63 protein-coding genes and 1 pseudogene are annotated in these 57671 nt (G+C 33.3%); 34 read left to right on the top strand and 30 right to left on the bottom strand.

Annotation, left to right across the window (positions count from 1 at the left end):
- Positions 1–361 precede the first annotated feature (361 nt).
- The 4 genes from ACN6NE_RS24570 (at position 362) to ACN6NE_RS24555 (ending at position 4526) form a co-directional block, all read left to right on the top strand.
- Positions 362–1135, top strand: a complete 774-nt coding sequence (locus tag ACN6NE_RS24570) for a TerC family protein (RefSeq protein WP_474327897.1) — start codon at positions 362–364, stop codon at positions 1133–1135.
- Between the two features lie 922 nt (positions 1136–2057).
- Positions 2058–3164 (top strand): tetratricopeptide repeat protein, encoded by a 1107-nt coding sequence (locus ACN6NE_RS24565; protein ID WP_474327895.1) that lies wholly within the window; start codon positions 2058–2060, stop codon positions 3162–3164.
- Positions 3165–3241: 77 nt separating this feature from the next.
- Positions 3242–3925, top strand: coding sequence for a hypothetical protein (locus ACN6NE_RS24560; RefSeq protein WP_474327893.1), 684 nt, complete (start codon positions 3242–3244; stop codon positions 3923–3925).
- A 46-nt stretch (positions 3926–3971) separates the two neighbouring features.
- A complete protein-coding gene (locus ACN6NE_RS24555; protein WP_474327891.1) occupies positions 3972–4526 on the top strand; it encodes a hypothetical protein in 555 nt (184 codons plus the stop codon).
- Between the two features lie 77 nt (positions 4527–4603).
- On the opposite strand, the gene ACN6NE_RS24550 is transcribed toward ACN6NE_RS24555, so the two are convergent.
- Entirely contained in the window at positions 4604–4882 is a 279-nt protein-coding gene (locus ACN6NE_RS24550) for a hypothetical protein (protein ID WP_474327889.1), read from the bottom strand.
- 181 nt (positions 4883–5063) lie between these two features.
- On the opposite strand from ACN6NE_RS24550, the gene ACN6NE_RS24545 reads away from it, so the two are divergent.
- Positions 5064–5981 carry a DUF4240 domain-containing protein gene (locus tag ACN6NE_RS24545; protein ID WP_474327887.1) on the top strand — a complete coding sequence of 306 codons (918 nt, stop codon included), beginning with the start codon at positions 5064–5066 and terminating at the stop codon, positions 5979–5981.
- 297 nt (positions 5982–6278) lie between these two features.
- Here the strand turns inward: ACN6NE_RS24545 and ACN6NE_RS24540 are convergent, their stop codons facing one another.
- The 3 genes from ACN6NE_RS24540 to ACN6NE_RS24530 form a co-directional block, all read right to left on the bottom strand.
- On the bottom strand, positions 6279–8633 hold the full coding sequence (locus ACN6NE_RS24540; protein ID WP_474327885.1) for a CHAT domain-containing protein: 2355 nt from the start codon (positions 8631–8633) through the stop codon (positions 6279–6281).
- Entirely contained in the window at positions 8596–9333 is a 738-nt protein-coding gene (locus ACN6NE_RS24535; protein WP_474327883.1) for a hypothetical protein, read from the bottom strand. Before ACN6NE_RS24535 ends, ACN6NE_RS24540 begins: the two co-directional genes overlap by 38 nt.
- A gap of 102 nt (positions 9334–9435) precedes the next feature.
- Positions 9436–11640, bottom strand: a complete 2205-nt coding sequence (locus ACN6NE_RS24530; protein ID WP_474327881.1) for a hypothetical protein — start codon at positions 11638–11640, stop codon at positions 9436–9438.
- 465 nt (positions 11641–12105) lie between these two features.
- Here ACN6NE_RS24530 and ACN6NE_RS24525 point away from each other — a divergent pair, with 465 nt between their 5' ends.
- The 3 genes from ACN6NE_RS24525 to ACN6NE_RS24515 all read left to right on the top strand — a co-directional run bounded on the left by ACN6NE_RS24525 (position 12106) and on the right by ACN6NE_RS24515 (position 14725).
- On the top strand, positions 12106–13371 hold the full coding sequence (locus tag ACN6NE_RS24525) for a Y-family DNA polymerase (protein ID WP_474327879.1): 1266 nt from the start codon (positions 12106–12108) through the stop codon (positions 13369–13371).
- A gap of 18 nt (positions 13372–13389) precedes the next feature.
- The gene (locus tag ACN6NE_RS24520; protein ID WP_474327877.1) at positions 13390–13725 is read left to right on the top strand and encodes a YolD-like family protein; all 336 of its coding nucleotides are present in this window, start codon (positions 13390–13392) and stop codon (positions 13723–13725) included.
- A gap of 190 nt (positions 13726–13915) precedes the next feature.
- Positions 13916–14725, top strand: a complete 810-nt coding sequence (locus tag ACN6NE_RS24515; protein WP_474327875.1) for a DUF2726 domain-containing protein — start codon at positions 13916–13918, stop codon at positions 14723–14725.
- A gap of 255 nt (positions 14726–14980) precedes the next feature.
- Here the strand turns inward: ACN6NE_RS24515 and ACN6NE_RS24510 are convergent, their stop codons facing one another.
- From ACN6NE_RS24510 to ACN6NE_RS24495, 4 genes are all read right to left on the bottom strand, one after another.
- Positions 14981–15487 carry a MepB family protein gene (locus ACN6NE_RS24510; RefSeq protein WP_474327873.1) on the bottom strand — a complete coding sequence of 169 codons (507 nt, stop codon included), beginning with the start codon at positions 15485–15487 and terminating at the stop codon, positions 14981–14983.
- A 198-nt stretch (positions 15488–15685) separates the two neighbouring features.
- Positions 15686–16066, bottom strand: a complete 381-nt coding sequence (locus ACN6NE_RS24505) for a DUF6262 family protein (protein ID WP_474327871.1) — start codon at positions 16064–16066, stop codon at positions 15686–15688.
- A complete protein-coding gene (locus tag ACN6NE_RS24500) occupies positions 16053–18167 on the bottom strand; it encodes a tyrosine-type recombinase/integrase (RefSeq protein ID WP_474327869.1) in 2115 nt (704 codons plus the stop codon). Before ACN6NE_RS24500 ends, ACN6NE_RS24505 begins: the two co-directional genes overlap by 14 nt.
- Positions 18167–19303, bottom strand: coding sequence for a tyrosine-type recombinase/integrase (locus ACN6NE_RS24495; protein WP_474327867.1), 1137 nt, complete (start codon positions 19301–19303; stop codon positions 18167–18169). The genes ACN6NE_RS24500 and ACN6NE_RS24495 overlap by 1 nt, the downstream gene beginning before the upstream one ends.
- 150 nt (positions 19304–19453) lie before the next feature.
- Here ACN6NE_RS24495 and ACN6NE_RS24490 point away from each other — a divergent pair.
- From ACN6NE_RS24490 to ACN6NE_RS24470, 5 genes and pseudogenes are all read left to right on the top strand, one after another.
- Positions 19454–19558: pseudogene (locus tag ACN6NE_RS24490) on the top strand (DUF8096 family protein); the annotation flags it as partial.
- 161 nt (positions 19559–19719) lie between these two features.
- The gene (locus ACN6NE_RS24485) at positions 19720–20067 is read left to right on the top strand and encodes a hypothetical protein (protein ID WP_474327865.1); all 348 of its coding nucleotides are present in this window, start codon (positions 19720–19722) and stop codon (positions 20065–20067) included.
- Positions 20068–20186: 119 nt separating this feature from the next.
- The gene (locus tag ACN6NE_RS24480; protein ID WP_474327863.1) at positions 20187–20693 is read left to right on the top strand and encodes a MepB family protein; all 507 of its coding nucleotides are present in this window, start codon (positions 20187–20189) and stop codon (positions 20691–20693) included.
- A gap of 1 nt (position 20694) precedes the next feature.
- On the top strand, positions 20695–20889 hold the full coding sequence (locus ACN6NE_RS24475) for a YolD-like family protein (protein WP_474327861.1): 195 nt from the start codon (positions 20695–20697) through the stop codon (positions 20887–20889).
- A gap of 51 nt (positions 20890–20940) precedes the next feature.
- A complete protein-coding gene (locus ACN6NE_RS24470; RefSeq protein WP_474327859.1) occupies positions 20941–21084 on the top strand; it encodes a hypothetical protein in 144 nt (47 codons plus the stop codon).
- Between the two features lie 81 nt (positions 21085–21165).
- On the opposite strand, the gene ACN6NE_RS24465 is transcribed toward ACN6NE_RS24470, so the two are convergent.
- Positions 21166–21819: a class D sortase gene (locus tag ACN6NE_RS24465; RefSeq protein WP_474327858.1), complete on the bottom strand. Its 654-nt coding sequence runs from the start codon at positions 21817–21819 to the stop codon at positions 21166–21168.
- Positions 21820–21886: 67 nt separating this feature from the next.
- Entirely contained in the window at positions 21887–22423 is a 537-nt protein-coding gene (locus ACN6NE_RS24460) for an LPXTG cell wall anchor domain-containing protein (RefSeq protein WP_075422368.1), read from the bottom strand.
- A 484-nt stretch (positions 22424–22907) separates the two neighbouring features.
- Between ACN6NE_RS24460 and ACN6NE_RS24455 the strand changes: the two genes are divergently transcribed.
- The 6 genes from ACN6NE_RS24455 (at position 22908) to ACN6NE_RS24430 (ending at position 28564) form a co-directional block, all read left to right on the top strand.
- The gene (locus ACN6NE_RS24455; RefSeq protein WP_474327855.1) at positions 22908–23294 is read left to right on the top strand and encodes a (deoxy)nucleoside triphosphate pyrophosphohydrolase; all 387 of its coding nucleotides are present in this window, start codon (positions 22908–22910) and stop codon (positions 23292–23294) included.
- A 164-nt stretch (positions 23295–23458) separates the two neighbouring features.
- Positions 23459–24589 carry an MrcB family domain-containing protein gene (locus tag ACN6NE_RS24450; protein ID WP_474327901.1) on the top strand — a complete coding sequence of 377 codons (1131 nt, stop codon included), beginning with the start codon at positions 23459–23461 and terminating at the stop codon, positions 24587–24589.
- The gene (locus ACN6NE_RS24445) at positions 24582–25556 is read left to right on the top strand and encodes an HNH endonuclease domain-containing protein (protein WP_474327853.1); all 975 of its coding nucleotides are present in this window, start codon (positions 24582–24584) and stop codon (positions 25554–25556) included. Before ACN6NE_RS24450 ends, ACN6NE_RS24445 begins: the two co-directional genes overlap by 8 nt.
- Before the next feature lie 303 nt (positions 25557–25859).
- Positions 25860–26405: a hypothetical protein gene (locus ACN6NE_RS24440; RefSeq protein ID WP_474327851.1), complete on the top strand. Its 546-nt coding sequence runs from the start codon at positions 25860–25862 to the stop codon at positions 26403–26405.
- A 265-nt stretch (positions 26406–26670) separates the two neighbouring features.
- The gene (locus ACN6NE_RS24435; RefSeq protein ID WP_474327850.1) at positions 26671–27381 is read left to right on the top strand and encodes a hypothetical protein; all 711 of its coding nucleotides are present in this window, start codon (positions 26671–26673) and stop codon (positions 27379–27381) included.
- A 316-nt stretch (positions 27382–27697) separates the two neighbouring features.
- Positions 27698–28564 (top strand): nuclease-related domain-containing protein, encoded by an 867-nt coding sequence (locus tag ACN6NE_RS24430; protein ID WP_474327848.1) that lies wholly within the window; start codon positions 27698–27700, stop codon positions 28562–28564.
- Between the two features lie 171 nt (positions 28565–28735).
- Here ACN6NE_RS24430 and ACN6NE_RS24425 read toward each other — a convergent pair whose 3' ends face one another.
- The gene (locus ACN6NE_RS24425) at positions 28736–28864 is read right to left on the bottom strand and encodes a hypothetical protein (protein WP_474327846.1); all 129 of its coding nucleotides are present in this window, start codon (positions 28862–28864) and stop codon (positions 28736–28738) included.
- Between the two features lie 57 nt (positions 28865–28921).
- On the opposite strand from ACN6NE_RS24425, the gene ACN6NE_RS24420 reads away from it, so the two are divergent.
- The 3 genes from ACN6NE_RS24420 to ACN6NE_RS24410 are packed head-to-tail and all read left to right on the top strand — an operon-like array spanning position 28922 to position 29639.
- Complete coding sequence (locus tag ACN6NE_RS24420) at positions 28922–29092, top strand: hypothetical protein (RefSeq protein ID WP_474327844.1); 171 nt, start codon at positions 28922–28924, stop codon at positions 29090–29092.
- A 13-nt stretch (positions 29093–29105) separates the two neighbouring features.
- Positions 29106–29438: a YolD-like family protein gene (locus ACN6NE_RS24415; protein WP_474327842.1), complete on the top strand. Its 333-nt coding sequence runs from the start codon at positions 29106–29108 to the stop codon at positions 29436–29438.
- Between the two features lie 51 nt (positions 29439–29489).
- On the top strand, positions 29490–29639 hold the full coding sequence (locus ACN6NE_RS24410) for a hypothetical protein (protein ID WP_474327840.1): 150 nt from the start codon (positions 29490–29492) through the stop codon (positions 29637–29639).
- A gap of 123 nt (positions 29640–29762) precedes the next feature.
- Here ACN6NE_RS24410 and ACN6NE_RS24405 read toward each other — a convergent pair whose 3' ends face one another.
- From ACN6NE_RS24405 to ACN6NE_RS24355, 11 genes are all read right to left on the bottom strand, one after another.
- Entirely contained in the window at positions 29763–30755 is a 993-nt protein-coding gene (locus ACN6NE_RS24405) for a Gfo/Idh/MocA family protein (RefSeq protein WP_474327838.1), read from the bottom strand.
- Positions 30756–30884: 129 nt separating this feature from the next.
- Positions 30885–31643, bottom strand: a complete 759-nt coding sequence (locus ACN6NE_RS24400) for an amino acid ABC transporter ATP-binding protein (protein ID WP_474327836.1) — start codon at positions 31641–31643, stop codon at positions 30885–30887.
- Between the two features lie 19 nt (positions 31644–31662).
- On the bottom strand, positions 31663–32376 hold the full coding sequence (locus ACN6NE_RS24395; RefSeq protein WP_474327834.1) for an amino acid ABC transporter permease: 714 nt from the start codon (positions 32374–32376) through the stop codon (positions 31663–31665).
- Positions 32377–32389: 13 nt separating this feature from the next.
- Entirely contained in the window at positions 32390–33097 is a 708-nt protein-coding gene (locus tag ACN6NE_RS24390; RefSeq protein ID WP_474327832.1) for an amino acid ABC transporter permease, read from the bottom strand.
- Between the two features lie 81 nt (positions 33098–33178).
- Positions 33179–34045 carry a transporter substrate-binding domain-containing protein gene (locus tag ACN6NE_RS24385; protein WP_474327830.1) on the bottom strand — a complete coding sequence of 289 codons (867 nt, stop codon included), beginning with the start codon at positions 34043–34045 and terminating at the stop codon, positions 33179–33181.
- 28 nt (positions 34046–34073) lie between these two features.
- Positions 34074–35249 (bottom strand): acyl-CoA dehydrogenase family protein, encoded by a 1176-nt coding sequence (locus ACN6NE_RS24380; RefSeq protein WP_474327828.1) that lies wholly within the window; start codon positions 35247–35249, stop codon positions 34074–34076.
- Positions 35250–35741: 492 nt separating this feature from the next.
- Positions 35742–35984: a hypothetical protein gene (locus tag ACN6NE_RS24375; RefSeq protein WP_230185615.1), complete on the bottom strand. Its 243-nt coding sequence runs from the start codon at positions 35982–35984 to the stop codon at positions 35742–35744.
- 246 nt (positions 35985–36230) lie between these two features.
- Complete coding sequence (locus ACN6NE_RS24370; RefSeq protein WP_474327826.1) at positions 36231–36905, bottom strand: SOS response-associated peptidase; 675 nt, start codon at positions 36903–36905, stop codon at positions 36231–36233.
- 931 nt (positions 36906–37836) lie between these two features.
- Positions 37837–38316 (bottom strand): site-2 protease family protein, encoded by a 480-nt coding sequence (locus ACN6NE_RS24365; RefSeq protein ID WP_474327824.1) that lies wholly within the window; start codon positions 38314–38316, stop codon positions 37837–37839.
- Positions 38317–38685: 369 nt separating this feature from the next.
- Positions 38686–38811, bottom strand: a complete 126-nt coding sequence (locus tag ACN6NE_RS24360) for a hypothetical protein (RefSeq protein WP_474327822.1) — start codon at positions 38809–38811, stop codon at positions 38686–38688.
- A 31-nt stretch (positions 38812–38842) separates the two neighbouring features.
- A complete protein-coding gene (locus ACN6NE_RS24355) occupies positions 38843–39118 on the bottom strand; it encodes a GlsB/YeaQ/YmgE family stress response membrane protein (RefSeq protein ID WP_200509026.1) in 276 nt (91 codons plus the stop codon).
- 526 nt (positions 39119–39644) lie between these two features.
- Between ACN6NE_RS24355 and ACN6NE_RS24350 the strand changes: the two genes are divergently transcribed.
- From ACN6NE_RS24350 to ACN6NE_RS24340, 3 genes are read left to right on the top strand one after another with little or no spacing between them, the layout of a single operon-like run.
- A complete protein-coding gene (locus ACN6NE_RS24350; protein ID WP_474327819.1) occupies positions 39645–39944 on the top strand; it encodes a hypothetical protein in 300 nt (99 codons plus the stop codon).
- 12 nt (positions 39945–39956) lie between these two features.
- Positions 39957–41090 (top strand): FtsK/SpoIIIE domain-containing protein, encoded by a 1134-nt coding sequence (locus tag ACN6NE_RS24345; protein WP_474327817.1) that lies wholly within the window; start codon positions 39957–39959, stop codon positions 41088–41090.
- Positions 41087–41782 (top strand): hypothetical protein, encoded by a 696-nt coding sequence (locus ACN6NE_RS24340; RefSeq protein ID WP_474327815.1) that lies wholly within the window; start codon positions 41087–41089, stop codon positions 41780–41782. Before ACN6NE_RS24345 ends, ACN6NE_RS24340 begins: the two co-directional genes overlap by 4 nt.
- A gap of 1458 nt (positions 41783–43240) precedes the next feature.
- On the opposite strand, the gene ACN6NE_RS24335 is transcribed toward ACN6NE_RS24340, so the two are convergent.
- Positions 43241–43507: a DUF1292 domain-containing protein gene (locus ACN6NE_RS24335; protein ID WP_474327813.1), complete on the bottom strand. Its 267-nt coding sequence runs from the start codon at positions 43505–43507 to the stop codon at positions 43241–43243.
- Positions 43508–43903: 396 nt separating this feature from the next.
- Here ACN6NE_RS24335 and ACN6NE_RS24330 point away from each other — a divergent pair, with 396 nt between their 5' ends.
- Both ACN6NE_RS24330 and ACN6NE_RS24325 read left to right on the top strand, forming a co-directional pair.
- A complete protein-coding gene (locus tag ACN6NE_RS24330) occupies positions 43904–44131 on the top strand; it encodes a small, acid-soluble spore protein, alpha/beta type (RefSeq protein WP_474327811.1) in 228 nt (75 codons plus the stop codon).
- 438 nt (positions 44132–44569) lie between these two features.
- Entirely contained in the window at positions 44570–44779 is a 210-nt protein-coding gene (locus ACN6NE_RS24325; protein ID WP_061860438.1) for an alpha/beta-type small acid-soluble spore protein, read from the top strand.
- A gap of 244 nt (positions 44780–45023) precedes the next feature.
- On the opposite strand, the gene ACN6NE_RS24320 is transcribed toward ACN6NE_RS24325, so the two are convergent.
- Complete coding sequence (locus tag ACN6NE_RS24320) at positions 45024–45878, bottom strand: manganese catalase family protein (RefSeq protein ID WP_474327809.1); 855 nt, start codon at positions 45876–45878, stop codon at positions 45024–45026.
- 360 nt (positions 45879–46238) lie between these two features.
- Here ACN6NE_RS24320 and ACN6NE_RS24315 point away from each other — a divergent pair, with 360 nt between their 5' ends.
- Entirely contained in the window at positions 46239–46751 is a 513-nt protein-coding gene (locus ACN6NE_RS24315) for a DUF3231 family protein (protein ID WP_474327807.1), read from the top strand.
- A 1326-nt stretch (positions 46752–48077) separates the two neighbouring features.
- On the opposite strand, the gene ACN6NE_RS24310 is transcribed toward ACN6NE_RS24315, so the two are convergent.
- The 3 genes from ACN6NE_RS24310 to ACN6NE_RS24300 all read right to left on the bottom strand — a co-directional run bounded on the left by ACN6NE_RS24310 (position 48078) and on the right by ACN6NE_RS24300 (position 49766).
- Positions 48078–48242 carry a hypothetical protein gene (locus ACN6NE_RS24310; protein WP_165351740.1) on the bottom strand — a complete coding sequence of 55 codons (165 nt, stop codon included), beginning with the start codon at positions 48240–48242 and terminating at the stop codon, positions 48078–48080.
- Positions 48243–48499: 257 nt separating this feature from the next.
- Entirely contained in the window at positions 48500–49138 is a 639-nt protein-coding gene (locus ACN6NE_RS24305; RefSeq protein WP_129709754.1) for a spore coat protein, read from the bottom strand.
- A 352-nt stretch (positions 49139–49490) separates the two neighbouring features.
- Complete coding sequence (locus ACN6NE_RS24300) at positions 49491–49766, bottom strand: GNAT family N-acetyltransferase (protein ID WP_129709752.1); 276 nt, start codon at positions 49764–49766, stop codon at positions 49491–49493.
- Positions 49767–50310: 544 nt separating this feature from the next.
- Between ACN6NE_RS24300 and ACN6NE_RS24295 the strand changes: the two genes are divergently transcribed.
- From ACN6NE_RS24295 to sinI, 4 genes are all read left to right on the top strand, one after another.
- On the top strand, positions 50311–51153 hold the full coding sequence (locus ACN6NE_RS24295) for a manganese catalase (RefSeq protein WP_182007513.1): 843 nt from the start codon (positions 50311–50313) through the stop codon (positions 51151–51153).
- Between the two features lie 256 nt (positions 51154–51409).
- Positions 51410–51670 carry a DUF3231 family protein gene (locus tag ACN6NE_RS24290; RefSeq protein ID WP_240702703.1) on the top strand — a complete coding sequence of 87 codons (261 nt, stop codon included), beginning with the start codon at positions 51410–51412 and terminating at the stop codon, positions 51668–51670.
- Between the two features lie 272 nt (positions 51671–51942).
- Positions 51943–52353 carry a YndM family protein gene (locus ACN6NE_RS24285; RefSeq protein WP_474327803.1) on the top strand — a complete coding sequence of 137 codons (411 nt, stop codon included), beginning with the start codon at positions 51943–51945 and terminating at the stop codon, positions 52351–52353.
- 415 nt (positions 52354–52768) lie between these two features.
- Positions 52769–52900, top strand: coding sequence for a DNA-binding anti-repressor SinI (gene sinI, locus ACN6NE_RS24280; protein WP_129709746.1), 132 nt, complete (start codon positions 52769–52771; stop codon positions 52898–52900).
- A 51-nt stretch (positions 52901–52951) separates the two neighbouring features.
- Here sinI and ACN6NE_RS24275 read toward each other — a convergent pair whose 3' ends face one another.
- The gene (locus ACN6NE_RS24275; RefSeq protein WP_129709744.1) at positions 52952–53191 is read right to left on the bottom strand and encodes a hypothetical protein; all 240 of its coding nucleotides are present in this window, start codon (positions 53189–53191) and stop codon (positions 52952–52954) included.
- 312 nt (positions 53192–53503) lie between these two features.
- Here ACN6NE_RS24275 and ACN6NE_RS24270 point away from each other — a divergent pair, with 312 nt between their 5' ends.
- Both ACN6NE_RS24270 and ACN6NE_RS24265 read left to right on the top strand, forming a co-directional pair.
- Positions 53504–53815, top strand: coding sequence for a hypothetical protein (locus ACN6NE_RS24270; protein WP_240702702.1), 312 nt, complete (start codon positions 53504–53506; stop codon positions 53813–53815).
- 230 nt (positions 53816–54045) lie between these two features.
- The gene (locus tag ACN6NE_RS24265) at positions 54046–54882 is read left to right on the top strand and encodes an STAS domain-containing protein (RefSeq protein ID WP_474327800.1); all 837 of its coding nucleotides are present in this window, start codon (positions 54046–54048) and stop codon (positions 54880–54882) included.
- Positions 54883–55161: 279 nt separating this feature from the next.
- Here ACN6NE_RS24265 and ACN6NE_RS24260 read toward each other — a convergent pair whose 3' ends face one another.
- Positions 55162–55620, bottom strand: a complete 459-nt coding sequence (locus ACN6NE_RS24260) for an HTH domain-containing protein (protein WP_474327799.1) — start codon at positions 55618–55620, stop codon at positions 55162–55164.
- Positions 55621–56352: 732 nt separating this feature from the next.
- Positions 56353–56589 (bottom strand): helix-turn-helix domain-containing protein, encoded by a 237-nt coding sequence (locus ACN6NE_RS24255; RefSeq protein ID WP_029325683.1) that lies wholly within the window; start codon positions 56587–56589, stop codon positions 56353–56355.
- Positions 56590–57671 lie beyond the last annotated feature (1082 nt).

The following is a 57671-nucleotide window of genomic DNA, read 5'->3' as shown; positions in this document are numbered from 1 at the left end:
CAGTTCTATGTAAGTAATGTTATTATTCCCACAATTTACAAATATACAGTTTAGATTCTTCAGAACTGTAGTGTAGTAAACCATCCTTATTTGACTTAAAAAATAAGTTAGCTATGGAGGGTTTATAAGTGTTTATTAATAATCCAAAAAAGGTATTAGCAAAGTTATATGATAAACTCCTGAATATTTATTAAAATGTAAATATATAGTTTTATTTACGCTTTTATAAATATTGTACATCAGAGTAGTGTTAAAATAATGGAAGTTCTATTCTCTAGGATTACCGTTCATATAGATGGTCATTCTAATGTAAACAAAATTTTCAACATAACGAGTTATACTTTGGAAAGGAGGAAACTGGTTGGAATCCATTTGGATTGAATACGCTTGGGCATTGTTAATTCTAATTGGTTTAGAAGGTTTATTATCAGCTGACAACGCTCTTGTACTAGCAGTCATAGCTAAACACCTACCGGATAATCAGAAGAAAAAAGCGATCAATTATGGAATTCTTATGGCTTTTATTTTTCGTTTTGGTGCTCTTTTCGCTATTTCATTCATCGCTAATGTCTGGTGGATACAGGCAGTCGGAGCAGCTTATCTTCTGTATTTAGGTTTAAAACATGTTCTTAAGGCCCGATTTGGGAAACACAATGAGAATGTTCATCATGAAGATGAAAAGGAGTCTGTTGCAAAAGGGTTTTGGCCGACAGTAGGGAAAATTGCATTAGCTGATCTTGCTTTTGCGATTGATTCCATTTTAGCTGCGGTAGCTATAGCCCTTGGCCTTCCAGATTCACAGTTTGGTGAAATTGGTGGTATGGATGGCGGACAATTTGCAGTTGTAGTTTTGGGAGGAATTGCAGGTCTTATCTTGATCAAGTTTGCAGCGACCTGGTTTGTAAAACTCCTCGAAAAGCGACCTGCCTTAGAAACTACAGCCTATGCCATTGTTGCTTGGGTAGGTGTCAAACTTGCTGTTATTACACTTGCTCATAAGGATATAGGTGTCTTAGACCCTCATTTTCCCCATAGTACTATTTGGACATTAATCTTCTATGGAGTATTAGTTGGTATTGCTCTACTTGGTTGGTTTGCACCGAGCAATAAGTCTTTAGAAAAGCCTTCAGCTTAAAAATATAATCAAGTATGACGTATTACGTATCAATATAATCAGTATGATCAAAACGAAAACACCCTGACTATGTTTTAAAGAGTTAGGGTGTTTTCTGTCTACTTTTGAAAGTTTAGTCACAAAAGAAGATTAGCCTTTCCTGGTGCTATACTAGATGAAAATCATCAGTAGTTAAGAACTAGTATTTATAATACAAAATGCATTTGCGCAAACTATCTATGATGCTATAATGCATTAAATAAATACACCTCGTATAAAGCCAGTGAAAGAACCACTCTTTCAACTGGTTTTATATGTTGGTACAAGTTATAAAGAGAAGAAACGTACATATTCTTATACCAAGAAGTAAAATTAACTTCGGGGTTTTATAAATGAACTAAAAGAAAGTCTACTAGGATCCTCAGTAGACTTTCTTTTTTATTATGTATAGTTATTGACTATGTTAAGCAAACTACTCAAGATGATGGAGACCATCATCTCACCTAGCATGACCTTTAAAAAACTCCTGAATAGGCACAGGAGTTTTTTCTCTTTTTAACTGTATACGGCATAAAAAGTTGGTTAACATAATGTCTCTTTCCGGTACACATCACAAAAAAGAACCCTTGTCGCAGAACGGTTCCGCCGAGGGTTCTTTTTCCGGAGTATGCAGCTTTTTATACATCCTTGATATAACGCTGATTATCCAAGGCTTAAGTAGTAGAAAAATGTATAAAAAGCGCACCTTTTATTCATATGCTTGTACGGTAAAATATAGTCTTTATGGAAGGAATATGTTATTATATTTTTGCACATGCATTTTAATAGTGAAAAGCCACCTGTCCTGCAAATAATGGGTGGCTTTTTATTTTGTTCTTATACATAAAGGGCTTTACTAATCCCACAGATGAAATTGAGTTTAATGTTTAGAAGGAGTATGAATATGAGCAAGTATGATGAAATAGATTTTGAAAAGATTGCGCTTCAAATGCAGGAGCAAGTTGAAAAGGACCCAAACAACGTAAAGCTAAGAAATGAGCTTGCTATAGTGTTTATGGAAACAAATGAATATGAAGAAGCTTTTTTTCAACTACAAGCTGCTGCTGAAATTAACCCTTCTGTTCAAACTCTTTATAATTTAGCCTATTTTTATTTTACAGAAGGCAAACCAATTATAGAGGCTACAAGTAATACTAAAGAAATAAGAAGTTCTGAAGAAGATGCAGAAGAGGAATCAATGTTTTCCACATGGGAAATTGCAGATGAAGAAGCATTTGATATAGTAGAAGATTTATTGAAAAACAAACCTGATCATTACTTTCCCTATAATTTGATGGGTGAAATGTACATAAAAGAAGAAAAGTATGAAGAAGCAATAAATGTATTAAAAAAAGGCAGCAATCTAACACCTTCACTAGAAAATTTAAGTAATCTGGGGTTATGTTACTACAAAAAAGGAATGTTACCTGAAGCTGCTGAATGTTTTCATAAAGCGCACCCACTACGATCCTGTAACAACTATAGTTTGTTTCCGTTACTTAGCTATGGAATTTGTCTAGCACAACTAGGAAGGGAATCAGAAGCAAGAGAAGTTGCAAAAGAATTACTTTTTTTGAGTGAAAAAGAGGAAGAAGCATTGGAAGCTGATATAGCTGAGATATATTATATTCTGGGGGATTATGAGGAATTTGTTGATATCTACTCTAAGTTAGATTGGGATTTTTATTCAGAAGCATTTCTTCCAACTTATTTTTACTCGTTATGGAAGCTTTCAAAAATAAAAGAAATCGAAGAACTTGCTTCTAAAACTATTCAAAGAAAAGAAAAAGAGATGAAGGAAGTCATTCAAGATCCAGATGAGGAAGAAGATTTTAAGGATGAATACAAAGAAGTAACAATGGAAGAGATTACTTTCATTAAAAATGCAGTTAGAGAAATTTATAAGGGCAAAGCTCCTATTATAGATTATAAGCCTCAAGTAGAAACCAGATGTTATTTGTACGGCTGTTTTAGACATACAAATTCGAACCCTAACTATTTTTCTATATAAGATGCAGCAAATCTTTAAAGCCAAATAAGAAAAATTATTAGCTTATGCAGGTCTCTTATATGTGAAGGAGGTTTTATATGAGTGAGATTTGGATTCAAGAGGAACAGTTAAATGCGGAGTTTGATGAAATGGTGGGGCATTATGTTCAATTGGAAGGACCTATTGATTCTGTGTACTTTATATCTGAAACAATGGAAAGCGTTGACGATAGGGATGAACAAAGGGATTTTTTACTCGCTTTCTTAATTAAGCAGGATAGGTATCCTTTATATCTTACATTCCTTTGTGATGATATGATGGCAGAGGAGTTTGAAAAGGAATTTAATGAATTAGGTATAGAATATAGGTATGAATTATTAGAGGAAAAACAAGCTTACTATACATTTTTTAAACGGGTTACCTATCACCCTAGATGTTTTACTTTACCAATTAAAGACGCGCGTACATTATCCTTAGCATTAGAACATACCTTTTATCTTGCTAATATGAACGAATTTTATTCGCTTTCTTATTCTGAAAATTTAAGTTTTGAGCTCAAGAGAGTGAAGGAATGGGGCAGATGGAAAAACGTATCTATCCCTATTTTTAGAACGGAAGAAGATACTACGTTCATAACTATTTTCTATGATGGAGCAGGGTTTTTCTTGTTTTCAAACGAGGATAGATATTCATCCATACAAAAAGTGTGCTCAACCTTCCCAGAAGACTCAAGACTAGTACAAATTAATGACCAATTAATAGATCAAGATGAAGAGGCTTAGTTTATTATGTCAGAGAAAATTAATTTAAAAGTAGGGGAATTAAACAATGAAAAACGAACTATTAAAGGCCATAAAAACAGACAGTCTTATAGAGATTTACAAAGATATTGAAGATATGGATACCTTCCTAGTAGCAAAAGTTCTGAAGGTTACTGATAACCATGCCATCATCGTAAAGGTATCAGCAACTGGTATGTATGATGGATTTCACCTTATAGAGATTGAAGATATTTATCAAATAAATACTGGATCTAAATACATTCGAAACATTGAAAAGCTATATGCTGCTAAAAATCAAAAACACATCGAATTTGATGAAGAACATGAAAATTTAATGCTGAGTATTTTAAAATTTGCTCAAAAAAATAACTTTGCTGTTTCAGTAGAGCTATTTAAAGATGGAGATGTACAAGGATTTATTAAAGACATTAGTGAAGATATTCTTATTATTTCTATCCTGACTAATGATGGAGAACCTGACGGTGAAGCAATCGTAAAGCTTGAAGATATAACTTCTATTTCGTGTGACCATGAGGATGCAGTGTGTTTGAAGATCTTATATTCTTATATTGAAAATGACAATATTAGTAGAAAGCAATAATCCCTAGGGATTTATTGCTTTCTATTGTTTATTCTTCAATATAAAACTTTTTTTATGAGGTCTAACTTTCTAAAAAATTATCCTTTTAACTCTTTATTTAATAACGTAAGGAACTTCTCCTGCACCTTTTTCTTACGAATCATTCTTTTGACGCGTAAGCTACTCTGCAAGTAAAATCGTACTCGTCTGTTTCCAAACAGTAATGCGTAGTACTTGTCATCCTCGTAAACGTTTCTAAACCAATGTTGTTGTTTTAACAATTCAATATGCTTGTTAATTTTTTTTGTGTTTAAACTCTTAGGAGTATCAATAATAGGAACTAAGCTTGATAAAACATCTGATAAAAAATCCGTCATTTATATATCTCACCTTACTTTTTATGTATTATCTATTATACCTGTATGTAGGTATTTTTATAGCTTAAATGAATTTCCAGGGCTTTTATAAGGGAAATTAAAGTTATATATGGTCTATAATTTTAGCACCTCCTGTTATTATACTCATGCTCACACTTTTAATAGAAAGGAATCACGTATAATGAACTCAAAAAAATCTGTACAAATAGGAGATGTTTTTGCTACACCCTTACCCATGAATAAGTATGGTGCAGTTAAGATATTGGGTATCATTGAACGCTCTTATCTTCTTGGTATTACAAGTTATATAGATGAAAAGCTTCCTACAATAGAATCTAAATCCGTTCGTCAAACTTTAATTACGGAGTCTATAGTAGATGGATTAGAGAAGCCTTTATTTGAATGGGTAAATGGAAGAGTCCCTAAAGAATTAATTTTTATTGGAAATATCCCTTTGACTACGAATGAAATAGGTGTTGAGTCCAATATATATGCTGGGGACTGGTCAAAAGACTGTGGTATAGAAGTCTATTATGAATGGCGTAGAAAAATGGACCCTAAAGGCTTTGAACTTGAAATACAGAGAGAAATACAAGAAGATGAGGCCTATGCTCGTAGACACTCAATTTCAAAACCCAAGAAAATGATGGATGACCAGATCTTTTGGGGAATTATTTCTTTATTAGACTGGGGTAAAAAGGGTGAAGAAGAGATTGTAGAGCTTGCTATCGAGGAACTTTCTACTTTCACTGCATGGCAAATAAGGCATTTCGAAGAGGCTCTATGCTATAAGCTTTTCTTATTGGATACGATAGAACATGCAAAAGAAATGGGAGAATACTGTTTTTTAGAACAAAATCAAGCATTCTCACCAGACCTCTTTTTATATGCCAGGTGTGCAGTAGTCGCTCGTGGACAAAAAGTGTTTGAGGATATCTTATCTAACCCTAGAAAAATGCTTAAAAATACCGAATTTGAAGCCTTGCTGTCTCTTTCATCAGAGGCTTATTATTTGAAAAAGGGGAAAGAATTCAAATACATAAGTGGTTGTAGTTATGAGACATTCTCAAACAGAGAAGGTTGGCCAGAAGGGTTTTAACAGTAAAAGTGTGCTTTTTTGTAAAAATTATAAAATGCACCGTGCGCAAAAGTATACGTTTACGGACGAAATAATTTGTATAAGAAATGTATCATTTTTATAGTTCGTATAAGTTTAGAAATGAATTACGAACGTTCACTAAAAGACAAATACTTTTAAGAACGTTTTGACATCGTACTAGTCATAGAATAATTATTACACAAAATTTCCAGTTGAATTTATTAATAAGAAACTCAAAAAGAAACATACGACTTTATTAATATGATCTTTTTGATTCTCATTATTCTTATGTTCTTCTTATTCAAAGACTACTCCGGACATCGAATAGAAAGGTAAATTCAGCATGACAGATGTATTTTCTACACGCTCTATTATCTGTAACTCTGTATCTATAGCATTCAAAGCAGTAATAATTGACTGATTACCTTTACTCATTGTTAGCGATGAACTTTTTAAAGATGATGTTAATGATTCGCCATTCATAAGAGATTCTAATGTTAATATCCCTAATATTCCTGCAGCTAATACATCAACAAACCATAGTTGTCCTAAAACAATTTGACTTCCATTAGCTGAACTAGAACCCAATCCTAAAAAACCCATGCTATTATTACGGACAATAGCACATCCACTGTAACATGAATTTAAGATTAGATAACGTCTTTTTTCCATTTTAGGAATTGATTTTTGTAATTCCCAAGCTGTTATTTTTTCTGTTTTAGAAATGGTTAAATTAGAATAAGGTGGATTATTTGAATTAAATTCGCCATGAGATATAACCCAAATTAAATCATATTTAGAATCTGAATATCTTTCTAAAAAACCTTTCTTTGTACATTCAGAACCAGTAATAACTTCTATATCAACTTGATTTTTTTGGAGTATTTTTTTAATTCCTTCTAGTTCAAACATTGCTCTATGTAAATCCTCAGCTGGATCAAACCATATTAAGACACTTTGTATTTCGGAAGGTACAGGATGATACTCATTACCTCCAGTTATAGAATAAGTATGCTTTGTATTGTTCAAAAGAACTGGAACAATTGCTGTATTAGTCCATGAGGTTTCTAAGTACTCAAAATTGGTTTCTTTTGGTAGTCCGTTGAGAATACCCTGAAATTCTTTTATGTTAATAAAACTTTCTATAGCAATTAAGTATTCTTTTGATGCTTCTACCTGCTGGCGAGCTAAAATAGATTCTTCCTCAAATTCTAATGATACATCCTTACCTACTAAGGTATACCAACTGGCTTCAACTTTACTTTTCAATTCCATTATTTCTTCTAGTTTCACATCGCTTTTCACAGGAAAAAATCTAATTTCATCATTGTATTTTATTAAGAAAATTGGACCTTCAGCCCCTTCAAGATTAGGAATAGTAAGAAATAAGTCTTTATCTCTTATTTCCTGGAATCTTTGTTTACCAGGTCTAAAGCCATTCCAATTATAAGCTAGCTCTAAGAGTAAATAGTATTCTCTTTTCTGAAGGCATGTCGTCAGAATTTGAGTAAATATTATACTGTATTTCTGTTTTAGTAGCTCAAACATACTTCGATCTGAGAATATGGCATGGGCTTTCAACATAAATTCCCAGAGTAACTTTGTAATTTTATCTCCATCAATGGATTTTGAATGGCATAAACGTAAAACCTTCATATAAATCAACTCAGCCCAGAAGAATGTATCTGTTTCTTTAACAGCCTTTTTTGTCCATTCTAAACTTTTAAGATTAAAAGCAAGGCAGGAAGATATAATAAATCTATAATTAGTATCCTTTTCGTTTGAATAACAGTTAATTAATGAGTTAATTATTTCTTTTGCATCTGGTGAATTAGAAGGAATTAAATCTAAATAGTTTGTGAAAAACATTAAATCGGATTGAGTAGGATTTACAAGTGTAGCGAATCTTTTATAATTCTCATATACAGCTTGAGATTCATTTCGTACGTTACCTATGATCTTTGATAACCGAAAGCCTAGAGCCGCGCGGGAAACGAAGAACTCTTTTACTAATCTAGGGAGCATATCGACTATACTTAATAAATATAAATCCATATCAAAGCTTCTACGTAGGTATAAATCGCCCTTCTTAGTGAATGAATCAAATGGAGTTACCCATGGGTCCTTAGCTTTAAGTAAAGTATCATGTGCTTCTCCATATAATCCTAATAATTCTAATCGATATGCTAAGTTTAAATTTATAATAACTATTACTAGGTGTGGAAAACCTACTTCATTTTGTACACCTGGATCATCGTTTAAGTTTCCTAATCTCAATAATTCACCAGTAAATTGATTAACGATTTCAATCATATTTATATAGGATTCGTTAGGAATTGAATTAACAATAGTATTTAAATTGTCAGCCATTCCAATAAAATGTTCCGGAAGTAATGCTTCACTTTGTAAAATACCTACTAACTTTTCAAATTCTCTATTAGAAAATTGTTTGACTTCACTTAATAATTTAATTGTTTCAGAAAAAAGCATAATTATTACCTCAATCAATATAGTGTAGTTGCTGTCTGTTTTAAGTGAATACTTGCACTTACTTATTAGGAGTTCCCTACTTAGTAAAATAAGTCTATCTTGTAGGGAACGTAATTTAAAATTTTTATTTTGAATAAAAACCTTTAATATTAATTCGTTCATTCAAATTTCTTAGACCTTCTTCAAAAGTTTGTATTTTAAATAAACTATTTTCAGAAGCTAGATGAATAATTGTCGGCATAGAAGACACAGAATAGGTTATTCCTTTAGGATAATTACTTCTGAAATTTTCTTGTCTCTGACAAATTAATGTCCCAATAGTATCAGAGTAATCTTCTTTAATAATAGTTAATATTGAAACCATATACTGGTACAATTCTGTAGCATACCTAACTACTTCATCATATTTTGGGATTTTACCCTTATGAATAACATTGTTTCGAAACTCAATTATATGTTTAGATAGTATGGGAGGTGCTTCCTTAAATTCATTTAAATATAGAAAATAAAAAGCTCCTAATTGTCTTTCTGATTGACTTTTTACCATTTTCCAAGATTTATTTATCTCTTCATAAGGTATATTTTTATGTGTCATTAGTATCTGAATAAAATACTCATAAAATCTTTCTAAAGAAGCTGCGAAACTTGAAACGGCTTCACGACAATATCCGTCCAGAAGGGCCATGGCTCCCATTTCAAATAATATTTCAAACTTTTCTTCCTGTAGAAGAGTTATTGTTTTATGCCCTTCGCTACAAATTAATTCGTAGACCCCTTCATCAGAGATATCAAGATATTCGTAATTATAATTCTCATAATTACTTTCAAAAACGCACTTATTACAAAAAATTAGAAGCTTCATTGATAATCTCCTTTAAATAGACGATTTTAAAGCTTTTATCGTTATATTAGTATTAATTTGGTCTTAATTGATGAACTATTAAAGTTCTTTATCACTACAAATTTATAACTCTCCAAATTTCCTGGAATTTACTATCTTCTCGCGCGCATTCTTCAACAAATTGTATGATGAAGCTGACATCATTTGAAATTGTTCAGGCATTATTATCTGAGAAATAGCTTTCTTTAGGTTTTTATTTCTATCAACACCTATTAATATACAAATGGTTGGTTCATCCTCATATAGAACCCTCTCCATCAAGAAGCGCTTTCGTTCTACTACATCCTTAAAAAGCTTATTAGATGAATGGAGTAAAAATATCATAATAACCGGTATTTCCTTTATCCGATCTTCTTTCTTATAATTATAGACTGTGTAAGAAGTAAGAAAGGTTGAGCGTCCCTTTAATGCCAAGAGTCTTTGAATTCTTGTAGTGAGAAATTCGTTCATACCATTACGTTTTTCAGAATCTAACAAAAGCAAATATCTAGCAGCTCTAATACATACTACATCTTTAGTGTTATCTAATAACAGAATTACTTGTTTGAACATTTCATCCATTTCTTGTTCAGGCTTTACAGAGGGTCCAATGAACGCATCAAGAAAAAATTTTGAGTCCTCACCCTCAAATTCTTTGTTCACCATTCTAGCCATGTAAGTATCTATATCACCTCTGTAACTAGGTATATAAATATCAGTTGCATCTGTTTCTTCAACCAAATCGCTTATGTGCATAGCGTAATCATTATATTCAAAGTATAAGCCTATGTGGTCTAATTCATCATTTACCTTGATGTGTATATTCTTAGATGCTCGGCTTCTTTGATATAGATAGTTTAAGAATATACTTGGCGAGTCAAATAACTCTGGATATACCCTTAAGTCATTCATTGAAACACACCATACTGGAAGATTACTTTTTTGAATGAATTCGGTTTTTTCAATTTGTGAAGCTACCTCGTTGAAATCGTCTAATGTAACGCAACAAGCTTGTATAAAGTTAACATCTCTAATTGAATTTATAAGCTCATAACGCTTTTTACTCTTTTTCTGATAAAGTTCAATCCTTCCAAGACGCTTGTACTCTTCAAAGAGTCTTAAGGACTGCTCATAAGGGTTTTGAGCTAAAGCTCTTAACGAGTTTTTATAGGCCTCCTCATCTGAAAAAGGAGAGACAGGAGATAGGGCTCCGCCTTTAACCTCCAAGATAATCATTACATCGTCGAATATAATTACACCATCACACTCACACCACTCATTCTTTCCATTCCCCCCCACAGGAGCTTTGTAAAAGATATTTTGAAACATTTGAGCTGTAGGAAGAATCTTTTTAAATAGTTTAAAAGGAATTGCTTCAGATAAATCCTGTTGAATGTTATTAATGGTTGCTGAAAATGCTTTATTCTTTCTACGTAGAGCACGAAGGACAGTTCTATAAAAATTATCCATTAAGTTATCGATAGAAAAGCAATAATACTTATTTCCAATACCCAAAAAGGGCTTATATTTAATAGGTAATTCCTTAAGCATTACTTGCGAATGATTTGTAAAGAAATCGTTACATTCGCCTGGCTGTAACGCCAATTCCTTTATAAAGTCCAAGGGCCAACCTGTTATTTGCTCAACATTAAAATATTCTGATGTTTTTAAGAGCAAATCCTCAGACAAACCCGTCATTGGCGAGGATTCCCCCTTAGGCATAAAATCCATGAACCCTATTGTTCGTAAATGTTCACTGATTTTGAGTAGTCCCTCTACAATATTTGCAGCAGTTATATTAAAGGCTTCTACAAAAAGTTCATTATACGGAAGAAGTACATCTTGGAAATGTTCCTTTTCAAATGCTGGATAGAGCACACCCGAAACATTCATCTGCATACCTTGAGAGTATTTGATTAATTCATCTCGTGGCACAGTATTTACATACATATTTGCGGCAAGAAAAAGCTCATCTAACTCTTTCATACATTCTCCGATTTCATCCATAGATAAGCATTCTGTTCCAAACGGTGTATTCGAAGATACAACGAGGCTTTGAATGACATCAATTCCTTTGTTCATTGAAGGTTTACTATTCCCCTGAACAAAAATTTCTGGATCTATCATATGATAAATAAATCTCTGGATATAAAGTTGGATTATAGTGGTGAGGGGGTTCCCTGTTAGAATTTTTGTTTCAATTTTTTTAATACTTTCTTGTATTTTCTCCTCTAGCTGATCAGGTTTAAAAGCGAGCAATATATCAGATGGCTCATTCATTTCCTTCATAATCTAGCCTCCTTAGATTAGGTATAGGTAAGTTAAGCTTTATAGCTCTTTTATCCTCTTGTAAATCAGTAGCAAAATCTACACCAAAAGTCTTATCAAACACCTTTTAATTTGTGACATTGAACTTTTTAACCTCATATTCCAATGCCCCAATAAACTTTTACAAATAAACTTAATTCTACAACAAAAAAAAACATTATTATACAGATTTTTCTTTTTGTTGATTCTTTTTTCCTTCATATGCTTATATTTCATTTATGAAATGTAGTTAAAAAGTCATGAAATGTAGAAGGTCTGATTAATTAAGATAAAATTCATTTATGGTTTATATAGGAAATTAATGTTTCGCTCTTACGAATACATATTTTTAAATGTTAGCAATAATCGGGAAAAGATTCCATTGAATAAAGAACGTTTGTTCGTATATAATAAAGAACAAATGTTCTTTATTGAGGAGTACTTTCAATGAACTATGAGCAGCTACCAAACAGAGTCATTATTTGTATTGATATGAAAGCATTTTATGCTTCCGTTTCTTCTGTTATAAGAGGTTTAAATCCTTTGAAAACAAGGCTTGCTGTTGTAGGAGATATCAAACGGTCGGGATCTGTTGTGTTAGCTGCCACACCTTTATTAAAGAAAGAAGGGATCAAAACAGGAAGCCGTCTTTTCGAAATTCCTAAAAGGAAAGATATCCATGTAGTGAATCCATCAATGGAGAGATATATCAAGGCTTCGAACTATATTTCTAGTTTGGTGTTACAGTATGTGGCTCCTGAAGACTTTCATGCGTATAGCATTGATGAGTTGTTTATTGATGCTACGGCTTCTTTGCATTTATTTGCTCGAACACCAGAGGAGCTAGCTCATCGAATACGTAATGAGATCTATCGCAAAACAAGACTGACAGCTACCGCAGGAATCGGTCCTAATCTCTTACTGGCTAAAGTCAGCTTAGATCATGAAGCGAAGCACAGCCCAACAGGGGTTGCTTATTGGCGATATGAGGATATTCCCTTTAAGTTATGGTCGATTCATCCAATGAAGGATTTCTGGGGGATCTCGTCAGCTACAGAAAGACGCTTAAACCGTTTGGGCATCTATACCATAAAAGAACTCGCTCTTTCTTCTAAGGAAATGTTACAAAAAGAATTTGGCATCATGGGAGAGGAACTTCACCAACATGCGAATGGGATTGATTTTAGTCGTATTTCCGATGTGTACATCCCTAGTTCCCGTTCCTTTGGGAAAAGTCAGATTCTCTTTCGAGATTATACAAGCCGAAAAGAAGTTGAATTATTACTATTGGAGCTATTGGACGATGTTTGTTTCCGTTTACGCATGCATCAAGTGGTGGCTCAAACGATCCATTTATCGATCGGCTACAGCAAACAAACAGGTGGAGGCTTCTCCAGACAAAAGAAAATGGGAAGAGCTTCAAACTTAAGCCAAGATATTTTTCCGTATTGCTTAACCATCTTACATACATATGATAATGGAATGCCGATTCGCTCCATTGGGATCTCCTTATCAAACACAAGCATTGAAGAAGAGGAGCAAATGAGCTTATTTGAGGATATCGATCAGCGTGAAAGAGCCTATGCTCTTGCTAAAACGATTGATGAAATTCGGCTGCGTTATGGAAAGAATAGTGTTCTACGGGCTTCAAGCTATCTGGATCACTCAACAGCTCGTTATCGAAACGGCCTTATAGGTGGCCATAAAGCATAACATAAAGGAGGAGATATCATGTACCACGATAGAAAAATGAAAAAATGGCGTCCATTCGCAAGCATGCCAGAGCAATACATAGGATTACAGGAAGTCATAAATAGGCAATCAGAAATCCCCCAACCTCTTTTAACAGAAGAGCAAATGGAACAAATCAATTTCACCTTGATTGAAGCCTTACATACAAATAAACAATTATACCTTACATATTATAAGAACGGGCAACGTATAACCGATACAGGATTCATCCAATTTGTTGATTCCCTGGGGGATCTCTTTATTTTCATCGATGAAGTATTTGAATTAAAAAATAAAATGAGGTTAAGTGAGCTAATAGATGTTCGTTTCACGTAAGGCTTAGGCTTCCTTTTTTAGGGAAACGTTTTTATTGACATACTGTTAACTGTTACGATTTTCTTTTTGGGGTAAAGGTTAAATTTCATATCCATTAAAGTTAATAATTTGATTTGATATACTAAGTTTAGAAAATCTATCTTGAATTACAAATTAAATTATTAACTCCTTATCAAAAAGGGTGGCGAATATGGAATTTAAGGGTAAAATTATTTTCTTGGTAAGAGACCGTTTTAATTGTGTTCATTTTTATAAAAAGGCTTCTCAAACAAGTACAAAGTTAAATAGGTACATAGAATATATTCAATCTCTGGAGAAAAAACTAGGTGATGATTTAATAAAATCCTACATTGTAAATAAAAGTGACTATAAAAGTAATTATGTATGGTGTTCTAATCTTTGGAGAACAGATTTAACTGAAAAGGTTTCTCTAAATCATCAAAAATATATAGATTATTTAACTGAGCATAGAAACGATGTTAAATTTATAGGTCCATATAAAGCAATGAGAACAAAAGGGCTTCACTTATGTCGTTTTGGGCATGAATGGAGAGTTCAACCTCACTTGGTGAAGAAAGGCGAAACCTGTGAACATTGCAAAAAAAACTACAAGGAGTCTCATGGAGCTAGATACATTACGGAGTTGCTTGCAGAAAATAAGATTGAATTTATTAAAGAGATTAGTTTAAAACGCTTTGGGCTTGAAAGAGAGTTGCGTTTAGACTTTCTTATTTGTCAAAACAACTACCCTCTGTTTGTAATAGAATTTAATGGAATCCAGCATTATAAACCCATGAGATCAGAGTTTTTTGGAGGATATAAGAAATTTAAGGATCGAAAGATATCGGATAGAACTAAACGTGCATTTTGTTGGAATATGGGATTGCCCGTTATAGATATTCCTTATACGGAAACAGAAAGTCAGATTAAAGAAACCGTTTTGTATTTTTTAAGGATGTTTGAACTAATTGATAATAAGGAATCAACCATACTCAAATAGAAAAGAGTGATCAACATGGAAGAGAAAGAGCAGCAAGAAATAGATCTTGATAAAGTGTATGACTACGCTGAATATCCAGATAAGGTTTTATCAAGACTAAATTTTAAATAATATAGATAAACTAAGGGTTATTACATATTATATATGTCTAATATGTAATAACCCTCTTATTCAACAAATGCCCTCGTTACTTTAAGTACACTTCTTCACAAGCTATAAATTTAACAATTCATTTATTATACGAATGCTGCCACTTTAGGAATATAGCTTTAATAATTCTTGTTGGGGCAAATTATTCGTATTATTCGTTTCAACAAAATATTCTAACTGCCATTTTTGTGTTTCAATAGCTTGTTTGCTAGTTGGTTTATCCCATATAGGGTAAACTCTAATTGCCATTTTCCCTTTTGTATTAGCTGTTTTAAGGATTTTTTGTTTTACAAGAACTTCTTTTGGAAAAACGAATTGTCCAAATCTATTTTCACTATTAAAGGTATTAATAACCAATAAATCGGTAGCCTTTTCATATGAAAAGGCTTGGTTTTTATGAGCATCATCTTTTTCCCAAAAGGATACAAACTGCCCTATCTTATTAGGTGTATTCTTTGCCACCCTAAATCTAACTGATTTTGAATTCAGCTGAAATATACCAGCACCATAATCTGAATTTTGAGCTTCTTCTCGGATAGCTTTTATAACGAAATGATTTGGTTCATAAAAATTTTCATTTACATATGTTAACGCCTTATAAAATTCATTCATTATTTTCCCCCTTATATTTATAGTACTAGCCCCAATGCCTCTTTAATCAATAGTGCTTGGTTTGTATTATGTGGTAAATCCGAATTGTAAGTATTTAAATTATACAATACAAAACCAAAAAGGAACTTAAGTTCCCTTTCGTTGTATAAATTAGCTTGCCTATATATTTGACTAACGCCATTTTAATTAAATAACACTTTAAATATTTTTGTATACCTGAGCATAAGCAATCTTTAATTGTTCTCGTAGATCTTTATTCTCTTGGTCTATTCGTTTAATTTTTCGTTTTAAAGATTCAATAATAGCATCTTTGTTATTTTCATTCATTTCGTGCTTTAATTGTTTCAAAGCAGGTCTCTTTAGCTGCTGTTGACGTAACGTTTCAATTTGTTCACGTAATTTCATAGTATTATATAGCGTAGCCTTAGAGACTCCAGCCTCATTGGATACACTATTAAAGTTAATGACTTGCTTAGCTCTTACGAGCCTTTGAATAGCCTCATCAACTTTTTTCTGAGTCATTGCTTTCCTGTTTTCATGGACTAATTTTAATTGTTCTTTACGGTTATATTTTTTCATTAAAATCGCCTATCTTTCTATTTAACCGGTCTAATCGACCAAAGATAATATTACCTGCTTCAATTGTATTTAAAATATCCCTATAACGTTCTAAATTATTCTTATTTTTCTCTGCAATATCTTCCCGTCCACGCTTTTCTAATGCTTCTATAGTCTTTGAGGTTGTTTGGACCAGTAAATTGTATTTTTGTTTATCAAATTCTGAAAAACCAATAGCTAAATCTTTACACGGACTACCACCATTACAAGTAAGACAAGGAGGTTCTAGAGAATATGGACAGTTACCGTTTATCCGTGCATGACAGGTTCCATAAGGATTGTCAATTGCATTTAATTTGTGGTCTTGCCACAACATTTCTAAAATATCACTTGGAATATCTTCATGCGGCCTTATCTCTTGAACTTCACCATTCAAATCAAAGTGAAAAACTCCTTGTTTGATAGCGTCCTCAAAAGCAATACGCTTTGTATCATCTAATAACCGAGCATATCTCAAGGTCATTTCCGGTGAAGCATGAGCAAGAAGTTCTTGAACTGTTAAAATGTCAGTACCATTATTTAAGAGCTTGATTGCATAAGTGTGTCGGAATTGATGTGTTTTAAAATGAAATAGGCTTCCGTTTTCGTTTAAGATATTTTTATCTCTTGCTAATTTGTTTAATTTATTTCGTACCCATTCTTGTGAGTAAGGTAAGCCCTTTCTCGATCCTCTATATCTAATGAATATAAACTTTTCAGGATTATTGTCGCTATTACTATTTTTTATAGATTTGCTAATTAAAGCTGTAGTTATTTGTGCTAAATGATCATCTATAGGAACTTTGTGACCTTGAACAAATGTTTTTTCAATATCTGTTACCAAGATATATTTTCCGTTTATCTGTGCTAAACAATCTTGTTTGAGTAGTAATACGTCAGAAATTCGTAACCCTGTTTTAAATGCAATCCAAACAATCGGTTGTAAATCTGAATGTAAGTGCTTAATATGAAGAAATAGTTGTTCAAGAACAAAGTCTGGTATATGATCAACCTGATCATATGGCTTCTTCTTTTGCTTAGGTTTATCTGAAGGAAATATAAGCATTTTTACTGGACGTTTTGGAGATAATTTGGATTCGTAATCCTGAACATCAATTAAAAATTGTTTAAGTGCAATAATAGCCTGGGCTATGTATCGTTCTTGGTTTGTAACTTTAATATTATGTTTTGACCATTGAGTTATTTGTTCAATGTATAGTAAAATATGATTCCTACTCAATCTTGTCAGATCAGTCCAGGAAGGCTCCTGCAAACTAATAAAGTCAAAAAATGTTCGTAACTGATGTAAATAACTAACTGCTGTTTCTGCTACAAGAGCCTTGGTTAGTAATCTTCTTTTAAAGTATTCTTTAGTTTCTTCTCTAAATTGATCCTTCTTAATGTGCGAAAAGTCCATATAAGCTGTTGTCTTAGATTTATTGTATTTAATCCCGTATTTATTATGTAATACCTTTACATCCCACCTGTCTTTTTGCCATTCGTCCCTTGTATCTATTAACTTTTTATAATCAGTAAATAATCTTTTTAAAAAATTAGAAAGTGTACTTCTCATAATAACTGTTTTATTCGTATCAGCATTAAAACTTGTGCGGGAGGTAGTAAACCCTTTTTCATTAAGCCAGATATTCCAATCCCTATCAACTTGTGCTAAATCAATGTTATTTAGTGACTTTAAAGTTGGATATTTTTCATTTAAGAAGTGCTGTAGATTATTGAAATTATAGTTGTTAGTCATAAAAACTGTAGACAAACTCCATTGTTCTTTAAATAATTTGTTCAAATATATATATTTGAACTCCAGATTCATTTGTTCATTATTTAGGCGAAATTGAATAGTAGAATTGTGGGTGTATCGTTTTCGGTAATGTTTATAATCTGATTTAAATTGTTCAATTTCATTAAATTTATCAACGTTCCATATATTTTGTTCAAGAAAGTATGAGTCATGCTTCTGATGTAAAGCAACAGTACCATCCTCTGCAACTCGTTTGACCACGTAATGAGAAAGTTCTTGTTTTAACCAGGTATCTGAGTAGGTCGTACTTGTATTAATTCCAGTCATTACTTTAAAACCTCCGATTTAATTGGTTCGCCTAGCTTAAAAGCATGTTGAGACTTTTCCCATTCTTCACGCGTCTCTTCATCTGAAGGGTGTACATATAAATTCATCGTTGTTTGGATATGACTATGTCCTAACCTTTCTTGAACCTGTTTTATATTTTTCGTTTGTCTATAGTACATCGTGGCGTGCGTATGTCTAAGTAGATGAGGATGAACATCTATACCAGTTTTATTTCTAAGCCTTTTGAACAAAGAAGATACATCCTGATAATTCATCGCCTTTCCAATGTTCTTTCCCCGAATTTTAATAAAAAGGAAGTTTGAATTCAACTCCACTTCTTCTAATACTTCATACAAATAATCATCATAAAGATTCATTAAGGCTTGAGATACAAATATCTCACGTTCTCCAGTTTTTAAACTCGCTCCATTCTCCAACTCGCCACGATCTACCAGTCGTATACGATGACCATCTTTGTGGCTGAGAATAAAGTCTTCAATATACAGTGAAAGAACTTCCCCAATTCTTAATCCAGTTTCAAAAAGTAATTGTAGTAAAAATCTATCTCGTATATTAGTTGTTGAGACTATTAGGGCCTCAACCTGTTCTTTGGTAAGCGTCTTTATTTTCTTTCTCGGTTCTTTTATTTTCAATATATTATGATTTACAGAGCTTTCTTTATTCAAGTGGTATAGAAAACCTTTGAATTTTGTTTGACCAGTAAATTTTTTCTTCATAGTTCTTTCAACTAAATCAAAAGATATCTCTTCGTTCCTATATAGATAATCATAAAAGTTTGTCACAACAGAAATAGTAAGATTTATTGTTTTCTCGGTTTTTATTGCCTTCTTAGATTTAAGGAGGATTACATTAACACTCTTATATGGACTCCTTAACCAACCGATAAACTCTGCCAATCTTTCCAAATTGATTTGTTTGTAATCGCAATCTAATTCCCATAGAAACTGGAAGTATTGCTTAAGTGCATAACAATAAGTTTTATTTGTATTGCTTTTTTTCCCAGTAGCATCTAAATATTTTAAATATCTTAGTACTGGTAATACAGGAAAGCCATCTACATCTAATAACATATATCTTTTTTTATTATCTTCTAATATGATTTCCTGAACCCTCATACACTGCTATCCTCCTAAATAGTTAATTTCTACATATTAAACTAATTTATTTTAGTCTCGTTTATAATTTTAATATGTATTAAAAAAGAGGATACATGTTATATATTAAACATAGTATCCTCTAATAATTATAGTATTGTTAATAAGGTTAGTGGTCGATGTGATAATTGCAATTCAGCTTACTTCAAAAGTTCCGTAAAAGGTGGCGTTTTCTTACGTGAATGTCGCCAATGCGGTATGAAGAAGAGTATCTAATCATAAAGAGCTATAAGGAGTATGAATATGGAATGCATAGTTGATATATTAGAAACTAAAAAAACTCTCTAAGCGATGAAAATCAAGAACTGTTAAAGAAATTGATACGAAAAATAAAATCATTTTCTACTACCCCACTCAATCGCAAACATTGTTTACGTATGGCACCATTTGCTGATTCTAAAGAGATAACAGAAGTTGTGATTAAAACTATACAACCGTACGAGCTGAAGTTGCTTGGCGACAGTTGCTTTCCTGACTACGATAGCATTGGATATCACTATTGTATCGCATTACTTGCTTGCAGAGTTGCATTAAACGAGGTAGATGAATTAGAAGTTGTAACAGTGCTTGAACATGAAGTGGAGAAAGAATTGAAAGAACATGAACTGGTAGCCTCTAGAGGTGGAGAAAACTATCATGTAATGCTTCGTATTTTTAAGTGTTTTAAAAAAGATACAGATAAGTTAAATCATTTGATGATACGACTACAAAATCACAGGGATTGAGATGTACAAGCATGTCATTCACAAACAATCAACTCTATATAAGTGATAGCAATAATCGGGAAAACTTTAGAGTTTTTATTGAATAAAGCTTAGGACTGTAAATATAAGGGGTAAGAATAATGAATGAATTTTATAGGGCATTAACATATGTAAATGAGAACTTTTATGAACCAAATCATTTCGTTATAAAAGCTATTCGAGAAGAAGCTCAGAATTCAGATTATGGGGCTGGTATATTCCAGCTGAATTCAAAATCCGTACGATTTAGGGTGGCGAAAACTACACCTAATAAGGTAGGGCAGTTTGTATCCTTTTGGGAAAAAGATGAGACTCATAAAAACCAAGCCTTTTCATATGGAAAAGCTACTGATTTATTGGTTATTAATACCTTCACTAGTCCAAATAGATTTGGACAATTCGTTTTTCCAAAAGAAGTTCTTTTAAAACAAAATATCCTTAAAACGGCTACCACAAAAGGTAAAATGGCAATTAGAGTGTATCCGATATGGGATAAACCAACTAGCAAACAAGCGATTGAAACACAAAAATGGCAATTAGAATATTTTGTTGAGACGAATAATACTAATGGTTTTCCCTACCAAGAATTATTAAAGCTATACTCCTAGAGTGGCAGCGATTGAAGCCTTACATACGAATAAACAAGCGCATCTTACGTATTATAAGCAAGGTCTATACATAACAGAGACAGGATTCATTCAGTTTGTAGATTCCCTTGGAGATTTATTTATTTTCATTGATGACGTATTTGAGTTAAAGAATAGAATGAGATTAAGCGAGCTCATCGATGTTCGTTATGCTTAGTTTCTGAAGAAATCGTGTATAAGAAGCATTTATTTGGGTGGAGGTACATTCATGTACAATTTTAGAGTATACACGTTACGTGATGGTTCAAAGAGGATCATTAAACTGAAAGAAGGAGAGTCATTTAAAGAGGAACTCCAAAGAGCCGGTATTCAAGAAACGCAAATTTTTCAGATGCAACTAGTGGAAAAATAATTGTATCAGGACTTTTTTTGGATTCGAAAAAAATTTTTAAACATAATAAAAAGCGACATACCTATTAATGGTAAGTCACTTTTAGTTATTTATCATTTCAGCTTGAATAATGTAGCGATCAGGTGCTTTTCCAATCATATCAAATGGATAGCAAGTTGTTAGTGTCAGTGTAGGCTTATCTTTAGGAACAATTACTGTCCGATCTTCTTTATGTGTAATCCAAATCTTTTTAATTTGGTATTCATAAAGCTTATTATCAAATTCTACAATTAGATTGTCACCCGTTTTAAGTTCACCTAGCCTTGTAAATACGGTGTCGCGGTGCCCACTCAATACTGTGTGTCCCATTCCCTTTGGAGTAGTAGTTAAATCACTAACAAACATCCCTACGCCTCTTTTTAAGGTATCAGCATCTGTTCCCCAATATACTGAGTATTTTAATTGGAGTTTAGGAATAACAAGATTCGCTACTTTTTGACCTTTGTTGTAATTATAGTCCTCCATTTTATCTGGAGACTTTGTATCGACCTCTTCTAAATTCAAATTGCTAATTGAATCTTCTTGTTTTACTTCGGTACTTTGTTGGCCTACATCTTCTTTTTCTTTTACTTCATAATGGTTTATTTCCTTCTGAGATAAGGTCTCTGAAGATGATCTTCCTAAGTTCCACTCAAAGAATGAATAACCAGCTAGGGAAATGCCTATCACAAATAGACAAATGCCTAATATTCTCATATAACTGCACCTCTATAAAAAAGAGACAGGAATAATCCCGTCCCTTTTATTTTATATATCCATTATATTATGCTTTTGAATTTTTGCGACGAGTAAATACTACCACACCAGCAGCCGCAACAGCCAAACCAGCTGCTACACCAAGTGGATTATTACTTGCTGTTTCAGGAAGCTCTTCGCCTTCTTTTTTGTCAGAAGTAGCTTTTTGCTCTGAAGAAGAATTGTCTTCTTTAGTAGCAGTTTCTTCTTTTGCAGGTTGCTCCTCAGTAGTTTGTTCTGTAGTAGTCTCTTCTTTAGTTGTTTCTTCTGAAGTAGCTTCTTCTTTCTTACCAATGCCATTAATCTTAGAAGTATCATAGTCAGATGGAGCTTCACAAGGAATACCATCGTCTACTTTGTTACCCCAGCCATCTAATCTCTCAGGATCATTTGTTGCCGTGTAACCTTTTGAATTCCAGTAGTCTACTACTTCTTGGTATGGCTTGCCTTTAAAATCAGAACAGTCTTTATCTAAACCGTTTGATTCTGCTGATGCTGTAGTTGCTACGGTACCAATTCCCCCAAATGTTAACGCTGCCGCCAAAGCAAATGTTACTTTTTTCATTTCTCCTACCCCCAATAATTGTGTGTCAGATTTGCTAACAATTTCATATTAAACTCTTTTTCTGGCAACTTCAACAATAATCTGGGGCATTATCTACAATTTCCCTTTATTCGTCAATTTCTTCTGTTTTATATGACAATATTATTACTTTTATCCATTTTATTGAATTAAACTAGTTTTAAATGAGTAATGTTTTCCCGTTTTTCTCTTCAATTAAACCTCTTATTTTTTATTTGCAATTTGAATTATTGCTTCTTTTTTCTTTCTTCTGACCAGCTTATAATTGGTGTACTTTTCTCGTTAATTCTGTAACTATCCATTTGATATACCTCTTTCTGAAAGATTAAAAAGATATCCTTCGTTATGGAACAATAGGATCATTATAGGTAATAGCAGTTAATAAAATGTCCCACATTGGGAATGAACACTCTATTCAGGTAAAATAAAGGAAAAACAATACAGGAAATTTAAAGAAGGTGTTCTTATGAAGAAGGTTGTGGCTGCAATTATAAAAGAGAAAGGTCAACTATTAATCGCTCAAAGGCATTCAAAAGACCCTTTGGCCGGTAAATGGGAATTCCCTGGCGGCAAGTTGGAACCTGGTGAGACACCTGAAGAGTGTCTAGCAAGGGAGATAAGAGAAGAGCTACGAGTAGAAGTAGAAATTGGCTCTTTCTATGACGATAATGTATATGGCTCCAAAGATCAGGCCATTCATCTATTATTCTATTGGGCAGAGATTATGAATGGCGAGGTCACACCAGTTGTTCATGATGATGTAAAATGGATCACTATAAAAGAATTAGCAAGGTTTGATTTTGCTCCTGCTGATATTCCCATAGTAAAAAGACTAGAGAGAGAGTATATATGAGTTTCGAACATAGATTATAACCTTCTGATGTTCTAACAAATCAAGAATTAATAAAGCATTTAAGTGTGCAATGGTAGGAGGAATTGAAGTTGAACAGAAGTGAAATTGATGGAAGTATTCACCATACCGATATTAATGATTTTGAAGTACATATTCGTAATATATTGAAGAGTGTTGTGACTGAGTATCAACAAGCCAAAACAGAAAGGTTTAAAGGGCACTCCATTGGAGAGGTTTTGAGGAATAAAATGAAAGAGGCTCTAATCAAAAGGGTTAACCTGGACCCTAATATCTATCGTTTGGTTGGCTCTGTTGGACAAGGTCAGTGGGCGGAGATACCATGGCTTTGTATCTTTATAAAAGATTTAACTATCTCAGCTACAAGAGGATACTATATTGTTTATTTGTTCAACGCTAATGGAAGTGGTCTGTATATTAGTTTAAACCAAGGATGGACTTATTTTAAAGATAAGTACGGAACAAAGATAGGTAGAGAAAAAATTCGAAAGACAGCTTCTATTGTTAGAGATAAACTTAATACTGTACCTTATAACATGAAGCTTTTAAACATTGACTTAAAAGGTAAAGGTGACCTTGCCAAAGGATATGAGCTAGGACACATTTGTGGACGTTATTATGACATCGATAATTTACCAAGCGAAGAAGAAATTATTAATGACTTACAGGGATTGCTACTAACTTATAGGGAAGTAATAGGGCTCATTGGTAACCGATCTATAGAACAGTTTAATGATTACATATTGTTGTATGAAGATGGCTTATACCCAGAAGATGAGTTCAGTGAGGAAGAGTATCAATTAGCAGTTCAGAAGTCTGTTGTTTCTAAAAAATCTCAAGATATCTATGAGGAAGAGAAGAAAAAAGATCGACCTGAGCCAATAGTTAATAAAGGCGGTAAAAGGCAATGGATACGAAATGCAGCTAAGGCCTCAAAGGCATTGATGCTTTCAAATTATACATGTGAAATTGATTCATCTCATGAAACTTTTATTTCAAAGTCTACTAACATGCCTTATGTTGAATCACATCACTTTATCCCAATGGGTAAGCAAGGTGAGTTTCAATACGACTTAGACCAACTAGCAAACCTAACAAGCCTTTGCCCATTGTGTCATCGTCTTATACATTTAGGCACGGATGCAGACAAGGAAAAACTACTAAGAAAATTATATGATCAGCGTAAAGAACGTCTAGAGAATATAGGTATAGAAATTAATTTTTCTGAGCTTAAGCGAGTGTATGGTATATCTCTTAAAGGAGAAGAACGTGGATAGTTATATTAAACAATGGCATGAGTTAATAATAAACTGTAATTTTGACAACACATATAAAATGGCATGGAGTAAGGCGCTGGTGGAGTTATCGCTAAAAATTAAGGAGAATTCTGAAGAGGAAACTATTGCATTTGATTTTGGTGAGATAGCGAAACTTTGTTTAAAGTATTATTGGAATCAAACTATTTACTTTGACCTTATACAAAGTCCTAGCTTCAAGAAACCACCTGAGATGATGACATCTACTAAAGAACTGATTAAAGTCTTCTTCAAAAAGAAAGGTAAGATACAGCCAATAAGGTTTGAGAAGGTAGACTTCCACTCACTTAAATTAGAAAAACAATATAAAGAAACAGTCAAAAAAATAGCAAACACATTAAAACAAGATGTCTGTTGGCGTTTTAAAAATCTTAATGGTACTACCTATGAAATATACACCTTAGATAGTAACAGAAGAATAGTTTATTTTAATAAGCAGAATGCATTAAAACTTAAAGAACATAGTGATTTTCTATTTACTTTTATAAATTATAGATGGACACAAATGCTAGAGGGGTTTAACTATAGTCCAAGGATTTCAAGAAAGGTAAGAGCAATAGACGAGGATAACATTAAACGATCCTCTTTAAAAAAATTTCATAAGAACCTTGATTTAATGTTTGAAGATGGCCAGCGCAAATGCTTTTATTGTGATGGAGTTATAGATGATATGGATGTATCTGTGGATCATGTTATACCATGGTCTTATATGTTTTCCGATGATCTTTGGAATTTAGTTTACTGTCATAGAGGGGAAAATTCCACAAAGTCTAATCGTCTTCCCTTAGAAGAGGATATTATAAGGTTAGAAAATAGGAATGTACTACTACTTGATCGTATGGAACCAAAATCCCGCGATTACGATCAGCTGAAGATTGCCGTTGAAAAAGATTATGTTAAAAAGGTTTGGACTTCATTTAAAGGTTGAGTTTAAAGGAATGATTTACTAATTAATAGTAAAGAAACTCTTTAATTGTTACTATAATAGAAGGTATGAATGAGCTCTATTTTTACAGGGTACATTCATACCTTCTATTATTCATTTATTTTATTCATAACTTGCATCTGGATCATTACTGTATGTATTTAAAATTTAATCATTAATAAACATCTCAATGACGATCTAACTATTGATAAAAAATGAAGAACTCAAACGGTAACTACGAAAAATGTTGTAAAATGTAAATTGCATGTTTTTATATTTTATTTAATTTATTAAGGAGCAATAATTTTGAAAATATCTATCTTTTTAAGTTATCCTAGACCGCATTTAAAGAGACAACAGGAATTTATTGACCGTGTTATTCGGTATTTAGAACAAAGAGGATTTCAACCAAGAACATTAGGGGTTACCGATTATGATATGGAAGAACCTTTGGTAGCGATTAGACGGTTAATGATGGAGTCCAATGGATTGTTAACCATAGCTTTTCGTAGAACTTTGATTGAGAAAGGGGAAGCTAGATCAGGTACAGATATGCAAGGTGCGGAACCTCAAGATGTGTCCGGAAGTTGGGTTACTAGCCCTTATTGTCATATAGAGCCTGCGATGGCGTTCCAAGTGGGGCTACCTATTTTAATTTTCCGTGAAAAAGGAGTAATAGCAGACGGAATCTTAGAAAGAGGAGTTACAGGAACTTATCTTCCTGAATTTGATTTAGATAAACCAATTGATGATTATTTAAACGATTATGAATGGAATCAAATCATTGGAAAATGGGAAGGACATGTTCGTAAAGTCGTTGAGAATAAAGGGCGTCCTCCTAGACTATTTTAAAAGGATAAGTCCTAAAGCTATCAATAAAAGAATTGGTAAATTATCTCCAAATCACATAAAAAGCTTACCTATGTAAACGCTACTATTCAAGTTTGTTAATATATAACAACTAGGTCTAAAATATAAGTTATTTATCAAGATTTAACTATATAATCTTTTACCATAACAGACTTTAATACTGTTTCTAAAAATTATTTACGATACTTAAATAGCAAAAAGAGGAGGAGTAATAATTAAATTAATAACAGCACAAGTCATAATAAAATTGGCAAGTATGAACTTAAGGTCAATCCGGAAGTATTCAGAAGAAGTAGAAGTACAAATAAAAAAGCAATCAGAAGAATTCATAGATTACCTAGAACAAGCAACTGAAGGACTGTCTCCCGAGGAAGCTGGATTTGAATGGGATAAAAACGAGGATAAAGTAAGAGATTTAGATATCGCATACCCGACCTTATTACGTTATTCAATTGTTATGTCTACATATTCAGCACTTGAACAAGCTCTCATGCGTTTTTATAATGCATATCGCTACGAATTAGCTAGACTGGAACGGATAGACATAAACTCAAAAGCATTCAAAAAATTTCATACGTATAAGCCTTATCTTGATTATAAAAAGTATGGAGATAAATTAGGAGAAGGTATTAGCAACATTCAGGCAATTGGACTTTATATAAAAGATGAGATGAGCATCCAATTTCCTTATCAATGTCCGGAATGGGAATTTATAATACAATTAACCAAAATTAGAAATAATATTACTCATTCCAATGGAAGAATTCCTGAAGATAATGACTCAGAAAGATTGAGAAGAATTATGAAGGAAATTGGTTACGATTATATAAAACCAAGTATGAGTCAGGAAATTATCTTAAAAGAGAACTTCAGTGAATACATGTTGAATCAGGTAGAAGAATTTTTAAACAAATTTTTAAGTTGCATTAAATCTTCATTGCAAGAGCCTGTAAAATAACCTCAAAATCCGATAAGTAATGTTATTATATGGTAAATACACTTCATTTCATCATCAATTTGGAAAAATTTTGAGGATCCCTTTTTAGAGTAACAAAGAGTCGTAATTGCGGCTCTTTTTCTTATTTATTAACGATTGCGTTAACCCAGGAACGGATTTGTTTATAATCATTTTTGGACTATTTGGGAAGTTTAGTTTAATAATTCCAAATGGTAAGATATATGAAATAATAGAAAATCCAAGAGTGGTTCACATGAGATAATTGAAAAAGGGAAGAGAGTTAATCTTATATTAATACTTATGAGGAGGCTGTTTAATGGCGTACTTTATTTTATCTGTTTTGTTAGTTGGATGTATTGCTTTATTTATCCTACAAATAAAAAGGAATAAGAAATTAGGTTTGAGATACGAACAAGAAAAAGCAGCAATCAAGGAAGAGCAAAAAGCATACCTAGAAACTGCAGTAACCAATTATGAAACCGTCATTGAAACAAATGAAATCAAACATCAAGAAGAAATAAAAAAGCTGAAGAGAATAAACGAGGATATACGAAAAAATTATCGAAATAGAGGGGAAATCATTACCCATAATCTACTAAATGATCTAAAAGATGATTTTATTCGTAACAATCTACTAAAACATGATGAAATGATTATTATGCCAAATATTTTTATACCAGACAAATATGACAATACACGTCAACTTGATCACCTGATCATTTTACCGCAGGGTCTATATTTAATTGAAACAAAACACTGGAAAGGACACATTGTCCTTGGGATGACGAAAGACAATTGTGGAACAGAATTTTCATTTTTACATAAACTATTAGACAGTTCTAAAGAAGAAACCCTTGTTTTTAATAAAGAAGATTCAGGATTGATTGCAAAAAACTATGGAAATCCCATATCTCAAGTCGCTCAATCAGCCGGTATCTTAAGTGACTACATAAAGGATAAATTAGATTGGACAGGTTGGATAAATGCCCTTGTATTTTTTAATTATGAAGGAGATCAAACTGTTCATGATTGGTCAACGAATAGAAAGGTAACTAGAATAACCAGTCAAACAGAATTTGACCAGTTTTTCAGAAATGAAGTCACGACAAAGAATAGAAAATACAACGCTACAAAGATAAATGAAATAAAAGTTATCATCGAAAATGCTAATTATATTGATTAAATAATATCTGAAGAACATGATAGAATGCAGCATCTACACTTTTGATGGGGTTTTTGCTGTAATTCCTAAGCACCTCAAATGATATTATTTGGAGCAAACCTAAATAAATCAAAAGCCAATTAACGTTAATAATAAAAGGTCCTCCCGTTGAATAAACAGGAGGACTTTTTATTATTCTTCTACTTTATGATACTCATCAAACTTAATACGTTGCTCTCCACCTAATGTATCTTCACCAAAGTAAGCACCGTCTTCTAATTTATCGGGTGGGTCTACGATTAGTTTGAAACTCTTTGGCATCTTATTTTCCTCTAAGGGAATCTTATATCCAACACCAGTATTCAAGAAGAGGAGCAAATGAGTTTATTCGAGGACATTGATCAGCGTGAAAGAGCCCATGCTCTTGCCAAAACGATAGATGAAATTAGGCTGCGTTACGGGAAGAATAGTTTGCTGCGGGCTTCAAGTCACCTCGAGCATTCAACCGTTCGTTATCGAAATGGCTTACTTGGAGGCCACAAATCGTAAGGAGGACAGAAACATGGAACCTAGAGGAATGAAAAAATGGCGCCCTTTTGCTACGTTGCCAGAACAATACATAGGATTACAGGAGATTATAGATAAGCAAGTAGAAGTAACGCAACCTGTTTTAACAGAAGAGCAAATGGAACAGATGAATTTTACCTTAATTGAAGCCTTACATACAAATAAAAAAGTGTACCTTACCTATTATAAGAGAGGCCAATTCATAACAGAGACTGGATTCATTCAGTTTGTTGATTCTCTCGGAGATTTATTTATTTTCATCGATGACGTATTTGAATTAAAGAATAAAATGAGGTTAAGCGAGCTCATCGATGTTCGTTTGGCTTAGTTCCTGAAGAAATCGAGTACAAGAAGCACTTATTTTGGTGGAGGTACATTCATGTACAATTTTAGAGTATACACGTTACGTGACGGCTCAAAGAGAATCATTGAACTAAAAGAAGGAGAAACATTTAAAGAGGAACTCCAAAGAGCTGGTATTCAAGAAACGCAAATTTTTCAGATGCAACTAGTGGAAAAACCACAGTAGTTTTATGTTCTACCATCTGCATTTGAAAAAAATCTATTTTTTTATATCAGCTCTTTGAAGTTCCTTACTTAGAGATTCACCTTGCGTTTCTTTAGATATGTAACCTAGAAAAATTCCTTTTACTCATTTATCTTCTAGAGTTATCCATTTCCCATCCTTACTTGATTTTCGAATGGCATCTATTAAAGTCATCACTTGTATACCGTCATCGCCTGTAACAAAAGGTTTTTCATTATTTATAATAGAGGAGACAAAGCGATCTACTATATCGGTTATTTCAATTTTATGTTGAGGTAATTCCTCCAGAAATGTATAGACTTGCTTTTCCTCTATCCCCTTTTCTACTTTTACAAAAGAGGAATCACTGTATAGCGTGATTGCTCCTTTTGTGCCAAAAATTTGCGTCATTCGATCACTTGCACCAAAGCTTGTGAAACTGAAAATAAAGGTTCCTGTGATACAATCTTCATATTCAATAATAGCTATACCATTATCGTCGGCGTTGGACTCTATACTTCTTACGTTAAATAGATGACTGAATACCTTAGTAGGCTTCCTGTCTAATAAAAAATTCATTAAATCTAATCGATGTGACCCAACCTCACCAAGTGAGCTTTTCCATTGCCCCTGCTGTTCATCGTTTTGTAGATCGACTCCAGGAATACCTAAAAAAGTTCTAAATGTTAATACATCTCCTATTTCACCACTCGCTATTAATTCTTTAGCCTTCAAATGTGGTTTATAAAGTCTCTGATTATGAGACACCATTAAAATACATTCATTAGCTTTTGCTGCTTCATTCATGGTAATAGCCTCTAATTTAGACATTGCCATTGGTTTTTCCACCAAGACATGTTTTTTTGCATTCAATGCCTGGGTAGCAATATCACAATGAGAATTAGGTGGGGTACAGATAATAACGGCGTCAACATCATCATCCTGCCATATACAATTTATATCTTCGAATACTTTACAGTTATATTGCTGTGCTATTTGTTGTGCCTTTTCAACAGTACGGTTATATACCCCATATAAATTAACTGTCGGGTTATTCATAACAGATGGTAAATGTCTATTGTGAGCTATAGTTCCGGTACCAATTATAACGATGTTCATTTTATATCAGTCCTTTCTATTCTAGACCTCATAATTGGTAACTTTGTCGCTAATCCATTGCTTTGTACTATCCCAGAGTTTTATAGATAAGCTTCTATTCTTTAACTATAAAAACAGTAGATTATAAAATTAAATTTGATAAATGTAATCTTTGGGTATGACCCGTTTCAAGAATCTGATTGTGCGTTCTTCTTTTGGTGTTACCAAAATTTCATGAGGGCTGCCTTCTTCTACTACAACGCCCTCATCCATGAAAATTACTCGGTTCGCCACTTCTTTAGCAAATGAGATTTCATGAGTGACAACGAGCATAGTTGTTCCTTCCTCTTTTGCAATGGCCTTCATTACCGATAATACTTCCCCAACTAGCTCAGGATCCAAAGCAGAGGTTGGCTCATCAAATAAGATAATATCCGGATTTAAAGCAACTGCTCTTGCAATACCAACACGTTGTTGCTGACCACCTGATAATTCAATTGGATAAGCGCTGTATTTTTCTGACAATCCTACTTTATCTAATGCTTGCTTACCTCTTATAATCGCTTCATCCTTTGGTATTTTCCTGCCAATTATTAATCCCTCTGTAACGTTTTCTAAAGCTGTTTTATTAGTGAATAAATTGTAATTCTGAAATACAAAGGCTACTTTTTGTCGAATTGCATGAATTTCTTTCTTCTTAGCATGATGTAAGTCTACTTTAATATCACCAAACGATGCATGACCTTGATCCGCCTTCTCTAGAAAATTGATGCAACGTAATAAAGTTGTTTTTCCAGATCCACTGGGTCCTAAAATAACAACCACGTCACCTTTATCAATAGATAAATCTACTCCTTTGAGGATAGCGTTCTTATGAAATGATTTATGTACATTTTTAATCTCTAACATTTTTTCTCCTTTCTCTGCATCAAGCATTCGCTATTTTATATTTGCTTAAGCGCTTTTCTAGTACTTTAAAAATGTACTCGACAGTCATACATAAAATAAGATAAATAATAAAAATATCTATATAAGCTTCCACATAGTTGTAACCCATATTCGCGGCTACCTTTGCATTTAATGTGACTTCTGGTAAAGACATCGCATATCCCAAGGAAGTTGCTTTAATCAGATTTACAGTAGTTGTACACAAATTTGGAAGTGCAACGACTAGTACTTGCTGGATGATAATTCTCCTATAAGCCTGAAAAGTTGTAAGACCAACCGAATATGCTGCTTCTAATTGTTCCTTTTTAACAGTACCAAGTGCTGAACGAAAAACTTCAATGAGTAAAGCTGTGGTACTAAATGAAAAAATAATAAGGGCATACCAAATTGGATTTATCTTATAAATATCAAATTGAATATTATATTTATCAAAAAATGCTTTCAAAATCAGTGGAATGCTACTATAGATAATGAAAATTTGAATAATAATGGGTGTTCCTCTTACGAAGGAAACATATATTTGTGCAATTCGCTGAATAACTGGAATTCGATTAATTCGTGTCATGGCCAGCAGAAATCCCAAAGGAAGTGCAACGATTAAAGATACAATAGTAACTAGGAGGGTAATAGATATCCCTGATAGAGCTACAAAAAATGTATCAATTAGAAATTCATAGTTAAGACCTTGAGACAAAATTACTCCTCCTTTATGTAGTTTCTAATGTTTTTTTGCCTTTGCTGAAAGTTTTTTCTAATATGCTAAAAAACTTCTCAATCAGTAAAGACAATGCCCAATAAATAATAGCTAAGGCAATATAGATTTCTAAAGCATGGGCATTTATATTATTTGTAATCATTAAGTTAGCTTTACCTACAATATCAATAAATCCAATCGTATAGGCTAAAGCCCCTTCCTGTAGCACAGCAATGATGCCATTTCCAAAGTTAGGTAAAGCAGTAACAAGTGCTTGTGGAAAGATAATACGCCAATATGCTTGAAATGGAGACAAACCAACACTTACTGCTGCTTCATATTGTCCTTTGTCAATTGATTGGTAGGCTGAACGAATAACCTCAGACATTATAGCAGCAAATTGCAACGTAAACGTTATGATGACAAAAATGGCTGTATTTATATTTTGTAAATTAACATTAAATTCTTCTGCTAATTTTGGAATACCATAGTAAACAAGGAATAATAATACGATGGATGGCGTACAACGAATAATTGTGGTATAGCCATTACCAATTTTATTAAGTAACCTATTATGGCTTAACTTGAAGATGGTTAATATTAATCCTAAAAGAGTACCTGTTAAAATAGTTATACTCGACACAAAAAGTGTAACTTGTAAAAAAGGAAGTAGTGAAGGTAATGCGGTCCAAATATAAGATATATCAAAGTATTTTTCCATAACACTCACCATTTCTAAATTTTATAAGCAAAAGCTGCATAGCCATTACTAAACAGCTTTTACTCTATAATCGCAGGAATTTTATCTTTTTATCTGATCTGAAAATTCAAACAAATTACCACCTGTATACTCCTTAATTAATTTAGCAGCTGTTCCGTCATCTTTCAGTTTTTTTGCAGCTTTATCGTAAGCATCTGCAAAATCCTGTTCTTTTTTATTAAACAAAGGCCATGTTTTGATAACTGCAAATCCATTAAATACAACATCATTTTTAAGATTATGGTAAGGGCTATCTTTATCAACTACTTGGGAATTAAAGGCTCCTTCCATCATGACTCCACCATCAGCACGACCTTCGTTTACCCATTGTACGATATCAATTGCAAATGTATCACTGGCTTTAAGTTTTAATTTTTTATCCGGATGAGCATCATTATATTCTTGAATTACAGCATATTGACCATTATTGGTAGCTATTGGAGCTAACGAAAGATTGGCTGTAGCAAAATCTTCTAAAGACTTAATATTTGCGTTTTCTTTTTTCAAAACTAATCCTGCTTTATTCAAACCCATAAATTCCTTGGGAAAAAGAAACTTTTGTGCGCGTTCATCTGTATAGAACGCCCCTTTTACACCTACATCGTATTTTCCTTGTTCAACCCCTATAAGAAGGTCATCACTTGATGTTCCAATGTATTGAAATTGATAGTCAGGAAGTAGTTTATCAATTTTTTTCATCATTTCAATGTCATACCCTGCGGGCTTTCCTGCATCATCCTGATAGGTAGTAGGCTTAGAGCCTAGTTCATAGGCTACTTTTATTGTATGAACTTTAGAAGATCCTGTATCAGCTGAAGAGCTTGAGGTAGTATTAGAACCACAACCTGCTAATAATCCTGCTGTCATAACACTTACTGCTGTTATCCCAAATATTTTTTTAAAAATCATCTTAAAATCCCCTTCCCATTTTTAGTTTTTAGCTTTTGATAGTATCTTTAATTTGTTGTTGTTGGATAGCTTGTTGAGCAAGCTTTGTAATTGTCATATCATCCATAGGAGGATTATGTAATCCTGCTCGTACATTTCGGTAATAACGCTGCAACGGGTTTGTATTTTGTAAACTTTTTGCTCCAACAATTCGCATTGCTTTATCAACAATTGTAAGTGCATTATTTGTAACAGTATATTTTGCAATTGCTATTTCATTTGTTAGTAGCTCCCTACGATTCGGATCATCAAAACTTTCTGCTACGCCATAAAGTACAAAACGAGATTTTTGCAAATATAATTCAATTTCTCCGATTAAATGTTGAATATGAGGGAGTGTACTAATTGGCGCTTGTAAACTATTAGGTTGATAATGAGTTGCAAAGTTTACAGCGTAATCTCTTGCTGCTTGAGCAATTCCTAGGTAAGTAGCAGGAATATGTAGCTGCCATCCATTAATCAACCCGCCACTTGGACGCTGGGTAATCTCCACTAAATACTTTTCTTCTACCAAAACTTCTTCAAAAACAACGTCGTGGCTACCAGTTCCTCGCATTGCAATAACATCCCAAGTTTCATCGATAGAGATTCCCGGAGTATTACGATTTATTAGGAAAAAACCTACTTGCTGCTGTTCTTCAATCCAAGCAGACGTCAAAAAATAGTCTAAGACAGGTGAGGCTGTAGAAAAGGATTTGCGACCATTAATAATCCAACCGTTTGTTGTACGCCTAGCATTTGTACCTGGTCTTCCTCCACGAGTCGGACTTCCAGTTGCCGCCTCGCTAACAAGTCGATTCACAATAGTTCCATCGACTAAATATTCCGCAAATTCTTCAAGTAAGTCATCCGACCATAATTTATTTGCATAAAGATCACCGATAACTCCTAATGTCCAGCCCATTGCTAAGGAAGTATTTTCATCATAGCTAGCTAGTGTTTCTTGAAGCAACAACATATCGTAAACTGATAATCCCTCCCCCCCATAGTTGGTAGGAAGAGTGATTTTTGTATAACCTATATCTTTTAATAGTTGGAAGCTTTCTACCGGAAATTTTGCTAACTTATCCGTACCTTCTGAATTCTCAACGATGTTTCTCTTGATATTTTCTAGACGATTTAACCAGTCGCGCTGTTTGTCGCTATTTATAAACAATTCCTTCAATTCAGACCCTCCTATATACCTTATATATTTTATAAGTTTACTAGGTTTTATGTAAAAAAAAAACAACTAAATTTTATTTTTTATAAATTTATGATTTTATTATCCTAATTTAAGAAGATAACTTGGTCCTAGTTTAAGTCAAGAAATTAAATAAAATGATGATATCAATGATGAACATGAGGGATAAAAACAAAATCAGACCTTAGGTTTGGTAAGATAATTTCACCTTCAATTCTTGTAATAGCCTAACAAGGGTTAATCGAAAAAGAGTGATCAATATGAAAGGGAAACAGCAGCAAGAAATCGATCTTGATAAAGTGTATGACTATGCTGAATTTCCGGATAAGGTCTTGATAATAAGGTTAGTGAGCTAATTGATGTTCGTTTTTACCTAAAATAATTTGACTTTCACTTTTTTAGTTTAACTGTGTTCAACCCTCTTTAATTAGAAAAAACACCTTACTCTCTAGGTGTTTTTTCTAATTTATCATGTTATAACTTTTCTCTTAGCATAGAAATTTCATCAATTAAATCCTTTATTAATCGTCCCAATCCGGCTAATTGCTCATCTTTGCGATCATAATCATCAATTTTCATAGATAGTTCTAAAATACGACAGGTTTCTTCAACTGTCAGGCCATGATCTCTTGCAAGAGTTTTTACTGTATCAAGAAATTTAACAGCATCATTATCAAAATAATCTTTTCGTGGTGTTTGATTAAATAATGTACCCATTATCTCTCTCCTTAAAAATTCAAGTTTTATATTAGTGGATAGTACAAATGAATTAGCACTAGGTTTGCGACTAGCATAGGCTGAGAGATTATACTTAGTGCAAAGGTGTATTTTAAAACTTGAGGTGTACAATTTACGCTGCTGCCACCGATCTGCATGGCTTTATATAATGGTTCCATCCCTAGAAGTCCAGGGACTATAGATCAACAACATTGTACACAATATTGAGAATTGGACTGTGTTACTTTATAAACTGTTAACCGGAGATAAACACTCCGCAACGTCATTTTTCGGTGAATTAACAATTGTAGATACAGGATATGATTTCATCTTTTTCGCAGGAAAAGGAATGAGCAGTGATTTAAGATACTCTGTATCATTCATTTTAGAGTCCATCCATACATCATATGCATCTTCTTCAAGAATTACAGGCATTCTATTATGAACTTCTTGCGTGATTTCATTTGGGGTTGTGGTTATAATTGTGCACGAATAAAGGGGCTCACAATTTTTATCCCATTCATCCCAAAGGCCAGCAAATGCGAATGGCCTGCCATCTTCCATCACAAATCGAAAAGGCTGCTTGTTTTTTCCTTCTTTTTTCCATTCATAAAATCCATCGCTTACAATTAAACATCTCTTGCGTTTAAAAGGTGTCATAAAACTTGGCTTTTGGTCAATACCTTCGGCTCGTGCATTTATCATCTTATATCCAATTTTACTATCCTTAGACCACGAAGGTACTAGTCCCCATTTCATCGTTATTCCAATTCTTTTTCCCCCATTAAATCCTATTGTTAGAATTTGTTGGGAGGGAGCTACATTAAACCTTGGATTAATTGTGACTTCATCATTAAATTCAAAGTTAAACTGCTCTTGAATCCTATATATATCTGTTGCTAAAGAAAATCTTCCACACATATTCTCACCTTCTCTTTTTTTATTTAATGTTTTTTTAACTCTCTTTAGAACTTAAGGTACACAATTTACAATGCTGCTACCACTGATGCGCATTACTTTATATCCTCGTTTCCTCGAATAAGCATCTTTCTTTCAATCATGTGCTTTTAGCGCTCCTAAAGAATGATACTCTTTTCCATCGCTTTCAATCGTAAGCCTACCTATGACAAGACCAATCCGATATGGTTCACATTTTATTTGTGTTCGTACAGAATAACTATTCATAACCAATGCCTTATACAAACGTCTTTCAATGGTGACTCTAACTTAATGTATTCAGTTGATGGGATATTCTTTGTTTTTTCGACTATCTCATGAAAAATAAAGGCCAATAGCCCAACCTCTAGCATCAGAAGAAATACAATGTATTTTACATATTGATATTTTTTTATGTAAGATGTTTGAATTTTATTTTTTGGGTTAAAATCTATAATCAACTAACTTTTTTTAACAGTATGTGATCCATGTGACCTTCTACCCTCTATGAGTAGAAGGGTTTTTATTTGTTTAAGTTCTTTCCTTCTGGGTATAAAAATAAATTTAAAGTTATCTAAGTCATCTACCTTTGCTTATAGTATGTTTCTATCTTGCCTTCTATCTATAGGATAGAAGGTTTCCCTATGTAATCTGTTTAAAGTATGATTTTATTGGTAATGAATAAATGTGTTACCTTTCTCGCAGGGTATACAATGACATTTCAATCACACAAATGACCTTCTACCTGACAGGAGTAGAAGGTTTTTTGATATCAATTATTTATCAACATCAACACTAATTGCTGAATTAACCATATTATTTAAAATAATTGTATTTTTATCATCTAATTTATTACGTAAAAAGGAATCCCATGTAGCTTGCAAACCCATCGTTTCACATCATTATTCCAACTTTATTAATCAGGGTTACATGTTATTTCTCCATATCTCAATGCATCATAAATAGCACGTCCATCGCTTGAATTTGTTTCCGTATATTTAATAGGCAATAGCGAGAAGACAATATAATAAACAGAAAAATAGACAAACTGGTAAGAAAAGAGACTTGCTGAAAGGATGTCAGCCATAACTAAACCATTTATAAGGAAAATAGAAGCTAAATTAGCAATGGCACCTCCAGCATAGACACAAGCATGGGTAAATCGATTATCGTATTTTAGTTTTTCATATACACAAAAAGAATCTAAAAAGTAGACTGATTTTATTTTAATTTTTCTCCATTTAAAAATGGTTTTTCCTTTTCCAATAGTAAAATCCACTCTCCCTCCGAAAAAAATTGCCATGATAGAATGTCCTAATTGGTGAACCAGAGATACAAGTGGTAATACAAGTAAGAAAGAAAACAAGAACTTAGGCATATCACTGAATCCAAACACACTTCCATCCCCTTTATTATGAAATGATTTACTAAATAGTTCGCTTATTAAGGTAGATAAATTCTTGTTAACAGTGAACAGATTTTCCCAACAAAGAATGTGCCTTTGTGATCGTATGTATAATCCTTCGTTTGGCACTTCGAAAGGACTTTAATCAAAGTATAGGACCAATCGTTTTTTACTAAAGCAGTAGTGAAAGTAATTAATAATCTTTGAGCTTTGAAGAAAATCTTCATTTTATTTTTTAACATTCTCCATAACAATAAACGACCCTATGTATCGTAACCAAAGTTACTAAGGTCGTTTATGTTATATTCTGATTTATTATTTTTTTATCTTTTTCTTTGTAATGAAATATCTGGTTTCTCATTAAAGTTCTGACAGAACTTCGCTATCATGATTAATTTGATCGAACAAATAAGTAAGGTAAGATTCTAATTCGAATTGATCATCTTCAACAAAATCATCTAACACAGGCTTACTTTCTTCTCTCATTTTTAATCACTCCAATTTAATTTTTTTCGGTTTATTTTACATGATGACCATGATTGTTTTTTTGTCCCATCTTTCTTAGAACAAAGCTTACAATTAACACTAGAATGATTGCTCCAATAATGGCTGGAATAATGGCAAAACCACCAATAACTGGTCCCCAACTTCCCAGGATCAGACCACCTAACCAAGACCCAATAAAACCAGCAATAATATTACCAATAATGCCTCCAGGAACGTTACGTCCTGTAATTAAACCGGCAAGCCAACCGATAATTCCACCTACAATTAGCATCCATAGAATTTCCATAAATCTCTCTCTCCTTTTGAAATAGTTAGTTGACTTTACCCCCGGCTAAAACTCATTAATCCTGTTATTTTTTTCCTCTATAAATTTTTTCTCTTTATGTCATAAGATCATGGAGTTTTGCTTGCCCTTTATTTTTGTTCTCTTGGACAACATCAAATGTCTCGTCCATTTCATAAGAAGAATAAGCTATTAGGACAACCCCCAGCATATAAAAACCCCTTACTTCTTACATAATCAGCTACCCCTTACCTACTGCAGTAAGGGTTCTTTTTTATTTTTCGATTGGACAGGCAAGCTTACTGCAGTAGCTACATAGTATCTAAAGAATCTTAACTTCGTTATCTACTTAGTAGCTAGTTCAGTATCGCTACCTCGTTAATACAAGCTTTATACGCCTAGTGAAGCCCCTTATGGAATCTGTAAGGGAGCTGAGCCGAAGAGGCGAAGGGGGCGACCGGATGCATTGAGCTGAAAAAACAGGTACGTCAAAAGCAAAAAAATTAAAAGAGTGAAAGAAGGTATCAACATGAGAAAAACGCATTATAATACTTTTCAAAACTTCTTCCATAAACCATCCTCTAAATCTTCAACAAAACCTCGTCCCTTCAGGGCTTGTTCCTTTGTTCCGTTTAGTCCACTAGCCATGCTTGACCCCACCATTCTTACTATAGGAGGCATCGTCTTAGGGATTGCTATCATTGAGCGAATATTAGAGCGATGGGGTGTCATTGATTTAGTTGATCAGTTTTCAAAGGTCATGCGCTTTATATTGCCTGTTACCTTCTATAGCGCCTTGATTTACTTTTTTGCGACATTTATGTTTTGAGGAGGAATGCTGATGTTTGAGAAGCTCAAATTACGTGGCCAATTAATTAAAGCGTTTCGTACAGCAGAGATTTATCGGGTGGTGAAACATGGAGACCGTACTTCCTATCTGTTTCCAAAAATTCATCAAATCGATCATCATTACACCTATACGCGGTATGCCTTTTCCTTACTAAATGGGATCGACCCGGAGCTTTTAACGAAAAAAAGGTGGGCATTACGGCAAGTATTAGGCAGCAACATTGAGATAAATGGTAGCCTAAAGAATTTTAGCATCACCGTTCATCACAAAAGCTTACCTAAGATGCTCAATTATAGTTATGAGATCATTCATCCTCATATTGAGAAAATGGAGCTTCCCGTATGTATTGGTCAAGATATCTATGGAAACCCTGTTTCATGGGATTTTGCGGATTTAGAAACCTTACTGATATCGGGTGAAATTGGAGCTGGAAAAAGCAGCTTAATGCGTGTCATCCTCACAACATGGGTAAAGTATGCCTCACCTGAAGACTTGCGCTTAGTGTTAGTAGACCTTAAACGAGCCGATTTAGGGTTATTTCATGGAATTGATCACGTTGATGCGCTTTGTTTTGAAGCGAAAGATATGAGAAAACCTTTTGCCTTACTTCGGGCTGAAATGTATCGACGAGGCGACTTACTATTAGAGCACGGTGTGACTCACATCAGCAGACTTCCTTTTAAGCTCCCTCGTATCGTTGTGGTAATTGATGAAATGTCCATCGTGAAGAGAGAAACAGATCTTGTAGAGATGATTCAACAGTTTGCCAGCCAAGGCCGTGCACTAGGTGTTCATACGATTATTGCCATGCAACGTCCGGATGCTGATTTATTAAACTCTGCGTTAAAAGCCAATTTAAGGGTGCGGATTTCTGGAAGGCAAGCTGATGCGACGAATGCGAAAGTAGCCGGAGTACTCGGAGCAGAAGAAATTGATGCAGCTGCCAGGGGTCGTATGAAAATTAAGATTGATGACGTGAAAGAGTTTCAAGCCTATTTCTTAGATGAAGAGGCTTGTAAGGAAATGCTTTCCCCTTATAAAACAAGTATGAAAGACGCTGAACCGCAATTAGAGGTCGTGCCACAGTCGATCTTTGGGTTATTAGAGAAGGAGGAACAGCGATGAGCTTTCGACTATCTCAGCGTGATAAAGACATCATTGGGTTTATCAATCAGTTTCGGGCTGTAGATCGAGACTCATTAGTGGAACTGTTCTTTAAACAGCTGAAATCGCCTGTTAATGCGTGTAATAGTGTGATGGTACGTTTGTATCGTTTAGGTCTCATTGAACGCACACAGCAGTATTCTCCGACGGTATATTTGCCCGTGGATGCCAAAATCAAAAAGAACTCTCAAAAAATACTACATTTCCTTTCGATTCTAGATGTCTATAAGCAAATGTGTACGTATAGTGTGCCTAAGAATGTCATTGTCGAAGATAAGCCCACCGGACGAAAAGGGGGCATTGAACCGGATCTGTTTTGTATTTTTAAAGGATCTCCGTTTTGGATTGAAATTCAGAGAAATCAGTATTCCGAACAGAAAATGCAAGCGAAGATTAACCTTTATGAGGAGTTTTTCTTTTCAGATGAGTGGAAAACGTTGTACTGGCAGCCAGGGAATCAAACAGCTATATTTCCTTCTGTTATCTTAATTACGGCTATTCGATACGCTGTGTCTTCCAATCATCTTCGAATTATCCAAGTAGCAAGTATTCATGAGCTCATGGAGAAATACAGGGGTTCTCAGAAGCAAAAAAAACAAGAAAAAACAAGAATACATTCTTCTTCTACAGGGATTAAAATCAACCTACTATAAGTGTTCACATTACATTAGAAACGAAAAAGCTTAATATTTTTTATCTAAAACCTGAAGTAAAAGATTAATTTGGGCATATATACCTTTTTTAATGGTGAGGTCACTACAACTTGAGAATTGTTGCATTAAAAATACAAGTTCTCTATTAAATAAAAGGGATTCATGTCTTGTTAACATATACCTTACCCCTTCTCTTTCATGTAATATTATAGTTCAAATTATACAACCAATTATCATTATTTGTAAAATAAATAAATGTTTAAGTCTACAAACGATAAATTAATCTACCGGAAGAGGTAATTGAATGAAATGGTTTAAAAAATTCAACGTGTAACATAACAATGATGTAAAATAGAAAGAGGAAAATGGAGTAATTGACTAAAACAAATATTAATTTAATAAAAGTTACTCTGCATACTACTATGAAGAGTCAGTTAGTTTTGATTAGTCACTATCTCAATTTTAGAAAGATTATTTTATCTAGCTATAAGAAACCTCAGAAGTTAATTTATTGTGGAGTATATAAATAAAAAACACCCCTCTCTGGGGTGTTTTTTATGAAATGCATACTATACACAAAGGTCATGAGCCATTAGTCAAAAGATATAGTCAATCTCCTTTGATATTCATTATTGTGTTTTCTATCTAAGACTATATCTGATAAAAATTAAAAACACCCTCACACGAGAGTGTTTTTAGAATTCTAAAGTTGAAAGGAGAAACGATTCGTCAGCAAGCAAAGTAGCCGACCATTTATAGCATGTGCTTCTTCGTTATTTTTTATACTACATACCTTTTTCTATTAAGCCTACAACAGCATCCTTCCAATTAAATACCTATTTATACGAGAGGTAAGACTAGCGAAGCAAGTAATACCCAAAATTGCCATGTTCCCCAATCTGAATATTCAACTCAATAAGAAATAAATGAAGAATTCATCTTGTCACTGATTGCATGTATGTTTTTCCAGTACTGTTCGTAAGTCATGACTCTACGCTCCTGTATAAAACTATTCCTTATCTATGCTCAAAAACCTATTCTTCATATCCATAAGAATCTCCTCATACTATTTTCTTTGATACATTGTTTTCATGGACTAAATTAACAGAAAGCCTATCCTATCCACAATATATAAAACCTTGCATAAACGATAAATTGAAAAAAGTGAAAGATCCCTCTTAGACTAAGGGTTTGTTTTTTTGTTACCTTCTGGAAAGAGTGATTATGTTAACTAAACATGCATAGTATATACAGTCCAAAAACAGAAAAAACTTCCTTATGCGAGTAAGGGAGTTTTTTTCTTTCTTGAGATGTACGCTCTTATTTTAAGGATCGATACCTCAAGGTGTCATGAATAATTCACTCATTTTATCACTTATTATTTGTTCTATAATTATCAAAAAAAGAAACAAACTTAAAAAAAGAGTGTTCCTTAAAAATTCAGTCCAGCCTATATAATTAATGGGATTTCTTTTCTGCAGGTGCTGCTTCTACGGCGATTTGATAAGCATCTAGAATAGACTCACGCTCTTGCGGATTAGTTAAGCCCACTAAATATTGTTCATCGTTATCGTCTTCTTCAACACGCATCAATAAAGTTTCTCCATTCGATTGTAACAAAGCGTAAGTCTGTTCTTTCATATCAAATAGAGCCTCAACTGCATATTGTTTTTCAATACCGTTTTCATCTTCAATTGTCACGAAGTCTCTTTCTTCGTTATTCATTTTCTGTCACCTCCATTAGAAACCTTCGCTGTTACTTTCCCCGTCTGTATTTGTTTTTATAACCACTCATAATTAGGATTAATAGCCAAACGGACTACTCATTTTCGTTAACTACTAAAGATAATAATTCTTTTTTAGAGATAATATAAGCCAATAAACTTTTCATAAAGAGAGGATTACAATAGCTATTGTAATCCTCTTTTCACATGGCAAATGTTATTTTTACAAGGAAGTGAAGGAAATATCACTATCCCAGTTAGTTTGCGTTAAGAGATTAATCCATCACGTTCTTTATTATTACGAGATAAGTACCTTTTATCCAGCCAATACTTCCCTTGCATGTAATCAAGACAAAAGCACACGCTAGAAGTATACACATGGAGGAGGTGAAATGATATGTCAAACAACAGTGGAAGTCGTAACCAACTATTAGTACGCGGATCTGAACAAGCAATCGATCAAATGAAATATGAGATCGCGAGTGAGTTTGGTGTAAACCTTGGTGCTGAAGCGACTGCACGTGCAAACGGTTCAGTAGGTGGGGAAATCACAAAACGTCTTGTAGCTACAGCTCAACAACAATTAGCTGGTGGTTTCTCAGGACAATCAGGTACTTCTCGTTAATTTGAAAGCGCACATTTAAATTTAATACTCTTTATGGCTTTAGTTACCTGTCTTTGGCAGGTAACTTTTCCGTTGTTTATCGAACAAAAAGACTGTCTCTAAAAGAGACAGTCTTTTTGTTCTACTTTAAGGAGAATTTAGTTATGAACTTACAACGAAATTGATCCCTTGGATCTCAAATAGTTTAATTCATTTATTTAAAAATATACCTACCAACAGAAAAAAGAATGACAAACAAGGTGTCATTCTTTTTCCTACACATGGCAAGTGTATAGATTTTATAACAAGGAAATGAAACATGTAATTCCACTTTTTACAGCGTAATTTGTTTCTATCCTTTAGTATGATCAATGGATGAGGATTTATCCATCCATTAATTACCATGTATGTACTCCTTGTATAATAGGAAACTTAAGAAAAACAAGGAGGTGACACAACATGGCAAACAACAAAAGCAGCAACAACAACGAATTATTAGTACGTGGTGCTGAACAAGCAATCGACCAATTAAAATACGAAATCGCGAGCGAATTTGGTGTAAACCTTGGTGCTGATACGACTTCACGTGCAAACGGATCAGTAGGTGGCGAAATCACTAAGCGTCTTGTACAAATGGCTGAGCAACAACTTGGTGGTGGACGTTTCTAAGACAACTTTATAACGTGATGGCTGAAGGAGGAATGGAAAACCATTCTTCCTTTTATTTAGGAAAAAACGAAAAACACCTACATAGAGAGAGTAAATAATTTATTTTGTAAGGGAACAAGCTTCTTTTCTTTTTTAGCCTGGGGATTCAGTAAGATATAACTTACTTTCATCTATTTAAATAATCGAGTGAAAAGCCCTTGGTATGGCCGTACCAAGGGCTTTTTTCTTCTTCATTTACGAATACTCAAAAATCCATATCTCGTAAACCTGGGCTATGTTCATTCGGCATTTCTGGTAATTCAGGGACAGGGAAGCCTTTTGGTGGCGGCGCTACCGATAATGTGCCTTTGTTGCGACTTGGAGATTCACCCTGAATTATTTCACCAATTCGTGTCGGGTCTAATCTAAAGTTAAACTGCATGTTGTGATAACCCATCTCGACATATTTACGACATTCTGGATATTTATTAATGTCATAATTAGGAACAGGGAAAAGTTTGCCCCAATTCACGCCTAATGTTTCTAATGCTTTAGCAAATGCATTTTGATGAGCATTATCTCGAACAATTAGAAACGCAAGCGTTTCACGGAAGGTTTGATTGGAACTCATTTCATAAATTCTTGTCTTCTGAAGCACACCCGTTGACTCGAGTACTAAGTTGTCTAGTAAATCACTAATTAAGTTTCCATGGCTGTATACCCAAGAGCCATTCCATGGATTCCCTCCTGCATCTACAGGTAGAGAGCTCTGAGCCCCCATAATAAAGTGATGAGGATTCGCATGTTTAACTGCTTCATCTAATGGTGCTTGATCAGAGCCTGCATTCCCTGGCATCTCTTCACCTGATCCGTTTAATAACTGATTAATGGTATTTTGCACGAGTTCTACATGGCTAATTTCTTCTAGGAATATGCCTCTTAGTAAATCACGAAATTGCTTCTCTTTTCCTCTAAAATTAGAACTTTGGAAAAAGAATTGCATCATCGTACGCATTTCTCCAAAATGTCCTCCTAGAATTTCTTGTAGGACTTTTGCGGCTGCTGGATCTGGTTTATCTGGCTTAATGATGTTAATTAGTTCTTCTTTATAGTAATACATAGCCATTCCCTTTCGTTTATAGAGTGTATAACGTTATCTATCTTTCCACTTATTTCTCTATTTATTCCCTTAGCAAATGACTACAGAATCTAAGTTAGTTTTTTCTATCTTACTAATATATATAGGCATAGATAAATCAAAAAAACTGCCTAAGAAGGCAGTTCTCTCTATAACAAGGGTATCGTGGTTGACGCTCGGCTATGCATCTCGAATAGTATGCTTAAAAAAGATCGTTGTATTCACCGATACAGTACCTTTTTTTATACCTAGAAGAATAAGAAAACAAGGTATGGAAATGTTAAGTATGTGCATAGCAAAAAAAGGTAGCACATTATCATGAATATCATAAGGAGGATAACAATGGGTATTTTAAGTGGAAATCCTACAGATGAGCCAATGCATTATGGAGAGGTGTTTGGAACATGGTCATTTCTTTCTGTCTCAAAAGGATTAGTGGCTGGTTATCAAACATTTTTAAATCATGTAGGAGACAAGGATCTACATAAATTAGTACAAGAAACGATTGAACAATGCCAACAGGAAATGAAAGGTGTAGAAAAGCTATTAAAAGAGAACGGTGTGGCTTTACCGCCTACTCCACCTGAACGTCCAGAAGCATGTTTAGATGATATTCCAGTTGGAGCACGTGTTCAAGATCCCGAAGTCGCTGCGGCTATTTCAATGGATATCGCTGCTAGTCTAGTTGCTTGTAGCCAATTGATCGGCCAATCTATTCGTGAAGATATTGCGGCCATGTTTGCACAAATTCACATGCAAAAAGTAGCTCTTGGTGGAAAGTTTTTACGACTTAATAAAGAAAAGGGCTGGTTAGTTCCTCCCCCACTTCATAAGTCTAAACAAACGGATTGTTAATGATTAGCTTTTTATAGAATAAAAAGCTATGTCTTAACAAATAGGGACACCTTCTTTATTTTCGATAAAGTACATTATGGTAACTAGGAGCCTATGGCGTATATAGTCTAAAAACAGAAAAGGACTATCTCTTCCCAGTCAAAAAGAGATAGTCTTTTTCTGATACATTTATTTAAGCAAAGGACTGAAGCCTCACGGCGTCTTGAGTAGTTTGCTTAACTTGATTAATAACTATACATAATAAAAAAAAATGTTACTGGGGATCTCAATAGCATTTTTTTTTCGTTCATTTATAAAACTTCAAATTTAATTTTACTGCTTATTATAAGAAGCTGCACATGTATTCCTTTTATAACCTATATCAACATATAAAACCAGTTGAAAGGATGGTTCTTTCACTGGTTTTATACGAGGTGTATTTATTTAATGCCTTATAGCATCATAAGTAGTTTGCACAAATTCATCTTGTATTATAAATACTAGTTCCTGAAAATAATGATTTTTATATAATCTAGAGTTCGGAAAAGCTAGTCCTCTTTTAGAATTAAACTTTTAAAATGAGAAAAAAATGCTGGCTATTTAGAACGTAGTTAGGATGTGCTCTTTTTAGTAATACTTATTCAAAATAGAAAAAAACTACTGGTGCCTAATCAGTAGTTTTCCCCTCAAATAGTGCGTAATTAGAAGTTGTTTTGAAATCATATATTGACCTCTAGATTAATATGCCCATGAAATGAAAAGCTATACGAAGAAACAACAAAAAAACTGTATATGAAAGTAGTTCTTTAGAGTCTAAGACGTTCATACATTTTAATTAAGGCTTAAAAAAACTTCTTCCCTAGGGACTCAACATTCAAAGGTAAGAAGGAAATAAACTCACTATTTAGCGTATAGTGGGTTTATTTTAATTATCTTATAATTTTATCCGTAGAAAACCCTACTGCACCTCATCAGTAGGGTTTTCTATTTAAGAAGGTAGGTAGTGAATGAACTTCACTTCTAGAATAGTCTGCTCTATCAGTTATATAATATACATTAAATTTCCAATAAGTAGTATGATAAAGTTAATGGACACACATGTGATCTTTAAAATTAGCGTCCCTTTCTGAATAGGAAAAGACTCTTCTTCTTTTGTTTCCTAATTGATGAGATATCTTTTAAAAAGGAAGTGAAAGAAATGCCCTCTATCATAGAACTTTCCTGTTATCACAAGTATAAGCCCTAATAAAACATCGTTATAAACGGATATTCCTCTGACCAAGTATATATGGGATGTATTTTTTAATGTTTTGTACAAATATAAGTAATTTATGTATACTTTTTGATTTAATCTTGTAAATGTTTTATTGATAGCAAATAAATTGCTTTCTTTAGAAGAATGATATCTTCCCTGAGGTTCAATCTTATATCATCAATGCTATATTTATCATACTCTTTCTCTAAACGATGTAGCTCTCGTTCAAATAATAAATACTCCTCTGTATTGATCATAACAAGATCTCCTTTCACCTTCCTTACATCCCCATTGATAAAAAATCAAAAAGAACTGCCCTGGCGAATACAAGATAGCTCTTTCTGATTTATACTGTTGAAGTATATTTTAAAGTTTGTTCGAAATATTTAAAAAGTATACCTGTAAGGCAAAAAAACTCCTGGGACCAATCAGGAGTTTTTCCTACATATATTGAGCTAAAGGATGGAATTTTTATAACCCCTCGAGTAATCTGCCAAAGCTATCTCTTTTAATATTAATGAGTGGTATTATTATTTGGCATTTGTGGTTGACCTTGAGCAGGTGCAAATGCATTGACCATTTGCTGCATATCTTGTTGAGCAAGCTGAGGTACTTGGTAATAATGATGTTTGTTTTGATAGAGAGAAATCTCATAAGCCATCTCAATGCAATTTGGAACAGAATCAGCTAATACACGGCGTACAACGGGATTCGTTGTTTCAAGAGCCGCCATCGTTTTCATAGGTGCTGATGCTTTTACAGCACCCAGCATGAGACTAGAAATACACTCATCTGTGATTTCTGACGCAGATTGTAATGGTTTCTTAGGCTGAGAAGGCTTAAGTCCATATACAAAATCATTGCCTTGTTTCATTTTATAGCTCTGTGTAGGTGTTGAAGGATCTTGACCTGTTTTGAAGCATTCTAGTGTTGTGTTATATTCCTGTTGAATAAATTGAAATTGGCGATTCAAGATATCCTTTAGTTCTGAATCTTTTACGTGTGGGCTTAATAATGTGTACGTGTTTAATGTATCTATTGCTCCTGTTAATACTTCTTGTACATCAAACACCTCATGTCCTCCGTGGTTCATTTGGGGAGGGACATTTCCCGTATGCATATTTTGATGTGTTTGACCTGGTTGATTTTCCATTCTGTAAAATTCCTCCTACTTGTACTAGATTATGTAACGTCGTTAGTTTATATAAAGAGAAGAAAATTATTCATGTATCTAATATATGATGATAAAGGTTTAACAAAAAAGCCCCCGAAATAGACTTCAAGGACTTAATACATGAAGGATAAATACCTTATAAGATACTTATCTCTACCGAATAAGGTATTTACATTCGAAAAAATGTATATAATCTTTATCACTGTAAGATGTTTTATATAAACCGGAAATACATTATATATACAGGATTCTTATTCATCTTACTACCAACTACTATCATGAAAGCTGAAGGAGAGGACTTTTTACTACTGTCGACTTAATAGGGACATAATCATCTTGCTAAAACGTCATGATAATCTTCATTATGCTCAATTTTATTCTTTACAAAAGAGCACGATGGGATAATCTTTTTTCCCTCTTCCCGAGCAAATTCGACTATTTCTTTAACTAATGCCTCTCCAACTCCTTGACCTCGCAGACTTTCTGAAACAAATGTGTGATCCACTATAATTTTATCCTTTTCAGTTGGAACATAATGTATTTCTGCATCTTTTTTCCCCTGCTCTCCTATATAAAAAGTGTTCGCATCTTTTTTAATACTAATCATTTTAATATTTCCTCCCTCTATTAAAATAAGGTTTTTTATATTATGTCTTTTTTTTAATACTTATAAACTTTTTAAATGACTAGCATCGAATTGTATCGTCCCCCTACTTAACGGCTAAGGTGCCTTTAGGAGATATTATCCTAGTTTTAATTGATATGGGGTGCTTCCTTTCCAGGAGGGAGTGCCCTTGTATTATTTAGCTTGAACTTGCGACAAATCGCTTTGATTCTCTCCTCAATCTGTATCTTTAAAAGTACATTAGTTTAGCTAGAGGTGTATATGATACATAACTTGAAAATAAAGAAAGACTATTGCTCCCTATACAGTAGTCTTCTTTTTCTAAACCTTGCCCTTCAAGATAGATACATTATATTTCCCCCCAAGTATCTTTCTCACGATTTTATTAGCTTTAATAGGTTTTATTATCTATTTTCTTACTAGAAGCACAAGAAATGAAGACCAAACGATTAACTCATATGAGAACAGGGTACTGGAAAAAAGAGAAAAAACTAAACAATATAAAGAACCTAAAGGAGGAGTTAATATGTTTCGTCACCAAAAAGAATTACAATTTGAAGTAAAAGTAGATCGTCCTGACCCTATGCTTGCTCGTCAAATCCAAGAGGTATTAGGTGGACAATTTGGAGAGATGACGGTGATGATGCAGTATCTCTTTCAAGGGTTTAACTGTCGTGGAGAAGAAAAATATAAAGATATGTTAATGGACATTGGAACAGAAGAAATTGGACATGTAGAAATGCTCTGTTCACTTATCAGTCAATTATTAGACGGTGCTTCTCCAGAGGATCAAGCAGAAGCTGCCAAAGATCCTGCCACAGCAGCTATTATGGGTGGAATCAATCCCCAACACTTATTAGTCAGTGGACTTGGCGGTTTACCTACTAATTCAAATGGGGTGCCTTGGAACGGATCATATATTGTTGCTAGTGGAAATTTATTAGCAGATATGCGTTCCAATTTACATGCAGAAAGCCAAGGGAGACTTCAAGTAGCTAGGCTTTATCACATGACAAAAGATGAAGGTGTACGTGCCACTTTCCGAAAGATGCTAGCACGTGATCGTTATCATCAATATCAGTGGATGGAAGCCATAAAAGAACTAGAAGAGAAAAATGGGGTAGTTGTTCCAGCATCCTTCCCTCCTGAAGCTGAAAAAGAATCCCAACCCGAAGCATATGAATTCTGGAATCTTTCAGAAGGAACTGAATCTGAAGCAGGACCATGGGCTACTGGAAGCGCACCTGATGGAAGTGGAGAATATGTATATCTTAAGGAACCTGTAGCAAAAGGACAGATTCCTAATCCTGAGGTTCCTAATACAGCCTTACATCATGATTTAACTCATAAGCAAGTATTATCTAAATAAATTAGTAAGAGGCCCTTGAATTCATTTACGAGGGCTGTTTTTATTTTCTTAGAGTGTTAATAATTGCTCACTTTTTTGCATAGACCCCACTTTGCCGAAAATTACGAAGATAGGATTAATCATCTATAATAATTAATGTATTGAAAATAGTGCAGCACTTATTTAGCTAAAACAGAAAAACTACTGACCATGCTGTTCAGTAGTTTTTTCTGTTACACTTATCTTATCAAAGGAAGAATGCCTTACGGCATCTTAAATGGAAGTAACGACTTCAACTGTTTCTCCTTTTTCCGACAAGCTGATCGTTGCGCTTTTTCATTTTTTAAATTCCATTGATGTGACACTTATTGGACATGCTTTATCTTTATCTATGAGGCTGGATTTAGCTACTTATTATAGTAAAGTAATTGGAGAAATATTAATGTATGCTGAAAAGGGATTTAATATTATGGTCAACCGCCATTGGCTAGAAAAACCGCCTCAGGCGCCAAATAGAAAGGCTTTAAAAGGAAAGTAGCCCAATTAATAAAAAGATTCTAGTTGATAATGGTACGTAACACTTTAAAAATCCATTATATAAAATGCTTCAAAAAGCCCTTGTTGAAAGGGCTTTTTTGTAAGCAGCAATAATGAACATTATATTGATTTAGGTGACGTAGGATATTATATTATGCCATCTAAAAATTAGTCTTATTATAGACGATGCTTTCTTCAATCCAAAAGAGGTTATTCTCCTTTTAATTGGGTATATAACCCTAACAAGCTAATGAAAGGAAGGAGAAAGATAAGATGAAACATCTAAAAGCTCTTGTTATAAAATTTGTAATGAGCGCTGTAGTCTTAGGTATCATATTAACAGGCATTTATAATTATGATTTTAGTGACAGCATGCTGATTAGTTTGGTCCTCACAGTTGTTGCTTACGCTCTTGGCGATTTGCTAGTATATCGAAATGCTGCTGATGACTCAGACTACAAAAAACGAAACATTATCGCTACAATTTCTGATCTTATTTTAACTTTTTTAGTAATCTGGATAATGGTCGCATCCTTTTCTGAAAATAACAGCACGATTATTCAGGGCTCTATAGTATCAACAATTATTATAGCCGCCGGTGAATGGTTCTTCCATAAGTATCTAGATAAACATGTTCTTAACACTGATAATTATAGACATACCGATACGACATATAATAAATAACTTATTAATAGGAGAAGAAACCATCAAAAGTATACAAATTAGTAAAAGGAGCCGTATTATAATAAACGGCTCTTTTTTAATTTTGAGAGGTGTGATTATGATAATTAAGAGTTCATACTACATACAAAAAAAAGACCATCTCTTCCCAGTCAAAAGAGATGGTCTTTTTCTGTATGTTGAATTAACAGTAGTCATTAGATGGTGCTGTATTGCACCTTGTTTAGTTTGCTCAAATCCTCAATAACAATTCCTTAAATTTACTTTTTTCTACACTTAATCTTAATTAATTATATAAAAAGACTTATATTGCAGGAAATGAGAAGAAATATGGTGAATAAATAGTATCAATTTCTAATGTATTGTTGTTGAATATTAAAATCTAATTAATCTGAATGAGGAAAGTTGGAGGAAGCGTGTGCTAGAAGAAGAGAATAAGCTTGACCAGGAATGGATTAGTCTTATGAAAGAAGCTTATCAATTAGGTCTTTCAATTGTAGAAATAAAGGAATTTATATATTCAAATCAAAAAGAGCCTATTTCTAAATGATGCAGGCTCTTTTTCTAAAAAATTCATTATCTAAACCTTAAAAGTAGTTTATTACTCAGTGACTTCTTTTTCCCGAGTACTTATTATTTTATACAAAGCTATAGATGCAGTATCTAAATCTGTAAAACGTTCAATCTCACCCGTTTTAACATTCCTCAATTGAAAGGTCTTTAGCTCTTTAGAATAGCTAAGGGAGAAGGTATTATGTACACTATGAATGGTATGAATAATTTCACTATCTTTATACTGTAATAAAGTTTCTAACATCTCTTTGATTTTAATTATTGTCATCTATCACTGAGCCCCCTTCTCACTATTAAAAAAATGTTGCAAATTAAAGTTTAATCTATTTTAACATAGGGTATATTTATAAGTTATTACCTCTAATAATTGACATAAAGATTTCAAAAATGAAATAAATTTGTAAAAAAACAAAAGAATGTAATTTTGTATGGGGATTAGATGTTATATGACAGACGCAACATAGGCAGAAACTATAGATATATGGAATAAAAGATGGATATCAAATACATGTTTTAGGGGTGAAAATATAAAAATCCTTATTTAAAATTGATATTTTGAGGAGGTAGGAGGTATCAGAAGTTGAGTAGTGCATCTAGATTCAAAATGCGAATTTATAGCCCTCAGGGGCGACTTAAGGACCTTTATCAGTTTAAAAAAACAAAAGAGGGTTGGACGTTTGAAAATTATAGATATAAGGGTGAAGTAGATAAAGGCGGTAATCCTTTGTTTTATAAAGCCCTCCTTACTGAATCCATTTCCTATCCAAACTATCTAGAGACTTATATTTCTAGTGCATGGGAGAATGTTAACACGTTAAATAAAGAACAAGTTCAGGACATTTTTAATGAACTATCTAAATGGATATCAGCTAGCGAACATGACCTTAATTAACCTCTTATCATGTTAAAAAAGTGAGTAAGACCATGGATATATCCAGATTTAAAGATTCATTATAAAAGCTCTGTTGGTTTTTATCTAAAAGCATATCTAATTGTTGTTAGTACAAAGAAGGAAGACGTTCGTTTATATACAAAGACTGAAAATGAAAATTGATAATCATTCATTTAGGGATACTAACTAAGGATACGATAATCAATGAACAAATAAGGGGTGTATTCAAAATGGAAACTATTTATAATCAGAGAGAGAAAATGACCGATTTTATTAGAGACAACAAACAGAATTTCCAGGATAAACTCTTATCTGAGGCGGTTAACGTAGCCTCTAAAATTAACTATATTTTAGAAACTGGAAATATTGATCTTTTGAAAAATGCTCAAAAGTTATCTCTATATGTTGTAGAACAAAAAGAAGAACAACTCGTTGCTTTCGCTCAACAAGAAGGAGTAGCCTGGGCAGAGCATGCCTTAACTCTTGCTTTCAAACTAGAATGGGTACAGGCTATTAGGCGAACGTTATGGCATTTTCTCTATCAATATGATCGAATAAATAACCATTTTAATGGCCGTGAAGAATTTTATGCCTTAGAGAAGCGAATTAATGATAGGATTGATCAATTTCTTAACACTTTTCTCATTAGTTATTCCAAGTATAAAGATGAATTAATTGCCTCCCAAAGGGACTTAGTTGAAAATCTATCGGTCCCCATTATACCACTTAGCCAATCTGTAGCTGTACTGCCGTTGATCGGCATGATTGACCTCAATCGCATCCAAACGATTGAGGAGAAAGTATTGATGGGCATCTCAAATTTAAAGATTCAAACATTAATTATAGACCTGTCTGGAATTGCCAACATAGAGATACATGTTATTGACCATTTTCAAAAAATATTAACTGGTATTTCAATGATGGGAAGTAAAGCCATCCTTACAGGTTTACGTGCTGACTTGGTGCGAACAATGATTCACTCAGGAATCTCTTTTGAGGACAAGGCAGAAGCAAAAGGAACATTACAGCAAACTTTAAAAGAATATCTAGAACAGAACCGACTGTAGAAGCAATAGAGAAGTTTTCTCTACTTGTGGAAATGCAGATCAGTTTATGAAAATACAATCGTATTGAAAAAGGAAACAAGTTTTATTCTATCTTAGCAATGATTACTTAGATAACCCTAGAGATATAACTCTAGGGTTGTTTTACTACAGTACTGATAATGCACATTATGAAACTAACTTCGTATATAATACATCAACATAAACCATTATGTTCGCTTGTCTGCGAAAATTGCTAAATATGCAGAAGATGGTGTAAAGGTTATGATAGATAATGGCTGGTTAGAGTAACCCTTTCTCCTTGAATACCTTTCTTAACGCTTCATTTACTAGTTCAGATTTATAATCTTTAGGAACACTATTTATAATACTTAATACGTCTTTATCGAAGTAAAAGCCTTGATATACTCTTTTAGATGGCGCTTTCGTTCTTACCAATAAGACATCTAGTATGTCACTAGTGCCCTTGCTGTAACTGACTTTCTTCTTGTCTTTATTCTTAACCTGACTGTGCTTATAATTACTAGCCTGTTTTCCCCAAAATAATGTACTAAAATCAGTGTCTAAAGGTTGAGGTGATTTTCCTATATATTTATAACTAGACTTTTTCCTGTCCCATTCATAACCTAATTTTTTAATCTTTCTTTGGATTGTTTGATTAGTAACGCTGTATATTGTAGCTAATTCATTAATTGTTATTTCTTTATTTATAATTTTATTAAGCATTTCACCTACTAACATAAATAAAAGTCACCTACTTTCATTATGCTTTTAGGTTCATATATTCATGATTCCTAATTAAATATCCTGCATATATAAATCCCTGTAATTTAAGTTTAGCTATAAAGGTAATTAATTCGATATTTGAAATATTTACAAATAGAAAAAATTAAGATTGAAAAATTTAATTGAATCTGATGAACAATTGGATAATATTAAAAAGAAATTAGATATAATAACGGAGGAAATTAATAAGCAGAAAAAACACGAACGAAAATTCTGACAATCTATTGTTTTCTAGATTACAAAATCAAAAAGAATGTTTAAAAAACATTCCATTTCTTTTTATATTTAGATGTCTATAAACAATTGTTTTCGCGTGATGCTCCAAAGAATGTCATTGACAAATATAAGCCAATTGGATGAAAAGGAGAGGTGGAACCATATCTTTTTTTATATCTCCATAGAATCACCCTTTTGGGTTAGAATCCAACGTAATTAGTGTTTAGAGCTCAGATTGGGCTTTATAAGGAGTTTTTCTTTTTAGAGGATTGGAAGACGTTCCAGTAACAACCTGGAGAGCAAGCAGCTATTTTTTCTTCTGTTGTCCTACACACTTAAATCCTTTCTAAATTACACAAGTAGCCTATAAGCGTTATAATGAACCTAGAACTGAATATGAATATACATTTTTAAAATATAATCTAGGAAATTGGAATCCTATAAAAATGCCTGTCAAAATTAATGCGTTTATTAAATATCCCAAAAATCTTCACTCTTAATATTAGGATCTAGTCTTCTTAATTCTTTAATAATCTTACTTGCAGTTTTCAAATTAGGTACACGATCCTTATTTGTACTTAGGTGGCTGATGGTTGAGGTACTTAGTTTTGTTCTGTCAGCGAGAACAGATTGCGATACTCCATGTCTATCAAGCCATTTTCCAAACTTACTACGCTTTTTTCCTAATCCGAACCATTGTTCAACCAAAACTACCCCTCCTTTAACCCTTTTAATTTAATCTTGTACAAAAATCCCCTTTTATAAACTAATAAATAAAAATAAATTTTTTTAAGAAAAGGGAATTTTGTACAAGCTCCCTATCATATCATTTATTAAGACATCAGTATAAGTTGTAATAAAAACTCATGAGATAATTTAGAATAATGTCGATATTTTTGTCATAAACATATAGCATGAATACAGTTAAGACCGCCTTATACACTAATACATAATGGGCGGTCTTTGTTATAGGTATGCTATGAAATTAGGGATTTATTAAATTAAAAGGCCCGCATTATAGAATGCGAGCCCTTTAGCAAATAAGCCAAAATTGGAAACAGGGGATTAACGAAGTTAATCCTTAGGGTTATTGACTTGAAAAGTCTCTTTCATTGTATCAATATAGCAATTATTTTAAAATATGTAAAAGTCATCATTTTATTGGCTCTAAATGTAATCAACCAAGGAATTTAGTTACAAATATTATTATTTATAGAATAGTAATATAAAACCTTTTATTGTTTCCTAGACGTTAACTTTTCTAAAAATCTCCTAAGATTATCAGCAATCCTTAAAGTAACTAGATCACGTTCATATGATTCTTCCTAATCCAGAAAATTAAGAATAAGATTGATTTTATTGTAATGAAAGTTTAATTATAAATAATTTCTCCATGCCAGCTTTGCAATAGGAATTGATTTAGATATAGGCATGTTCTCACTATGAAAATTACATCCCTGCTCCTCCAGAGAGGCTTCGCAGCAACTTATACCATATTCGCATAAGGGTGTTCACTAAAATCTTTACTGCTACCCAAAAACCGTTCAATTGGGTGCCTCTTACTGATTGCAGTTAATAGACTCGATTCCCAAGCTGCGCAACTATGATGTCTTTTTTGAAAAGCTTAATAAGAGTGAAGAAACTGAACTCGGAAATAGCTATCTACTTTTGATATTCATAGACAACAGGAACTTGATCCATTTTCACCGTTTTGGCCACAACATAACGACGGTATCCATCTTTTAAGATCTTTGACCCTTTTTCAATCGTCAACGGCTCATCTAAGCGCC

Source organism: Priestia sp. 53B2, from assembly GCF_056099005.1.
This window is presented reverse-complemented; position numbering and strand designations above follow the sequence as displayed.

Excerpts from the sequence above, each read along its gene's own strand:
- ACN6NE_RS24565 (WP_474327895.1), top strand. The coding sequence starts at position 2,058 with ATGAGCAAGTATGATGAAATAGATTTTGAAAAGATTGCGCTTCAAATG.
- ACN6NE_RS24560 (WP_474327893.1), top strand. The coding sequence starts at position 3,242 with ATGAGTGAGATTTGGATTCAAGAGGAACAGTTAAATGCGGAGTTTGAT.
- ACN6NE_RS24555 (WP_474327891.1), top strand. The coding sequence starts at position 3,972 with ATGAAAAACGAACTATTAAAGGCCATAAAAACAGACAGTCTTATAGAG.
- ACN6NE_RS24550 (WP_474327889.1), bottom strand. The coding sequence starts at position 4,882 with ATGACGGATTTTTTATCAGATGTTTTATCAAGCTTAGTTCCTATTATT.
- ACN6NE_RS24545 (WP_474327887.1), top strand. The coding sequence starts at position 5,064 with ATGAACTCAAAAAAATCTGTACAAATAGGAGATGTTTTTGCTACACCC.
- ACN6NE_RS24540 (WP_474327885.1), bottom strand. The coding sequence starts at position 8,633 with ATGAACGAATTAATATTAAAGGTTTTTATTCAAAATAAAAATTTTAAA.
- ACN6NE_RS24535 (WP_474327883.1), bottom strand. The coding sequence starts at position 9,333 with ATGAAGCTTCTAATTTTTTGTAATAAGTGCGTTTTTGAAAGTAATTAT.
- ACN6NE_RS24530 (WP_474327881.1), bottom strand. The coding sequence starts at position 11,640 with ATGAAGGAAATGAATGAGCCATCTGATATATTGCTCGCTTTTAAACCT.
- ACN6NE_RS24525 (WP_474327879.1), top strand. The coding sequence starts at position 12,106 with ATGAACTATGAGCAGCTACCAAACAGAGTCATTATTTGTATTGATATG.
- ACN6NE_RS24520 (WP_474327877.1), top strand. The coding sequence starts at position 13,390 with ATGTACCACGATAGAAAAATGAAAAAATGGCGTCCATTCGCAAGCATG.
- ACN6NE_RS24515 (WP_474327875.1), top strand. The coding sequence starts at position 13,916 with ATGGAATTTAAGGGTAAAATTATTTTCTTGGTAAGAGACCGTTTTAAT.
- ACN6NE_RS24510 (WP_474327873.1), bottom strand. The coding sequence starts at position 15,487 with ATGAATGAATTTTATAAGGCGTTAACATATGTAAATGAAAATTTTTAT.
- ACN6NE_RS24505 (WP_474327871.1), bottom strand. The coding sequence starts at position 16,066 with ATGAAAAAATATAACCGTAAAGAACAATTAAAATTAGTCCATGAAAAC.
- ACN6NE_RS24500 (WP_474327869.1), bottom strand. The coding sequence starts at position 18,167 with ATGACTGGAATTAATACAAGTACGACCTACTCAGATACCTGGTTAAAA.
- ACN6NE_RS24495 (WP_474327867.1), bottom strand. The coding sequence starts at position 19,303 with ATGAGGGTTCAGGAAATCATATTAGAAGATAATAAAAAAAGATATATG.
- ACN6NE_RS24485 (WP_474327865.1), top strand. The coding sequence starts at position 19,720 with ATGGCACCATTTGCTGATTCTAAAGAGATAACAGAAGTTGTGATTAAA.
- ACN6NE_RS24480 (WP_474327863.1), top strand. The coding sequence starts at position 20,187 with ATGAATGAATTTTATAGGGCATTAACATATGTAAATGAGAACTTTTAT.
- ACN6NE_RS24470 (WP_474327859.1), top strand. The coding sequence starts at position 20,941 with ATGTACAATTTTAGAGTATACACGTTACGTGATGGTTCAAAGAGGATC.
- ACN6NE_RS24465 (WP_474327858.1), bottom strand. The coding sequence starts at position 21,819 with ATGAGAATATTAGGCATTTGTCTATTTGTGATAGGCATTTCCCTAGCT.
- ACN6NE_RS24460 (WP_075422368.1), bottom strand. The coding sequence starts at position 22,423 with ATGAAAAAAGTAACATTTGCTTTGGCGGCAGCGTTAACATTTGGGGGA.
- ACN6NE_RS24455 (WP_474327855.1), top strand. The coding sequence starts at position 22,908 with ATGAAGAAGGTTGTGGCTGCAATTATAAAAGAGAAAGGTCAACTATTA.
- ACN6NE_RS24430 (WP_474327848.1), top strand. The coding sequence starts at position 27,698 with ATGGCGTACTTTATTTTATCTGTTTTGTTAGTTGGATGTATTGCTTTA.
- ACN6NE_RS24425 (WP_474327846.1), bottom strand. The coding sequence starts at position 28,864 with ATGCCAAAGAGTTTCAAACTAATCGTAGACCCACCCGATAAATTAGAA.
- ACN6NE_RS24420 (WP_474327844.1), top strand. The coding sequence starts at position 28,922 with ATGAGTTTATTCGAGGACATTGATCAGCGTGAAAGAGCCCATGCTCTT.
- ACN6NE_RS24415 (WP_474327842.1), top strand. The coding sequence starts at position 29,106 with ATGGAACCTAGAGGAATGAAAAAATGGCGCCCTTTTGCTACGTTGCCA.
- ACN6NE_RS24410 (WP_474327840.1), top strand. The coding sequence starts at position 29,490 with ATGTACAATTTTAGAGTATACACGTTACGTGACGGCTCAAAGAGAATC.
- ACN6NE_RS24405 (WP_474327838.1), bottom strand. The coding sequence starts at position 30,755 with ATGAACATCGTTATAATTGGTACCGGAACTATAGCTCACAATAGACAT.
- ACN6NE_RS24400 (WP_474327836.1), bottom strand. The coding sequence starts at position 31,643 with ATGTTAGAGATTAAAAATGTACATAAATCATTTCATAAGAACGCTATC.
- ACN6NE_RS24390 (WP_474327832.1), bottom strand. The coding sequence starts at position 33,097 with ATGGAAAAATACTTTGATATATCTTATATTTGGACCGCATTACCTTCA.
- ACN6NE_RS24385 (WP_474327830.1), bottom strand. The coding sequence starts at position 34,045 with ATGATTTTTAAAAAAATATTTGGGATAACAGCAGTAAGTGTTATGACA.
- ACN6NE_RS24375 (WP_230185615.1), bottom strand. The coding sequence starts at position 35,984 with ATGGGTACATTATTTAATCAAACACCACGAAAAGATTATTTTGATAAT.
- ACN6NE_RS24370 (WP_474327826.1), bottom strand. The coding sequence starts at position 36,905 with ATGTGTGGAAGATTTTCTTTAGCAACAGATATATATAGGATTCAAGAG.
- ACN6NE_RS24360 (WP_474327822.1), bottom strand. The coding sequence starts at position 38,811 with ATGAGAGAAGAAAGTAAGCCTGTGTTAGATGATTTTGTTGAAGATGAT.
- ACN6NE_RS24355 (WP_200509026.1), bottom strand. The coding sequence starts at position 39,118 with ATGGAAATTCTATGGATGCTAATTGTAGGTGGAATTATCGGTTGGCTT.
- ACN6NE_RS24350 (WP_474327819.1), top strand. The coding sequence starts at position 39,645 with ATGAGAAAAACGCATTATAATACTTTTCAAAACTTCTTCCATAAACCA.
- ACN6NE_RS24345 (WP_474327817.1), top strand. The coding sequence starts at position 39,957 with ATGTTTGAGAAGCTCAAATTACGTGGCCAATTAATTAAAGCGTTTCGT.
- ACN6NE_RS24340 (WP_474327815.1), top strand. The coding sequence starts at position 41,087 with ATGAGCTTTCGACTATCTCAGCGTGATAAAGACATCATTGGGTTTATC.
- ACN6NE_RS24335 (WP_474327813.1), bottom strand. The coding sequence starts at position 43,507 with ATGAATAACGAAGAAAGAGACTTCGTGACAATTGAAGATGAAAACGGT.
- ACN6NE_RS24330 (WP_474327811.1), top strand. The coding sequence starts at position 43,904 with ATGTCAAACAACAGTGGAAGTCGTAACCAACTATTAGTACGCGGATCT.
- ACN6NE_RS24325 (WP_061860438.1), top strand. The coding sequence starts at position 44,570 with ATGGCAAACAACAAAAGCAGCAACAACAACGAATTATTAGTACGTGGT.
- ACN6NE_RS24320 (WP_474327809.1), bottom strand. The coding sequence starts at position 45,878 with ATGTATTACTATAAAGAAGAACTAATTAACATCATTAAGCCAGATAAA.
- ACN6NE_RS24315 (WP_474327807.1), top strand. The coding sequence starts at position 46,239 with ATGGGTATTTTAAGTGGAAATCCTACAGATGAGCCAATGCATTATGGA.
- ACN6NE_RS24310 (WP_165351740.1), bottom strand. The coding sequence starts at position 48,242 with ATGATCAATACAGAGGAGTATTTATTATTTGAACGAGAGCTACATCGT.
- ACN6NE_RS24305 (WP_129709754.1), bottom strand. The coding sequence starts at position 49,138 with ATGGAAAATCAACCAGGTCAAACACATCAAAATATGCATACGGGAAAT.
- ACN6NE_RS24300 (WP_129709752.1), bottom strand. The coding sequence starts at position 49,766 with ATGATTAGTATTAAAAAAGATGCGAACACTTTTTATATAGGAGAGCAG.
- ACN6NE_RS24295 (WP_182007513.1), top strand. The coding sequence starts at position 50,311 with ATGTTTCGTCACCAAAAAGAATTACAATTTGAAGTAAAAGTAGATCGT.
- ACN6NE_RS24290 (WP_240702703.1), top strand. The coding sequence starts at position 51,410 with ATGGAAGTAACGACTTCAACTGTTTCTCCTTTTTCCGACAAGCTGATC.
- ACN6NE_RS24285 (WP_474327803.1), top strand. The coding sequence starts at position 51,943 with ATGAAACATCTAAAAGCTCTTGTTATAAAATTTGTAATGAGCGCTGTA.
- ACN6NE_RS24275 (WP_129709744.1), bottom strand. The coding sequence starts at position 53,191 with ATGACAATAATTAAAATCAAAGAGATGTTAGAAACTTTATTACAGTAT.
- ACN6NE_RS24265 (WP_474327800.1), top strand. The coding sequence starts at position 54,046 with ATGGAAACTATTTATAATCAGAGAGAGAAAATGACCGATTTTATTAGA.
- ACN6NE_RS24260 (WP_474327799.1), bottom strand. The coding sequence starts at position 55,620 with ATGTTAGTAGGTGAAATGCTTAATAAAATTATAAATAAAGAAATAACA.